Origin of the sequence: Streptosporangium sp. OZ121, from assembly GCF_051918885.1 — a bacterium.
In the GTDB taxonomy this organism is placed as follows: Bacteria; Actinomycetota; Actinomycetes; order Streptosporangiales; family Streptosporangiaceae; genus Streptosporangium.
The window spans coordinates 1-53,090 of the sequence record NZ_JBPXMC010000044.1; the positions used below are offsets into that span (position 1 = coordinate 1).

Here is a 53,090-nt window from a genome sequence, read left to right on the forward strand (position 1 = left end):
CGGAAACGGGGAACGCTCCGGCGCAAGCCGGAAGCTGCCTGAGAGCGCGCTCACCACAGCACACTCACAAGCAACGGGATTCCAGCGACGGATCATCGGTTCTCCTCGTCGTACGGCGTCGTGCGGCACGTGACGCGCCCCATCTTCCCGTCCCCGGCTTTCCGGCCGCGCCGCGGGTGGCCGGCGGTCAGCGGGGAAGCACGCGGCCGAGGAAGTCGTCGACGAGCCGGGCGATCTGGGCTCCGTGGCTCTCCAGGGCGAAGTGACCGGTGGGAAGCAGGTGGACCTCCGCGTCGGGCAGGTCGCGTTGGAAGGCCGTGGCGCCGCCCGGCCTGAAGATCTCGTCGTGGGCTCCCCAGACGGCGAGCAGCGGGACCTGGCTCGCGCGGAAGTACTCCTGGAAGGCCGGGTAGAGCTCGATGTTGGTGATGTAGTCGCGGGCGATCCGGAGCTGGATGTCGACGTTGCCCGGACGCTGCAGCAGCGCGAAGTCGTGGCGCCAGGCGTCGGGGCTGACGAGGCTCTCGTCGGGCACGCCGTGGGTGTACTGCCAGCGGGTCGCCTCGAGACTCTGGAATTGGCGGACGGGGGCCTCGGTGACCGGGGAAGGATCGGTGCCGTAGGCCCGGATCGGGGCCCAGAACTCCTCGTCCAGCCCGTCGAGGTAGGCGTTGCCGTTCTGGGTGACGATCGCGGTGACGCGCTCGGGGTGGGCGGTGGCGAGCCGCCAGCCGATGGGCGCGCCGTAGTCCTGCACGTACATGGCGAAGCGCGACAGGCCGAGCCGCTCGGTGAAGGCGGCGGTGATCTCGGCCAGGTTCGCGAAGGTGTAGTCGAAGTCGTCCACGGACGGCGCCGCGGAGTAGCCGAAGCCGAGGTGGTCGGGAGCGACGAGCCGGTACCGCGTGGCCAGTCTCGGGATGAGGTCACGGAACATGTGGGAGCTCGTCGGGTAGCCGTGCAGCAGGAGCAGGACCGGCGCGTCGGGGCTGCCCGCCTCCCGGTAGAAGATCTCCTGCCCGCCCGCGACGGCGGTGCGGTAGCGAACCATCTCATCCATGCCTAACCCCTTTGAGTCGTTGAGGAAGTTACCCATGACCAGCGAAGCACCATCACTGCTAACCTGTCAACATGCTCAATGTGGTTATAAGAGACGTTGATCTCCTGGTGGACCTGCTCAACACCACCCCCGTGGTCGACGGCGTCCCCACGGACGTGCTGCGGGACCGGCACAAGGCCACCCGATGGCTGGGCGAACGCGACCTGCCCCGCTCACCGGCCGCCGTCGCCTCGGCCCGCCGCGTCAGGGACGCGATCGCCCGCGTGGTCAGGGACGAGGAACCCGCCCGGACGCTGGAGCCCTTCCTCGAAGGGGTGTCACAGATCCCGTCGGTCGGCGACGACGGCGTGCGCTGGGAACTGGACACCGGTTCCGCGGACCCGTTCGGCATCCGGTGCGTGCTGGCCTGGGCGCATCTCCGGGAAACCCTGCCCGGCCGCCTGCGCCCGTGCGCCAACGACGACTGCCGCCTGTTCCTCGTGGACCACAGCCGGGCCAACTCCCGCCGCTGGTGTTCGATGGCCGCCTGCGGCAACCGCCTCAAGGCCCGGCGGCACCACCGGCGCGCGACGAACCGGGGCGGCGACGACTGAACGGCGACGGGACCGGACAGGCGCACGACATCGGTCAGGCGTGCGGCGGAGGAACGCCGGGATCCGTTCCGGCCGTGGCGACCGAGATCTCCATCTTGAAATCACACACGAAGTACGATCGAATGAACACGAAAGGGTTTCGGAGCGGCCTCGAACGATCGTTGATCATCCTCATCCCGCCGAGCGCGGGACGCGCCGGAGCCGGGCGTGCGAGGCCCACCCGCCGCGTCGGGGGTGACACCGGAACCGTCGGCGCAGGACCGATCCGAGGAGGACCCGTGACCACGTGGATGCTGCTGGACTACGGCGAGGTCATCTCCATGCCACAGCCCTCCGACGCGACGGCCTCCATGGCGAAGCTGATCGGCCAGGACCAGGCGACCTTCCACGACCGCTACTGGCGCCACCGCGAGGCCTACGACCGCGGCCAGCCCTCCCACCTGTACTGGGGCGCGGTTCTCGGCAGGACGCTCGCCGGCGACGATCCGCTCGTCGCCAAGCTCGACGCGGCCGACGTCGAGAGCTGGTCCCACCTGAACCCGGAGACCCTGCGCGGCATCGAGGACCTCGCGGGACGCCACAGGCTCGCCCTGCTGTCGAACGCCCCCGAACCACTGGCGGCGGCCATCGACGACGCCCCCTGGGCGGCGGCGTTCACCCATCGCTTCTACAGCTGCCGCATGGCCCTGACCAAGCCGGACCCCGCCATCTTCGAGGAGGTCCTGCGCCGCCTCGACGCCGCCCCCGGCGACGTCACCTTCCTCGACGACCGGGCCGCCAACGTCCGCGCCGCGGCGGCGCTCGGCATCAACGCCCTCCTCTACCCGGAGTGGCCGCCTTTCCCTCGCTCGGGCTGACGGGTTCGCGTAAGGCCGCGTACAGGGCGATGTGCCGCTCGGCGGCCGACCGCCAGGTGTGGCGGGCGGCGAGCAGGCGGCCCGCGGCCAGGCGCGCGAGGTCGGTTCCGGCCAGTGCCGCGCCGATCTGGGCGGCGAAGCCCGCCGGGTCGCCGGCGAAGCGCGCGGCGGTCCCGAACACCTCGCGCAGGACCGGCAGGTCCCGGGTGACCAGCGGCACGCCCGCCGCCAGCGCCTCCATGGCGGCCAGGCCGAAGCCCTCCTTGAGCGAGGGAAAGGCGAAGACGGCCGCGGAGGCGACCAGCGACGGCAACTCCTCGTGGCGGACGGGACCCAGGACGACCGGTTCCACGCCGAGGACCGCGGCACGCTCGGCCCACCGGGCCCGGTAGTCGCGATAGTCGAACAGGGTCTCGCCCCCGGCGATCACCAGCTTCAGGCCGGGGTCTCCGGCGGCCAGCGACGCGTACGCCTCCAGCAGGTCCAGCGAGCCCTTGCGGGGCTCGATACCGCCGACCGTGAGGACGTAGCGTCCCAGCCGGTCCCTCCAGCGGCCGTCGCCGCGCGCGGCGGCCTCCGCGAACCGGTCCGCCTCGACGCCGTTGGGGATGACCGTCGCGGTGATGCCCCATCCGCCGGCGAGCTCGGCGGCGACGGCACGCGAGACGCAGACGTGCGCGCGGGGTTCGACGATGGCGCGTTCGTGACAGGCGGCCAGCTCGGGGGTGGTGAAGTGGTCCAGGTGGTGGACGGTCCGCACGCACCGCTCGACCGCGTTGGCGCTGATGCAGTCCTGGGCGTGCACGATGTCGTAGCCGCCGGGGGTGAACGCCTCGCGCAGCGCGGAGATCGAACGCAGCACCCGCTTCCCCACCGTCTCACCCGCCACCTCGTCGAAGGGCACCACCACCTGCCGCACCGCGGGCGCCACGGGCCGGAAGAACCCCGCGTCACCGCCGCGGCCGAGCGTCCAGACCGTCACGTCCTGGCCCGCCTCGGCCAGCGCCTCGGCGAGGTTGAGGGTGTGCACGACCCCGCCGCGCGGCTTGGTGGAGTACGTCAGCAGCGCGATCCTCATCACCGGGAACGCCCCTGGGGCGTCTCTCGCGCCGACCGTGCCGACCGTGCCCGTAGTGCTCTCGGTGCCCCCGGTGCTCATCGCGCCCGCCGCACGGGCAGGGTGCGCAGCGCGTCCGGTGCTGACCGCGCCCGGCGTGCGCGCGCCGCTCATGAGGCTCCCCGGTAGCTGCCGGGCCTGCGCTCGTCGAGATGGCTCAGCACCCGCCGCGCGGTGGCGATCTCGGCGGCGACGTCCACCTCGGCGACCGCCAGGCCCGCCTTGGACCAGGTGCGGGCGAGGATGTCACCCCCGGGACCGACCACCTTGGCCTGGCCCAGGAAGCGCATGCCGCCCATCGCGCCGGTCTGGTTCGACGAGGCCAGGATGACCTGGTTCTCGGCGGCACGGGCGCAGTCGTAGAGGTCGAACAGGCGCGACTGGCGGTCCTGGGCCATCCGGGGCGCCCGGTTGGTGATGCTGGTCGGCCAGGCCGACAGGCAGGCGACGATCTGCGCCCCGTCCAGGGCGAGGCTCCGCGCCGACTCGGGGAAGGTCTTGTCGTAGTCGATGAGCATGCCCACGCGGCCCACCGGGGTGTCGAAGGCGTCGAAACGCTCGCCGGGCGCGTACGCCGCGATCTCCCCGGCGGGCAGGTGCACCTTGCGGTGGCGTCCCAGCACGCCGTCGCCGCTGACACACGCGGCGCTGTTGTATCTGCGGGTGCCGTCGGCCTCGCAGTAGCCGACGCACACCACCATCTCGGCGGCCAGCTCGCCGACCCGCTTGATCAGCGGGTCGTCGGGGCCGAGTGCCGGGGGCAGCGCGTCGGGGTCGGGATGGCGCAGGTCGGCGAGGTAGCCGCCCAGCGCGGCGTCGGGCAGTACCAGCAGCCCCGCTCCCGCCCTTCGGGCGTCGTCGATCAGTTTCGCGATGCGCCGCAGGTCGAACTCCAGGTCCCGGCCGAAGTGCGCGGAGGCCGCGGCTATGCGGATCACGGTTCAGGATCCTCCCACGGCGAGCGCGGGACGGTAGGCGTCCGGGCGGCGGTCGCGCAGGTGGCCCATGGAGCGGCGGGCGGCCTCCAGCGCCGCCCGCACGTCCAGTTCGGCGACCGCGACACCGCCCGGTACACCGGTACGGGCCAGGATCTCCCCTCCAGGGCCGACTACCTTGGCGCTGCCGACGAACCTGAGGGCGCCGAAGACCCCCGACTGGTTGGCCGACAGCCATACCACCTGGTTCTCCAGCGCCCTGGCCTGGTCGAAGAGGTCGAACCTGCGGGTCCAGCGGTCGTCGGCGAGGTCGGGCGCGGGATCGGTCCTGCTGGCGGGCCAGGCCGACACGCAGACCACGATCTCGGCACCGTCCAGCGCCAGCGCCCGCGCCGACTCGGGGAACGCCTTGTCGTAGCAGATCATCATGCCGAGACGGCCGACCGGCGTGTCGAAGGCGGAGAAGGAGTCACCGGCCGCGAACAGCGCGTTCTCGCTGAGCGGCTGGTGGACCTTGCGGTGGTGACCGAGCACGCCGTCGCCGCTGAGGCAGACCACGCTGTTGTACCTGCGGGGGCCGTCGGCCTCGCAGTAGCCCGCGCAGACGACCATGTCGCCCGCGAGAGCGGCCAGCCTGCGGATCTCTGGCCCGGCGGGGTCCAGGGCGGGCGGGGCGTCCTGCGGGTCGCCGTCCATGCTGAGCAGGTAGCCGCCCAGGCATGCCTCCGGCAGGGCGAGCAGCCCGACCCCTTCGGCCCGCGCCGCGGTGATCAGCTGCTCGATGCGGGCGAAGCCGCCCTCCACGTCGCGGTCGAACGGCGCCGCGACGGCGCCCATGCGTAACTTCACGTTTCTCCTTCCCCGGGTTCTGCGGCCCTGCCCAGCCCGGTCACCGGGCCGGTGATCACTTCGGTCAGCTCCCCGTCCGGCCAGCGCAGCCGCACTCCCCCGCCGGGAACGAACTCGCCGCACGCGGCACCGGAGGCGGGCCCGGCGTCGAGGCCGGGACTGCCGGGACGCTCGGCGGTGAGCATCGCGAAGCCGGGAAAGCAGGTCAGCCAGTCGCCCATGCTGGCCGCGCCGGGCCTGGGCAGGGACGCGACGTCCAGTACGGCGCCGCAGCCGGAGGCCTCGGCGAGCATGCCGAGGGTGCCCGCGACGCCCGCCATGGACACGTCCTTGGCGGCGGCCGGGCGGGCGGCGGCGACGGCTCCCAGCATGGCCCGCAGCTGCGGGGTGCGGCGGTGCGTGGTGGAATCCCACTGGCGGCCCGTGTAGCCGGGCCTCCACCCGCCGCCCAGGTCCGCGGTGAGCCACACCCGGTGTCCGGGACGCGCCCCGCCGCCGGGAACCGGCTTCCGGGCGCGGCCCAGCGCGGTGACCGACAGCGCCGCCGGTACGCCGAGCTGGGTGTGACCGCCGAGCACCGGCACCCCGTACGCGTCGGCGGCGCGGCGCAGGCCCGCCAGGACCCTGGCCACCGCCGAGGCGTCGCGGGCGCCCACCGCGTCCAGCAGCCCGACCGGCTCCGCGCCCATGGCCGCCAGGTCGTTGAGGTTGACCAGTACCGAGCACCAGCCCGCCCATTCCGGGTCGCGCTCCACCATGGACGGCAGGATCGCGTCGCAGGCCGCGACCAGGTCGCTGCCCGGCACCGGGGCGCCGTCGTCGCCGACAAAACCCGAACCGCCGGGCGCGAGCCCGGCCAGCAGCGCCCCGAGATCGCTCTTGGTGGCCGCGACCAGCGCGGCGATCCTGCCGACGGGCCAGCGCATCAGCACATGCGGTACGCCGGCCACGGCCAGGGGGCGTACGGGCCGCCAGCCAAGGCGGGTGAACATGCGCTCGGCACCGGCCCTTACGGTGGCCTCGAAGCGCAGCGCCCCGGCCGCCTCGGCCCGCGCGCACGCGGCGCGCACCAGCGCCGGGCCGATGCCCGCGCCGTTGCGTTCGGCCGGGTCGACGGCGAGCCGCCCGCCGCTCCACCACCCGATGTCGGGGCCGTCACCGGCCGGCCCGAGCCGGACCCCGCCGACCACGGCGCCGCCCCGGTCCCTGGCGACCAGGACGACGGTGCGCGGGTCGTCGTCGCGATCGTCCAGGTCGTGGCCGCTGAACACGCGCTGCTCGGTCACGAACACCCGGTGCCGCAGCGTCCGGTAGGCGGCCAGCCCGGACGTGTCCGCCTCCTCCACGATGAAGGAGGGTGCGCGGGTGCCGAGCAGCACGTCGCAGACCGGCTCGGGGAGCCGCGGCCCGCGGCCGGGAGCGGTGCGGCCGCCCCGCCCCGAGCCGCCGCTCAGGGCGGAGGCGACCGGGAGATCGGAGGTGAGGCTCACGGGCGTCTCACCCGCCCGCGGCCTGGAGCGCGCTGCACGCGCCGCACGCGGCGCAGCCCGCGCGCTGGTCGGCGCCCGCCATGCCCGCGTCCCGCAGCAGCGCGGCGACACTCTCGGTCACCCGGCGGACCACGGCCGGGTCGGGGCCCGGCACGCCGTCGCGGCCCGCGAGGGTGTCGCGCATCGGGCGGAACGGCACGACGAACGGGTACACGCCGCGCTCGACGAGCCCCGCGGCCCCGGTCACCAGCTCGTCGGGATCCTCGCCGAGACCGACCAGCAGGTAGGTGGAGACGCGGTTGCGGCCGAAGACGCGCACTGCCTCGTCCCAGGCCGCCTCGTAGGCGGACATCGGCACCTCGGACTTACCCGGCATCCAGCGGCGGCGCACCTCCTCGTCGAGGGACTCCACGTGGATGCCGATCGCGGACGCGCCCGCCCGCCTGAGCTCGCCGATCCAGGCCAGGTCGGCCGGCGGCTCGCACTGCACCTGGATCGGCAGGCCGGGTACGGCCTCCAGCACGGCCCGCACCGAACGGGCCAGGACGCGCGCGCCCCGGTCGGGGCCGCCGGTGGTGCCGGTGGTCATCACCATCTGCCGCACCCCGTCCAGGCGCACCGCCGCCTCGGCGACCTCGGCGAGCTGCGCCGGGGTCTTCGCGGCGACGGTGGCGCCCGAGCTCAGGGACTCCTCGATCGAGCAGAACCGGCACCGCTCCGCCTCGCCGTAGCGGACACAGGTCTGCACCACCGTGGTGGCCAGCACGTCGGCGCCGTGCAGCCGGGCGATCCTCTCGTACGGGACGCCGTCGGCGGTCGCCAGGTCGTAGAAGCGAGGACGGCCGACCGCGTGGACGGAGGCACCCAGATCGGTCTCGCCCAGCCACAGCCTGCCGTCCCTGACGGTATACGGGCTGGCCGGGTTGAGCGGGATCGCGGCGTTGGCGCCGTCGAGGACCAGGTGCCCGTCGTCGCTGGGTCCCGCACCGCCCGCGCGGCGCACCGGGGCGTCCACGCGGATGCCCAGGATGGCCACGTCGACTCTCGTGCCGACACTCACCGGTGCCCCCTCAGAACATGTAGGTCGAGTTGATGATCGCGCCCTTGCGGCCGTAGTGGATCAGCGCGTCCTGCACGTCCAGCGGGTGCGTGGGGATGACGCCCTCGATGAGGTCCTCCTCGCGGGCGCCGTGCAGCGACAGGCCGAACCGGCAGCAGTAGACTTTGCCGCCCTCCTCGATGAACGTCTTGAGCGAGTTGTTGATGTTGTGCTCGCCGGGGAAGGCGGAGTTGCCGGTGGTCGGGAAGCCCCGGGTGGCCAGACAGTTCAGCGAGCCGGGACCGTAGAAGTAGATCGCGGACTCGAAGCCCTTGCGCAGCGCCCGGGTCGCCTGCAGGATCGCCACGAAGCTCACCGACGACTCGTGGGCGATGCCGTGTACGAGCGTGAAGTACGACTCGCCGTTCTCCGCCTGGTAGTCGGGGAAGACCTTGGTGCCGCCGTACAGGCTGGAGCCCTCCGGCAGGGAGGGGTGCGGGATCTCGGTGAGGCTCTGCTTCTCGAGGTCGGTCAGGTCGGTCATGGGTCTCTCCTTGTCAGCCGTACAGTTTCTCGAAGGTGTCGCGGAAGGCCAGGCGGGCCAGTTCCCCGTCGCCGGCCGCGGCGGCGAGGCGGGCGCGCTCGCCCGCGTAGTCGCCCCACGGCTCGTCGCTGGCGAACAGCACCCGGTCGTGGCCGACGCCGCGCCGGTCGATCTCCTGGGCCAGCCAGCGCGGTGTGAATCCGATCGCCCAGGAGAGGTCGGTGTAGACGCGCTTGCCGGCGGTGATCCAGTCGAAGAACCGCGCCCCGGCGAGCTTGATGTGGCCGCTCATGCCGCCGCCGAAGTGCACCAGGTGGACGGCGACCTCGTCGCCGTACCACTCGACCAGGTGGCCCACCTCGTCGATGTCGGAGGCGGCACCCGGCGAGGTGTGCACGTGCACCACCAGGCCGTGCAGGCGGGCCGCGGCGAAGATGCGGTCGAGCGCGGGCCGGCAGGCCGGGTCGGTGGGGCGCCCGCCCAGCAGGAAGCTGAGCTTCAGCGCGCGCACGCCGCTCTCGGCGGCCAGCGCCAGTGCCTCGGCCGTGCGCCGCTCGTCCTCGGGACGCGGCGAGACCCACAGGCCGCAGCGGATCCGGTCATCGCGGTCGGCCGCCTCCAGGCAGAGCTCGTTGAAGGCGAACGCGACCCCGGGATCGGGCACTCCGTAGTTGGGCATCACCAGGGCGCGCTCGGTGCCCTCGGCGTCCAGGTCTGCCAGGAGCCGTGCGACGCTCGCGCGAGCGGTCGTGTCGGGGTTGACCGGAGGGCCCCCGTAGAACGGGTAGGCGGGCAGGACCCCGAGGTGGCGGTGGGCGTCGAAGACCATGTCATGTTCCCAGCAGCTCGGGGTGGACGAAGTAGCCGAGCGGCGCCGGTCCCGCGGCGCGCGGGGCGGGTACGGGACCGCCCGCGGCGGCGATGTGCCGGGCCAGGTGCTCGGCGTCGGCCGCCACCCCGGAGAAGCGGCCCGAGCCCCAGGTGTGTTGCCAGGGCAGCCCGAGGAAGTACAGGCCGGGGACCCGGGTGACGCCGCGCTCGTGGGTGGGGTAGCCGGTGCCGTCGAAGACCGGCACCCTGATCCAGCCGTGGTCGCGGCGGAAGCCGGTGCACCAGACGACCGAGGTGATCCGTCCCAGGTCCAGGGTGTCGGGCTCGAAGGCGGGCTGCCAGGGCGGGGTGTAGCGCTTCTCGGCGGGGGCGGAGATGCGGTGGAGGTCGATGAAGGCGTCGATGGAGTCCTTGACGCTCTCGCAGACCGCGTCGGCGTGGTCGAGGTTGCGTCGCAGGTCGGGGGCGAACCGCGCTGTGCCGCTTCCGGCGCCGTTCTCGACCGTGACCAGCCTGCCGTACAGGCTCATCCCCTCCAGGGCGAAGACTCGCAGGTCGATGTCGCGTCCGCCGTCGCGGCCGGTCACGTAGTGGTTGGCGCGGGCGCGGACGGCGTCGTGGTCGTCGAAGGAGTCGATGGGCCGGTCGTAGTGGCCCATCAGGTCCAGCCAGGCCACCACGTCCCTGCCCCGGTAGAAGCGGGCCACCCGGGGCGCGCCGCCGACCGACAGGTGCACGCGCCGCCCGGACAGATGCAGGTCCTCGGCGATCTGGCACCCCGACTGGCCGGTCCCGACGACCAGCACCTCGCCCGGCGGCAACTGCTCGGGATTGCGGTAGTCACCGGAGTGGATCTGCGTCATGTGCGACGGGAACCGCTCGGCCACCCGCGGGATCACCGGGACCTGGTAGGGGCCGGTGGCGACCACGACCTGGCCCGCGGTGACCGTGCCCCGGTCGGTCTCCACGCGGAACCCCCGCCCGTCGGGAAGGAGGCGGGTGACGTTCACCCCCTCCAGCACCGGCGGGGAGAAGGAGGCGGCGTAGTCCTCCAGGTAGGCGACGATCTGGTCTCGGAGCATGAAACCGTCGTGGTCGTCGCCCGCGTAGGGGAACCCCGGCAGGCGGCACTGCCAGTTGGGCGTGACGAGGCAGAAGGAGTCCCAGCGCCGCGCGCGCCACTCGTTTCCCACGCGATGCCGCTCGAGCACCAGGTGGTCGACGCCGTCCCGGCGCAGGCAGTGGCTCATCGACAGGCCGGCCTGGCCCGCGCCCACGACGACCACCTCGTGGTGACGGCCGTTCACCGCTCGAATCTCTCGACCGTCACCATGCCGGCACCGGCGAAACCGGCCGCCTTCCTCTCGATCTCGGCGAGCTGGCCGGCCGCGGCCGTGCACCCGAACCCGTACTTCTCGCGTACGCGCCTGCCGGCCGCCTCCAGAGCCTTGCCGCTCAGCGAGACGAATTCGGCGATTGGGTACGATTGTTCGGGATGAAGGAAGTCCTCGATGACGAGCGAGGGCGAATAACAGCGTTGTCGCGAGCCATCGGGCCATCTGACCTGGAAGTACATCTCAGGCATGCGAATCTCCACAGGGGAAAGCGGCCTTATCCGAATCGGCGGGCCTTTACCGCTGACGCCAGTTCAACCGGCGGACGTTGCCGACCTGTTTCATCCGGAACAAAACGCGATTGCTGTGGTCACACCAACTTCTCCACCGGTTAACAGTGAGGCGGGACGGGGTCCCTCCCGTTTCACGGCCGGCTGTCAGCGTGTCTCGAATGCCTCGATAAGGGGACGGCGCGGAGGACGGTCACGCCGAGAAGCGGGCGACCCACTCGCGAGCTCCGGGGAGGATCTCCTCCACCGGCGCCACGTGCGGATACCAGGTGCGCTCCCACTCCAGGGAGACCCAGCCCCCGAAACCGCGCAGCAGCTCGCCGCACTCGTCGAGGGGGACCCCACCCGCCCACATCGGCACCGGGGTCGTGTCGGCGGCCGAGACCGCGTCCTTGATCTGCACGTACGCCAGATGCCCGGCCAGCGCCGCCAGGGTCTCCGCCGGCTCCTCGCCGTGCCGCCACGGGTGCAGCACGTCCCACAGCGCGCCCGCCGCCCCGGGAACGCCCGCCGCGTCCAGCAGCCGCCCGACCGCGGCGCCGGTCGGCATCGCGTCATGGGTCTCCACCAGCACCCGTACCCCTGACTCCACGCACAGGTCCGCGACCGCGCGCAGCCGCCGCGCCCCCGTCTCGACGTCGTCTCCTCCGGGGAACACCCGCACGGCGGGCGCGCCCAGGTCGGCGGCGAGCGCCAGATCGTCCCGCAGCGCCCGCACGACGGGTTCGTCCGGGCCCGCCGCGGCGATCCTGACGTATCCGGCGAGGGCGGAGACCTCCGGCCGGGCGGTCCCGGACGAGCCGGCGAGGACCGCGCGGACCTTCGCGCGCCGTGCCGGGGAGAGCCCGGCATGGATCCCGGTGTCGGGGTGGAGGCGGAGTTCGAGGCCGGCGCACCCGTACTCCACGGCCGTCGCGACGGCCTCGGGCAGGCCCTGCCCCGGCATGCCGAGCGTGCTGAACGCCAACTTCATCGAGGCTCCCTCGCCACCGTCACTCGGAAAGCGCTTCCCGAGCGGGTCCATCGTAGACGCCGCGCCATCCCGCGCGTGCCGGGGCGGCGGGGCCCCGGCGGGCGAAGCCGCAGGGCGGGTCATCCGCCGCACCGGATTAGGGGCGCGCGAGTGGGGGGAGGCCTCAGGTGATGCCGATCGGGGGACGCGGAGCCGGAGGAGCCCCGGACTCGCAGCGACATCGATCTTCTCAGCTGGAGAATCCCATGACTGGACGCGTATCGGCCCCGGGCGACCTCGGCCGCCGGATCGCCAGACGACGCGAGGACCTCGGCCTCACCCGGGACGAGCTGGCGAGGCGCGCCGGGATCGATCCTGGCTATCTCGCCTATCTGGAGGACGCCGTGGCCTCGCCGAACACCGGCACCGTGAACCGCGTGGCCACCGCCCTGGACACCAGGCCGGAGGACCTGCTCGGCGGGCACGTCGACCTGCCGCCGGGCCGGGGCCGGCCGGGCTCCCGGCCGGAGCTGGAGAAGCTGGACCGGGACGAGTGCCTGCGGCTCATCACCCCCGGCGGGGTGGGGCGGATCGCCTTCGAGGAGATCGACGGGCCGGTGATCCTGCCGGTCAACTACGCCCTGCACGGCAACTCGGTGATCTTCCGTACCGCCTTCGGCGGCCCGCTCGACGACGCCCTGCGCACCGGGGTCCAGGGGGTCGAGTCCAAGGTGGCCTTCGAGGTCGACCGGATCGACGACGCCGGCCGCGAGGGCTGGAGCGTGCTGGTGCGCGGCGGGGTCCACCACGTCTCCTCCGAGGAGGACCGTGCCGCCCTGGCGGCGCTGGGCGTCCGGCCGTGGGCGGGAGGTGAGCGAGAGCTGTACGTGAGGATCGCCGCCACCGAGGTCACCGGCCGTCGCATCCGGCGCGACCCGTGATTCCCGCGGAGACGGACGCCCGGGTCGCCGCCCGCCCCGGGCCGATCTCCTCGCGTCTCCTCACGTCTCCTCGCGTCTCCTCGCGCCCCCCGCGGCCGGTCCGCGCCCCGGTTCCCTCCCCCGGGGCCGGGAGGGCCGGGTCTCCCTGAGGGCTCGGGGAGACCTCAGATCTCCTTGATGAGGCGGTGCAGGAGGGCCGTCGTCGCGGCCGGCTGTTCGGCTTCGATCCCCAGCCGGTTCATGACGTGCCAGTAGCGCTCGACGTCGGCGACCTTGTCCAGGTAGAGGGCTCCGGTGAGCTGTTCGAGGTAGACCAGGTCGGGCAGCTCCCCCTCGGGGAAGCGCAGGATGGTGGCGGGGCCTGTCGCCGCGGCGGCCGCCCCGGCGCTGAACGGCATGACCTGGAGGGTGACGTGGCCGAGCTCGACGATCTCCGTGAGGTGCCGGAGCTGGTCGCGCAGCACCCGTGGGCCTCCGATGGGACGGCGCAGCACCGCCTCGTCGACGACGGTCCAGAGCGTGGTGGGCTCGGGCCGGGTGAGGAGCCGCTGGCGCCCCATCCGCAGGGCGACGCGGCGCTCGACCTCTGACTCGGGGGCGCCGACGCAGGCGGGCCGGATGAGGGCGCGGGCGTACTCCTCGGTCTGCAGCAGCTCGGGGACGAACTGGACCTCGTAGCCGCGGATGAGGGAGGCGGCCTGCTCCAGCCCGAGGAAGGCGTCGAACCAGGGGGGAACCACGTCGCCGTAGGCATGCCACCAGCCGGGCCTGTTGGCCTCCGCGGCCAGGGCGAGCAGCGGGGCGCGCTCGTCGTCGTCGACGACCCCGTAGAGGGTGAGGAGGTCGGCCACGTCGCGCTGCTTGAAGCCGGTCCGCCCCAGCTCCAGGCGGCTGATCTTGGAGTGCGAGGCGCGGATCGCCTCCCCGGCCTCCTCGCGTGTGATGTGGCCGTTCTCGCGCAGCCGCCGGAGCTGCGCGCCCACCAGCATGCGGACCACGGTGGGCCCGGCCTGCCGGTGATCCGGGTTCTGGCCATCGGCTTGTTCGCTCATCGCCCGAACAATGCGCAAGTTCGCCCCTTTCGACCGCGACCGGTCGCCCAGTGAATGGTCGAGCTTTTCACGTCGGGGCGGTTCCCCGCAGTGAGACGAGGACACCGCGGCCCGAATTTAGGCCATTCCCATACGGAACAGCAGGTTCACCGGAACCCGGACCACGCCTCGGGCGGGTGACGTCCACCCTGTCGTATCCGTGTAGCGCGGCACCCGGAGAAGTCCGCACCTCTTCTCCCGAATTCTCCACTTTATGATGCCGAATCCTCATAATTGGTGATCTCTAATGGACTCCTCGGAGAGGAAGCCAGACCATGCCCGATATCGACCCCGTACGGGCGGGGGATCCCGAACGCGTGGGCGAGTACCAGGTCGCCGGGCGGCTCGGGGAGGACGTCTACCTCGCCACGGCCCCCTCGGGAGACCGGGTGGTGGTGCGCCTGCTCCCCGCGGACGTGAGCCCCGAACGGTTCCGGGAGGCGATGGAGCCGCTGCGGGAGATACCCGCCTTCTGCACGGCGCAGGTTCTGGACAGCGGGCCGGACGGCGGGGTGGACGGCGACAGGCCGTACATCGTGAGCGAGTACGTCGACGGCCCCACGCTGCGGGAGACGGTGACCTCCGAGGGCGTCCTGGGCGCGGCCGCGCTGCACCGGCTGGCCGTCGGGACGATGACCGCCCTGGTCGCCCTGCACCAGGCGGGTACGGTCCACGGCGACCTGCGCCCCGACAGCGTGGTGTTCGGCCCCGACGGGCCACGGGTGATCGACCTCGGCATGGCGCGAGCGCTGGAGGCGACCGCGTCCAGCACGACCCGCAAGGTCGACGTCCCCGCCTACAGCGCGCCGGAGAGGCTCATGGGCACCTCCCCCGGGCCCGAGGGGGACCTGTTCTCGTGGGGGGCGACCGTGGTCTTCGCCGCCTCGGGCCGCTCCCCCTTCGACGCGGGGACGATGTCGGGCACGGTCAACCGCATCGTCAACGACGAGCCCGACCTCGGCGCGCTCCCCGACGACCTGCGCGGGCTGGTCACGGCCTGCCTCGCCAAGGACCCCGCGCGGCGGCCGACCGCGAGCGACGCCCTGCTCCGCCTGGTCGGCGGGTTCCTCACCTCCGACCAGGCGCCCCTAGACCCCTCAGCGTCCTCAGCGTCGTCAGCGCCCGGCACTCCCGCCACCCGGCCGCTGCGGCGTGCCCGTCCCGCGCTGCTGATCGCGGGCGCGCTGGCCGTCGCCCTCGTCTCCGGCGGCGCGGTCTACCTGGCGGTGTCGGGGAACCCGGCGCCCACGCCCGCGGCCGCCCCGCGCCCGGCCCGAAGCACCGCCCAGGGCGCGCTCGCCCCGGCCTTCACCCCCCAGCCCCAGCTCAGCCCGAACGTCACCGAGGCGCCCTGGGAAACGGTGGAGAAGGCCACCCAGGACATCGAACTGCCGGGGACGGGCATCACCCTGCACGAGAACCCGAAGGACCCGGTCAAGCTGGGCGGCTACGTGAGCATCAAGCGCCCCTTCGCCTCGCTCGCCAGGGAGAAGGGGAAGGAGACGTTCAGACAGGTGGCCAGCGCCCTGCAGCCGGTGCTGTCCCCGCAGGGCGACCTGGTGGCGCTGAACCCGATCGGGAAGTTCGCCGAGTCGTCCTTCGACTACCTGAGGATCCACGACCTGCGGGACGGCTCCCAGTTCAACGTGCAGACCGTCGAGCGACCGCTGGAGGGGTACAACCCCGTGTGGTCGCAGGACGGTTCCAAGGTCCTGCTGTCGGTACGGGATCCGGGCAAGGAGCGGTCGGAGGGGTTCGTGGTGGTGGACGTGGCGGCGCGCAGGGCCACCCATGTGCGCACCGAGTCCATCGGCGCCGACACGTTTCCGTCCACGTTCGCGCCGGACGGCTCGGTCGCGCGGGGATACTACGACGGCAAGGGCTACGGGGTCGACTTCTACGGCCCGAACGGGCAGACCGTCCGGACGATGCACTGGGTCGGCCAGCCGCGCAACACCGGCTGGTTCTCCCCCTCGGGCGCGCTCTTCGCCACGGTGTGCCCCAAGGGGGACACCATGTGCGTGTGGGACACGGTGAGCGGCAACCGGCGCTACACGATCGAGATCGGGGAGAACGCCCGTTTCGTGAGCTGGTTCAACAACAATCACCTGCTTCTCCAGAACCCCGCCAAGAAGGGTTCAAAGATCGAGGTGGTCGACCTGTACGGCAAGTCCGTCCGGGTCCTCGCCGACCTCAAGAAGGGCGACACGGCCCTCCTGAGCTTCACCGCGGCGGCCGGATGACCCGGGTCCTGCCGCCGGCTCCCGGCGATCCCGAGCGGATCGGGCCGCACCGGGTCACCGGCAGGATCGGCCGCGGCGGGCAGGGGACGGTGTACCTGGCGGAGTCCCCCACCGGGGCGCGGGTCGCGGTGAAGGTGCTCGGCAGGGGCGGCGGCGAGCAGACCCTGGCGCGCTTCCACCGCGAGATCGAGCTGGCCCGCCGGGTGGAGGCCTTCTGCACCGCGCAGGTGCTGGAGCACGGCGAGGCCGACGGCATGCCGTACATCGTCAGCGAGTACGTCGACGGCCCCAGCCTCGCCCAGGTGATCGACGAGCGGGGACCGCTGCGCGGGGCGGAACTGCGCAGGCTCGCGGTCGGGACCGTCACCGCGCTGGCCGCCATCCACCGGGCGGGCGTCGTGCACCGCGACTTCAAGCCCGCGAACGTGCTGCTCGCCCGCGACGGCCCCCGGGTGATCGACTTCGGCATCTCCCGCGCGCTGGACGCCACCGCGACGTCCTCCGACCATCTGGTCGGCACCCCTCCGTACATGGCGCCCGAGCAGTTCGACGGGCGCGAGGCGGGGCCGTCGGCCGACCTGTTCGCGTGGGCGTCGACGGTGGTGTGCGCGGCGACGGGAGAACCGCCCTTCGGGACCGGCCCGCTGCCCGCGGTGATCCACCGGATCCTGAACGCCGAGCCCGTACTCGGTTCCCTGGACGACGAGCTGCGCGAACTGGTGGGCGAGTGCCTGGCCAAGGATCCGCGGGCGCGCCCGGCGGCCATGCCTGCGCTGCTGCGGCTGCTGGGCCATCCGGCCGAGCGGCCGTCGTACGGGACCGGTCACGAGGCGCTCGGCGAGGGCCGCAAGCAGGCCGCTCCCCCGCCGGTACGGCGGCGCCCCTCGCGCCCGGTGATCGCCGTCCTCGCCGCGCTGGCGCTCGCGGCGGCCTCCGGCGCCGCGGTCCTCGCGATCCGGGCGGCGGGGACGGAGGAACCCGCGAAGGTGGTCGCGGGCGGTACGGAGGGCACCCCCTCCCCGCCCGCGAGACCGGCGATCGGGACGATGCCCACCACCTCCACGACCGACCTGCGGATCCCCGGAACGAAGATCACCCTGCGGGAGAACCCCGCGGACACGGAGCGGGTCACCACCTACCGGGACTCGCGCGAGAGGGCGAGCGGCGCCCCCGTCTACCTCCGGCGGGGCGACACCGCGGAGTTCAGGTTCCTGGGGACGTTCATGACCGCCCTGGCCGCCCCCGGGGGAGCGCGCGTCGCCGTCAACCCGGACTACAAGCCTCCGCAGGAGGAGTTCGACCTGATCAAGGTGGTGGATCCGGCCGGCGAGCCGGAGACCCAGATCAGGACCGTCGACACCCCGCTGATGACCTTCAACCCCCACTGGGACCGGAACGGGACGAGGATCCTGCTGACGATCTACGAAGGACTCGGGAAGGAACAACGCTCCAGGGGCTTCGTGATCGTGGACGTGGCCTCGCGCACCGCCCGCGTCACCCGGATGCCGGACGACGACCACCGCTCCGACTACGTCTGGGGCGCCGGCTCGGCCTCGGTCCTCCACGCCGGGCCGGACGGGGCGGTCCGCTTCTACCGCCTGGACGGCACGCTGCTGCGGACGGTCCCGAAGGTGGGCGAGCTGGTGCGGGACGACGTCAGGGACACCGCGATCGGGACGGTCTTCATGACCTTCTGCCATGACAAATCCGGCGACGTCTGCGTGTGGGACGCCACCACGGCGACGCGTAAGGCCGTCGTCCCGATCAGGAAAGGGCTGACCTTCAACGGATGGATGGGTGACCGTCACCTCCTCGGCACCGTGACCGAGAAGAAGACCACGAAGGTCGTCCTGCTGGACCTGCGCGGGAAGGTCGTGCGTGTCCTCGCGGACGGCCCCACCGCGGAGCTGGACAAGATCGGTCTCTACTACACGCTCAGGTGACGGGCTCCGCCGCGGTCCGGCCGCTCCTCGCCTCGTGGACCTCGCGCAGCAGCGCGGCCGCCGCCGCGCTCGTCGGGTCGCCCGTCACGGTGACGGTCTCCCAGGCCGGCACGGCCCCGGCGAGCCCGACGAAGCGCACCCGGTCGGTCTTGACCGCGAAGGACTGCGGCACGAGCGCCACGCCGAGCCCGAAGGTCACCAGGTCGAGCAGCGAGTGCACGTCGTTCACCTCCAGCGAGACGCGGCGTTCGACGCCCGCGGCGGCGAACACGTCGTCGACCAGGTCCCGGGTGCCCCAGTCCGGCTGGAAGTCCACGAACCGCTCCGCCCGCAGCTCCGGCAGCTCGACCTTCTCCCTGGCCGCGAACGGGTGATCGGGCGCGCAGGCGAGCACGAGCGGCTCGTCCGCGAGCGGCCCGACCACGATGTCGTCGGGGCACCGGGCCGGGCGGGAGACGAACGCCAGGTCCAGCCGCCCGGCACGCACCTGCTCGACCAGCTCGCCGGATCCCCCCTGGCGCAGCCGGATCTCCAGGCCGGGGTAGGCCGCGAGGAAGCGGGCGAGCACGGCCGGCAGGTGCACCGCGTGCAGGCACTGCAGCGAGCCGATGGCCAGGCTTCCGCGGAGCAGGCCCTGCACCGCCGCGACGGCGTCCCTGGCCGCGTCGGTCGCCGACAGCGCCCGCCGGGCCTCGACCAGCAGCGCCCTTCCGGCGGGGGTGAGCTCGACCTGCCGGGTGCTGCGCAGGAACAGCGAGGCGCCCAGCTCGCGCTCCAGCGAGCGGATCGAGGCCGACAGGCCGGACTGGGCGACGCGCAGCCGGTTGGCCGCCCGGGTGAAGTGGCACTCCTCGGCGACGGCGACGAAGTACTCCAGTTGCCGTAGTTCCATGATTCATCACCAGGATCGCTGAAAGGCATCAGTTTCTTCTATTGGACAGCTTAATCGGGGCAGGAGAGGGTGAAAGCTGTACCAACCGATCTCCGAGGAGGAACTCCCATGCAGACACGCCGCATCGGCGACGTCCAGGTCAGCGCGATCGGTCTCGGCGGCATGCCGATGTCGATCGAGGGGCGCCCCGACGAGCAGCGTTCGGTCGCGGCGATCCACGCCGCGCTGGAGGCGGGCGTGACGCTGATCGACACCGCGGACGCCTATCACGTGGGCGCGGACGAGGTCGGCCACAACGAGTCCCTGATCGCCCGCGCGGTGGCCGGCTACGGCGGCGACACGTCCGACGTGCTGATCGCCACGAAGGGCGGCCACGTGCGCCCCGGCGACGGCTCGTGGACTTTGGACGGCTCGCCGGACCACCTGAAGAAGGCCTGCGACGCGTCACTCCAACGCCTCGGCGTCGAGGCCATCGGGCTCTACCAGTTCCACCGCCCCGACCCGAAGGTCCCGTACGCGGAGTCGGTCGGGGCGATCCGCGACCTGCTGGACGCGGGCAAGATCCGTTTCGCGGGCATCTCGAACGCCGATCCCGACCAGATCCGGCAGGCCAACGAGATCCTCGGCGGGCGGCTGGTGAGCGTGCAGAACCAGTTCTCGCCGTCGTTCCGCTCCAGCGAGCCCGAGCTGGAGCTGTGCGCGGAGCTGGGGATCGCGTTCCTGCCGTGGAGCCCGCTGGGCGGCATCTCGCGGGCCGGCGAGCTGGGTTCGCGGTTCGCCGTGTTCGAGGACGTCGCGCGGGCCCACGGGGTGAGCCCGCAGCGGGTGTGCCTGGCGTGGATGCTCGCCAAGGCGCCGGTGGTGATCCCGATCCCGGGCTCCTCGCGTCCGGAGACCATCCGCGACTCGGTCGGCGCGGTCGACGTGAAGCTGTCGGCCGAGGAGCTGTCCCGCCTCGACGCGGCCTGACCGCGAGGCGGCCCGACCTCCACGGGCCCTCCACGTGGCCTGACCGCAAGGCGGCCCTCCACGCGGCCGGACCTCAAGGCGGCTGACCTCGGCGCGGCCCGACGAGGCGCGCTCCGGCCGGGCCGGCACCGCTCCGGTGCCGGCCCGGCCGGCCGCGTACGAGGGATGTCTAGGAGGAGTAGACCTCGAACGAGGACAGCTGCCCGGCGGGCCAGCCGGTGTTGCCGGTGATGTTCAGCCGCACGTACCTCTTCGTCGTCGCCGGGAAGGTGACGGTCGCGGTGTTGCCGGTGGCCGGGTCGAAGGTGAGGCCCCGCGACGACACGAGGGTGTCGAAGGCGGTGCCGTCGGACGAGCCGAGCACCGACAGCGTCTGGGTGCGCGTGCCCCAGGCGCCGGACGGCGGCAGCTTCAGCACCAGGCGCCCGACAGAGGCCTGCGCGCAGAGGTCGACGGTGATCGACTGGGGGAAGGCGTGGTTGGCGCTCTCCCAGTAGGTGTTCGCGTCGCCGTCGGCCGCGTTGGCCGCCACGTAGTTCTGCGTGGTGCTGCTCGCGGTGATCGACTTGCCGCGGGCCAGGTCACCGGTGCCCGGGGAGCACCCGGGCGGGGGCCCGGTCGTCGCGGTCACCGTGCCGGAGGGCGGCGAGGTGTTCTGCGCGGCGTCCCTGGCGACCACGTAGAAGCTGTAGGAGGTCGACGGCGTGAGACCGGTGACGGTGAACGACGTTCCCGCGGTGCCGCCCACCCTGACGTCGGTGGCGCCCGCCTCGCGGTAGACGTCGTAGCCGGTCACCCCGACGTTGTCGGTGGCCGCGTTCCAGCCCACCGTGATGCTCGTGCTCGACGCCGGGACGGCGCGCGCGGCGCCCGGCGCGGTCGGGGGCTGGGTGTCGCGCGTGCCGCCGGCCCTGCGGGTCTCGAACTCCGTCGCCCAGTACTTCGTCCGGTCCAGGTACGCGGTCTCCGCCGCGGCGCCCGTCCTGCCGTAGGCGCCGTCGAACGTCTGGTATCCGAACCCGGCGGGCGGGGTGGAGTCGGCGGGCTCGATGGAGCTGCCCTCGTGCCACTCGTTGAACGAGGTGATGGAGACCCAGGTGGGCAGGCCGCCCTTGGCCGGGTCGAGGGCGTTGGACCACTCCAGGTCGTAGGTGGCGCCGTCGGCGCGGCCGAGGGTCGGGGTGGTGTTGCCGGGCACCGCGCGGTCGTCGATGTAGCCGGGGGCCACCGAGGGCGCCCAGATCAGGTTGTTCTGCTTGGCGTACGCGCTCGCGTTGGCCCAGCCGGGCGCGGTGGCGCCGGCGATCCCGTCGTAGGTGTACATGCCGGAGAAGTGCGCGATCTTCGACGTGTCGGTGGTCTGGGCGAGCACGATGTTGCCCGCGGTGACCTGGTCGAGCGCGGTCCAGTCGGTGATCCGCAGGCTCTCGAACACGTAGAACGCCGCCCGGTTGCCGTGCTCGGCGTCACGGTAGAAGGCCGGGTGGGAGCCGTAGCGGGTGTTGATGTAGCGGATGTCCTCGACGGTGGAGGCCGCCGTGCGCCCGCCGTACGGCTCCAGGTGCCAGGCGACCTTGACGCCGTACCGCGCGGCGGCGTCCATCACGCCCTGGGTGAGCCTGTCCTCGAAGCTGTCGCGGCCCCACCAGCTGTAGACGATGACGCCGACCCCGGCCTGCTTGATCCACTGCATGTGCCTGGTGACGGCGCCCGCGTAGTCGCCCGAGTCGTAGGCGCCCAGGCTCGGGTACAGGTCGGCGCCCACGTCGTCGGGCGGGGTGTGGCCGCCCTGCTGCCAGTGCCGCCAGTCACCGCTCGTCTGGGGATTGCCGTACCAGGAGTAGTAGAACAGGTGGACGTTGGAAGACTGCTCGGGGACGACCGCGCCGCGCGCCGGAAGCGGTGCCTGGGCTCCGGCCCAGCACAGGGCGGCCAGCAGGAGCGCGAGGACGATCTGGGCGCGTCGCCCGGTATGGCGTAAGCGGCTGACAGATTGATCGGATGTCTTCATCGGCTGACCCTTCGTCACGCGGGGCCGGATCGCCGCGGCCGGCGGAGCGTGCGGTCACCGCGATCCAGCCGGTGGGGGGCGGAGAGGATACCGCCGTCGCCGGGGGGATCGGCGAACGGCGCTGTGCACACCATAAGATGGCGGACAGATGTCCGCAATGTTTCTACTTCTTTTCGCAAAAATATGCCTACAGCATGGCTTTACACGATATATCGACCGGTAAAGGCCGACAGGTGAGCCGACCTGGATCGCGAGCGAGCACGCCCTCCTGGAACGGTCCGATGTTTCTTTCCAGCGTCGAAGGGTTTTCCATCGCCACGAGGTCTCCCGGCGTCGCGGGTCTCCCGCGGCCCGGAGGCGCGGGGCGGCAGGGAGTCCCGGCACCCGGGGAACCTGTGGTTTTTCGCAGGGGAACGCGGAGGGATCTCACAATGGTCCGGGCGGAGCGGTGTTCGTAGCGTCGACTGGTGCCCGAATTCAAGATCACAAACGGCCCGCTCCCCCGGCGTCTCGCCGGCCGCCGCCCGGTGGCCCGCGCCGCCATGTTCGCGACGGCCCTCCTGACGGCGGCCTCGCTCGCGCCGGTCCCGTTCGCGTCGGCGTCGTCGGCGTCGGCCTCATTCGCAGCGGCCCCGTTCACGGCGGCGTCATCGGTGCCGGTGTCATCGGCGGGGACGGATACCACCCTCCGGGAGATCGATCCCGCGGCCGTCGACCGTTTCGTGAACGCCTACCGGGAGGCGACCGGACTGCCGGGGGTCGCCGTCGCCGTCACCAGGGGAAACGAGGTCGTCCACGTCGCCGGCTACGGCCGTACCGCCTCCGGCGATCCCGTCACGGCGGACACCCCCATGGCGACCGCGTCGCTCAGCAAGTCCTTCACCTCCCTGGCCGTCATGCAACTGGTGGAGAAGGGGGTGGTCAGGCTCGACGAACCGGTGCGCGTCCGGCTCCCCGAGTTCGTGATGGCCGATCCGCGGGCGGCCCGCATCACCGTCCGCCAGTTGCTTGACCAGACCTCGGGCATGGCCGACCAGGCCTTTCCCGAGAGGAGCCTGCCCCAGCCCCGATCACTCCGCGAGGCCGTCGCGCGGCTGAGGGGGGCGAGGCTGGCCGCCGACCCCGGCACGCGGTGGAGCTACCACAACACCAACTTCCAGGTCGCCGCGCGCCTGGTCGAGGTGGCGAGCGGCGTGCCCTTCGCCGGTTACCTCGGAAAACACGTGTTCGGCCCGCTCGGCATGCGGAACAGCACCACGATCGACACCGAGCGCGACCTCCCCGCGAGCGCGCGGGGCCACCTCCACCTGCTCGGCGCCACGTTCGCCCTTCCCGAGCCCCCGGGGTTCGGCAACGGCTCCGGCGGGGTGATCAGCAGCGCGAGGGACATGGCCCGGTGGATGATCATGCAGAACGGCGAGGGGACCGGACCGGGCGGCGTCCGCGTCGTCTCCGCCGCGAGCGTCGCGGAGATGCGCACCCCGTCCAAGATCAAGGACTCCTACGCCCTGGGCTGGGCGATCGGCACGACGGGAAACGGCTCGCCGGTCGTCGAGCACGGCGGCGACCTGCTCACCGCGACGGCCCGGCAGACGCTCCTGCCCCGGTCGGGGTACGGCATCGTGGTGATGGCCAACACCGGCACGGCGTACGCCGACAGCGACGCCGTCGCGGACGCGCTGGTCGCCATGGCCGAGGGGCAGGAGCCCGAGGCACCCCCCTCGATTCCCCCGTACCTGATCATCGACCTCGCCGTCGCGGCGGCCGCCGCCGTGACGCTCCTGCTGGCGGGCCGCGGGCTGGCCCGCTCCCGCCGGTGGGCGGCGCGGCGTGCCGGTCACCCGGCGTGGCGCGCGGCGGCGCGGCTGCTGCCGTACGCGCTGCCGGGGGTGCTGTGCCTGACGATCACCGACGTCTTCGGGCTGCTGGCCAGGGGGAAGGACATCACCTGGACGCAGGTGGCCTACATCTACCCGTCCTTCATGATCTGGCTCGTCCTCGCCACCGGGGCCTGCGTGGTCCTGGTCCTCGTACGGATCGGCCACCTGGTCCGGGCACGCCGGGCACCCGCGCCCGGCGCCGCTCAGCCGTCCAGATAGCGCAGGATGGCCAGGACGCGCCGGCTGTAGCCGGGGGTGCGCGACAGCCCGAACTTGTCGAAGATCGCGTTGATGTGCTTCTCCACCGTGCTCTGCGACACGTGCAGGCGCTCGGCGATCGCGGCGTTGACGAGCCCCTGGGCCAGTTGCTCCAGCACCTGGGACTCCCGCCGGGTGAGCCTGCTCAGCGGGTCGGTACGGGTGGTGCGGGCGAGCAGCCGCCGGACCACCTCCGGGTCGAAGACCGTCCCGCCCGCGCGGACCCGCTCCAGCGACTCCAGGAACTCGCCCACCTCGGTCACCCGGTCCTTGAGCAGGTACCCCAGCCCCTCGGGGGCTCCGGCGAGCAGCCGGGCGGCGTAGGCCGTCTCGACGTACTGCGACAGCACGAGCACGCCCACGCCCGGCCGGCGCTCCCGGATCGCCAGCGAGGCCCGCAGCCCCTCGCCCGCCTGGCCCGGCGGCATGCGCACGTCCACGATCGCCACGTCGGGGCGGTGCCCGTCCACGGCCTCGAGCAGCCCCGCGGAGTCGCCCACCGCCGCCACCACCTCGTGACCCGCCTCCTCCAGGAGACGGACCAGGCCCTCGCGGAACAGCACGGAGTCGTCGGCGAGGACCAGCCTCATGACGGCTCCGGGCGTTCGGACCCGCCGCGGGGCAGCGTCGCCGTGACCCTGGTGGGGCCACCTGGGGGACTGTCCACCTCGAAGGCGCCGTCCAGCGCCAGAACCCGTCGCTCCAGCCCGGACAGCCCGCCGCCGGCGGGATCCGCCCCGCCCCGGCCGTCGTCGGAGATCTCCACGGTCACCGCGTGCTCGTCCTCGCTCAGGACCACCAGGACGCCGCCGGCACCCGCGTGTTTCGCGGCGTTGGCGATGGCCTCGCGGGCCACGAAGTATACGGCCGTCTCGATCTCCGACACCGGGCGTTCCGCGAGGCCGTAGCGGACGGTCACCGGCACGCCCGCCCGTTCCGCCACCCCGGCCAGGGCCGCGCGCAGGCCCAGCTCGTCCAGCGCGGCCGGGTAGATCCGCCAGGCCACGCCGCGCAGCTCGTCGAGGAGGCGGCGTGACTCCGCGTACGCCTGGTCCACGAGGGCGGCGACCACGGCCGGGTCGGCGCCGTGCCGAGCCCGGCCCAGCAGCATTCCCAGGGCCACGCCCCTCTGCTGGACGCCGTCGTGCAGGTCACGCTCGATGCGCCGCCGCTCGTCGTCGACGGCCCGCACGATGCCGCTGCGGGTGGCGGTCAGCTCCGCGATGCGGCGGCGCATCGCCTCCCGCTCCCCGGGACCGGCGAAGTACGCGGCCAGCCGCCGCTCCGCGGCCACCGTCGCCGCGCCGCACAGCGCGGCCAGCCCCAGCAGGACCAGCCCGTAGGCGGTGCCCAGCGGCCCGCTGTCGACCGTCAGGCGCACGCCGGGATACCGCAGCGGGACCGGGGACGACGCGCCGGAGAGCAGTTCCCCGACGCCGCCGGCCAGGAACAGCAGGCCGACGAAGAGACCGGTGAAGGTCAGCAGGCTCGCGAACGTGCCGAACGCCGCCCGCAGCGCGAGGTAGCCGTACGCGCTCCTCGCCGGCCCCCCGCCGGTCCCGTGGCCGGACCACACGCCGGTGCCGTGGTCGAAGCACACCGCCAGCCGGGCGCGTTCCAGCGCGACCAGTCGTGCCGTTCCCGCCGCCGCGAAGCGCCGGGCGGCGCGCCGGCCCGCGGGCCACGCCGCCAGGACCGCGAACAGCCCGCCCGCGACGCACAGGAAACAGAGCTCGGCGACACCTGTCACGCCCCCCGCGACCAGACCCGCGCCGCGCCGGGCGGCCCGCGCGACCGGCGCCCCGGCCCGCGCGGATCGAGGCACCGGCCACGGCATGACTTTCATCCTCGCGATCATCGGGGTCATCGGGGTCATCGACATCAGACGAATTGTATTGACCTTCCTTCGCCTCTCGAAGACCACCAGAAAACGACATTGACCGCCGAAACCGGGCGGTGCCGCGGCTCGGAGCCGACGGTGCCCCCGACCGGAGGACGCCGGAGCCCGCACACCGCCCGAGTGCTCGCCAGAGGACCTAAATACCTATACAAATCACCCAAAGAGTCACTGCGGTCGCGAATTGCTTTGACCGGCAACCAGGAATTAGCCATATTTACGCAATGATTTGTTTACGCCACCTCGCGGGAGCCGTCCTCGCGTCCGTTCTGCTGGCCGGCTCCGTCGCCGCCCCCGCGACCGCCTCGACCCGGGAAACCGTCGCCGTCTCCTCGACCGAGGCCGCCGCGCGACCGGGTAACGGAAAGATCCTCTACGACCGCATCAGCGGTGGGCGGGGCACGCTGAAGGTCAAGAACGGCACCAGCAGGGACGCCGTCGTCACGCTGGTCCGCGGCAGGTCCAAGGCGATCAGCATCTACGTCCGCGCCCGGTCGACGGCCTCCGTCCGCGATGTCAGGGACGGCACCTACACGATCTTCTTCACCTCCGGTTACCGGTTCAGCACCTCCCGGGGCAGGTTCACCGGCTCCCCTTCCTACCAGCGCTTCACCAGCAAGCTGAGGTTCACCACGACCTCGTCCAGCTCGACCATCTGGACCCTGACCCTCAACCCGGTCAGGGGCGGCAACGCCCGGACGACCGGCGTCAACCCGAACGACTTCCCGGCCTGATCCGGCGCGATACGGCCTGATACGGACTGATTCTTTCTGATTCGTCCTGACCTGGCGGGGTCCGGCAAGGCTCGGTGAGATCCGGCCTCCGCTCCCCCTCCCTCCCCCGTACGCCCACCATCACGGCAACGCCCGCAGCGTCGCCGGAAGATCCGCCGGGCCGCCTTCCCCCGCCGGGAAGGCGGCCCGGCGGCCGTTCGGCGTCGAACGGGACGGCCGCGCCCTTCGTGAGAGATCCCGGCGGCGGAGCTCTCCGCTCCCAGCGAAGGACGCGACGGCGAGCCAGGCGCCGCAGCACACCGTCGCGGGACGTACCTTGAACTGCACGGGTTGTTGTATCTGACCAGACCTGGGGAAGGTGTGAACGCCATGGAAGCCGCCACCGTGGAAGGCACCGTTGAGGTTGTCGAGGTTGAGGAAGAGGACCTGGTCCTGACCGACGACGACGAGGCGCCCGCAGCCCTGGAGGCGACCGTCGGGGCGAGCACCGACCCGGTAAAGGACTATCTCAAGCAGATCGGCAGGATTCCCCTCCTCAACGCCGAGCAGGAGGTCGAGCTCGCCAGGCGCATCGAGGCCGGGCTGTTCGCCACAGAACGGCTCAACGACGGCGACCGGCTCCAGCCCGACGTGCGCGCGGAGCTCGAATGGCTCGCCGAGGACGGCCACCGGGCCAAGAACCACCTGCTGGAGGCCAACCTGCGCCTGGTGGTGTCGCTGGCCAAGCGCCACACCGGCCGGGGCATGCTGTTCCTGGACCTGATCCAGGAGGGCAACCTGGGGCTGATCCGCGCCGTGGAGAAGTTCGACTACACCAAGGGATTCAAGTTCTCCACGTACGCCACCTGGTGGATCAAGCAGGCGATCACCCGGGCGCTCGCCGACCAGGCCCGCACCATCCGCATCCCCGTGCACATGGTCGAAGTGATCAACAAGCTGGCGCGCGTGCACCGGCAGATGACGACCGACCTGGGCCGCGAGCCCACCCCCGAGGAATTGGCCGTGGAGCTGGAGATGACCCCGGAGCGGGTCGTCGAGGTCCAGGGGTACGGGCGAGAGCCGATCTCCCTGCACAGCCCGCTGGGCACCGAGGGCGACAGCGAGTTCGGCGACCTCATCGAGGACTCCGAGGCGATCACCCCCGAGGACGCGGTGGCCTCCGCGCTGCTGCAGGAGCAGCTGCACACGATCCTGGAGGCGCTGTCCGAGCGTGAGGCCGGGGTGGTGGCGATGCGGTTCGGGCTCGGCGACGGCCGGCCCAAGACGCTGGAGGAGATCGGGCGCGCCTACGGGGTGACCCGCGAGCGCATCCGGCAGATCGAGTCCAAGACCATGACGAAGCTGCGCCACCCCTCGCGCTCGCGGGCCCTGCGCGACTATCTGACCTGATCGGTCACCCGGCCCCGCCGGCCCCGGGGCGGTCGCCGTCCGGACCGCCCCGGATTCGTTCTCGCCACCGCGGGCCCCTCAGGCCCGGCGCCGCCACGAGGCGCGACCGGACGAACGGGGCGTTCGAGACACGCGTGCGGCGGCCGTCACGATCCGTGTCACGACCTGCGCGCGACGACTATCTCGGTGACGACCTCCTCCTGCCACTCCCTTGACGGGTTCGCCGCGGCCAGTGCCTCGCGCACCGCCTCCGTGAACGCGGGCAGGCGCTCACCGAGCCGCGCGGGCGAGGAGTAGGAGAACGACAGCTGCAACCCCACGATCTCGTCGACGGACTGCCGGACCGTACGGGCGAAACACCGGGACTCCAGCCGGTGGAACACCGACTCGCGCAGCACCTCCTGGTGGTGCCGCCCGCTCTGGGCGTACTCCTCGCTGTTCGCCCGCCACTCCAGGCCGAACGTCTGCCGTACGGCCCGCACCACCGGCTCCCAGGGCGGGTCGACCGGGGCGGTGGTGGGACCGGCCAGGACGACCGCCCCGTGCGCGGGGAGCAGCCCGTCGAAATACCGGAGCACCCGCTCGCGCTCCATCCAGTGGAAGGAACGGCCCATGACGACGTGGTCGACCGGGCCGAGCGGCAGCTCCCCGAGCGTCGAGGAGTCGCCCCGCAGCCAGCGGATGCCGGGCGTGCCCCACCGGGCCCCCTCGGCGAGCATCTCCTCGCTGGGGTCCACGGCCAGGATCTCCCCGGCCCGGGACGCGAGGGGGATCGCCAGCGTGCCCGGACCGCACCCGAGGTCCAGCACCCGTACCCGGTCGTCGAGGTCCAGCATGTCCGCGATGTAGTCGATGATCTCTGTTTCGTAGCCGTGCCGGTAACGCGCGTAGTAGGTGGCGGCACCCGCGAACAGTTCGCTCCGAGAGATCATGCGAACCAGTTTAGACACGCTCTTCCGGGAACCGGAGGCCTGCGGCCGGGCCGATAGGGGCCCCTGAACAGCGGAAGACGCCGTTCGTCGCGCACTGCCGGAGACACGTGTCCCGTCCGGCGGACCGGGAGGGTCACGCCCGGTCCGGGGCACCGGGAGGGCCGCGTCCCGTTCAGGGCGTCCGGGGGCCGGAGGGAACGACCTTGCCGAGTCCCCAGGCGACGAGGCCGGTGATCGCTCCGACGATCACACCGGTGAAGACGCTGCTGATCGCGGCGAAGAGTCGCAGGATGGCGGACTGCGTGGCCGGGGCGAGGTCGCTCAGGTTTCCGCCGAGCGTGGGCGGGTTGCCGCCGAACGCGGAGTTCCAGAGCAGCTGATGTCCCACGGCCAGGAAGACGCCGTAGAACAGGCCCACGACGAGGAGGGTGAGGAAGGGGTTGGGCACCCTCCGCCAGAGGGCGACCGCGATCCAGACGACCGGAGGTACGAAGACGAACAGGGCGTTCACGAAGGTACCCTCGTGGATGACGTCCAGGTCGTGAAGCACGACCCGGGGCGCCGCGAGAAGAGCGAGTCCGATCACGGCGAGCACGGGCAGCCCGAGGACCGGGCGTCTGGAGGCGAGCGGTTGACGCGGCAGGGCGTTTCGAGAGGTCATGGCCTCACGCTAGGAAGCGCCGGGGACGCGGCACATCCGTCTCCGGTCTCGATGCCGGTACGTCGAGAGGCGACCGCCGGCGTCGCCTCACGCGGGACGCGGAGCGACGGGACGGCGCCATAGGGTGAATTCATGATCGAAGAGCGGTACGGGCAGGCACTGAGGAGACTTCCGCCCTGGGCGGTCGACGCCCTGATCGGTGCGGGCGTCGCTCTCACCGTGTCGATCGTCATCTCCGCCGGCCAGGGAGGACGGCAGAGCCCGGACGCGATCGCCCATCTGTGGGCCGTGGGGCTGGGGGCGCTGATGCTCGCCCGGCGACGCCACCCGGTGACCGTGCTCGCCGTCACCGCCCTGGGACTGTTCGCCTACTACGCCGCCGGCTATCCGGCCGTCGGGATCGCGGTCCCCGTCGCAGCGGCGCTGTTCTCGGCGGCCGAGTTCGGCCGTCTCGTCCATGCCGTCATCACCGCCACCGTCGTGATCGCGGTCTCGCTGTTCTTCCGCCTGGCCGAGGGAGATGACTTCTCGTTCGTCGTCGGGTACGAACTGGCCGGGCACATCCTGCTCATGGCCGCGGCGATCGCCCTGGGAGACAGCCTGAGATCGCGGCGAAACGCGCAGGCGGGAGCGAGACGGATCGCCGAGCTCACCGCCCAGCGGTACCGGCAGGAAGCGGACGCCCGGCTGCACGCCGAACGCCTGGCCATCGCGCGTGATCTGCACGACTCGATCGGCCACACGACCTCCGTGATCTCCCTGCACGCCGATGTCGCCCGCGAGTCGCTCGGCCGCGACGAGTCGCAGACCCGGGCGGCTCTCGACCTGATCAAGTCCACCACCACCCGCACGATGAGCGAGCTGCGCAGAACCGTCGCCCTGCTCCGTACCCCGGACGAGGACGCGAGGTCGGTCGTCTCGTTGTCCAGCGTCGACACACTCCGCGAGACCGCCGCGGCCGCGGGAATCGAGATCGACATCGAGATGCGCGTCACCGCCGAGCTTCCCGCGACGGTGGACGCCTCGGCGTTCAGGATCGTCCAGGAGGCGGTCACCAACATCGTCAAGCACTCCCGCGGCACCCGTGCCCGCATCACCGCGCTCGACGACGGCGCGGTCCTGCGCCTGTCCGTCGTCGACGACGGTCCCGGGCAGGTCCGTGACGGCGGCCCGGACCACGACATCGGTCCCGGACACGACATCGGCTCAGGTCACGGCGTCGGTCCGGGACACGACATCGGCTCAGGTCACAGCACCGGCTCAAGTCACCGCGTCGGTCCGGGACACGGCATCGGTCCGGGACACGGCATCGCCGGGATGCGCGAGCGGGCCGAGACCCTCGGCGGCACCCTGACGGCCGGACGCGAGTCCGCGGGATTCGCGGTCCGGGCCGTCCTCCCTCTGGAGAGGACGTCATGATAGGCGTGGTCATCGTCGACGATCAGGAACTCGTGCGCGCGGGACTGCGGACGCTCCTGGAGAACGATCCGGGCATCACCGTCGTCGGTGAGGCCTCGGAGGGGCGTGCCGCGCTCTCCCGCGTCCGGGAGCTCCACCCGGACGTCGTGCTCATGGACATCCGCATGCCCGGCATGGACGGGCTCCAGGCGACCGCGGCCATCCGCGCCGACGAATCCCTGAGGGGTTCGCGGGTGCTGATCCTGACCACGTTCGACGACGAGGAGGACATCGTCGAGGCCGTCACCGTGGGAGCCGCCGGCTACCTTCTCAAGGACACCCCGTCGGAGGACCTCCGCAAGGCGGTGCGCACGGCCGCGGGAGGCGGCAACGTGCTCTCCCCCGCGATCGCCCGGCGCGTCATGGAACGTCTCGCCCAGACCCCGCGACCGCCGGAGCCGGACCCGCGGCTGGCCACGCTGACCGAACGGGAACTCGCCGTCCTGGCCCGCATCGGTCATGCCGAGACCAACGACAGGATCGCCGCCGCGCTCTTCATCAGCCCGGCCACCGTACGCACCTACGTCAGCCGGATCCTGGCCAAACTCGACGCGCGGGACCGCACGGCGCTGGCCGTCATCGCTCACCGCTCCGGGCTCGGCACCGGCGAGGACCTCCGCCGGTAGTGACCGGCGCGTCGGCGGCCGAGGGCTTCCCGCTGCTCCGGCTCCGGCTCCGGCTCCGGCTCCGGCTCCGGGAAGGCGAGCTCAGGTCACGAGGCCTTCGCACACCCTAGTGAGGGACATGCAGGCCACGCTCGAAGAAGCTCTCCAGCACCATGATGGTTCGCGTCCCGGTCACCCCCTCGATCTGGAAGATCCCGCGCAGCACCTCCTGCAGTTCCCGGGTGCTCGCCGTACGCACCTTGACCAGCAGTGACGCCGGGCCCGCGATGACGTGCGCCTCCTCGATCTCGGGAATCGCCAGCAGCGCCTCGCCCGACGCGCCCATCCACGCGTCCCCCTCCACGAGCACGAACGACAACACGCCCCTGCCCGCGGCGACGGGATCGACGTCGATGGTCGTCCGCCGGATCAGCCCCCGTTCGCGCAGTTTGCGCACCCGCTCGTGCGCGGCGCCGCTCGACAGCCCCACCGCGGCGCCGAGCGCGGCGTAAGACTGACCGGCATCGACCTGAAGGAGGCTGACCAAAGTCTTGTCAATCTTATCCATCGCCGTATCATATTCTGTGATCAAGGAGGATTGCATGATGGAATCTATCCCAGCGGAGTTCGAGGCGTTCGACGAACGGTTCGTCGGCGTCGGGGGCGACGAGCGGATCGAGCGGATCCACCACGGTTGCCGATGGGCCGAGGGTCCCACCTACGTCGCGGCGGGCCGCTATCTGCTGTGGAGCGACATCCCCAACGACAGGATGCTCCGATGGGATGAGATGACCGGAAACGTTGGTCCCTTCCGCGCCCCGGCCGGGTACAGCAACGGTCACACTCTCGACCGGCAGGGCCGGCTGATCTCCTGCGAGCACGGCAGCCGGCGGGTGACCCGCACCGAGCACGACGGCTCCATCACCGTCATCGCCGACAGCTGGCGGGGCAAGCGTCTCAACAGCCCCAACGACGTGGTGGTCAGGTCGGACGACTCCGTCTGGTTCACCGACCCCCGTTACGGCATCCTCAGCGACTACGAGGGGCACCGCGCGGAGAGCGAGATAGGCAACGACCAGGTCTACCGCCTGGACCCCGCCACCGGAGAGGTCACGGCGGTGGCCGACGACTTCGCCCGCCCCAACGGCCTGGCCTTCTCGCCGGACGAGTCCCTGCTCTACGTCGCCGACACTCACCACGGGCATCTGCGGGTCTTCGACGTGCACGGCGACGCCTTGGAGAACGGCAGGGTGCTCGCGGAATGCTCGGCGGGCGGCCTCGACGGGATCAGGCTCGACACCGCCGGCCGGATCTGGGCGGCGACGCACGAGGGGGTGCACTGCTTCGCCCCGGACGGCACCTTGATCGGCAGGCTCAGGCTTCCCGAGAAGACCTCCAACCTGGTCTTCGGCGGCCTCAAGCGCAACTGGCTGTTCATGACCGCCTCCAGCTCGGTCTACGCGATCATGACCAACGTCCGCGGGGCGTGATCTTCCCGGACGTGACACGGGCCGGCTCGAGGACGCGGCCGGTACGCCGGGAAGCCCGGCCGAGACGGTGTCGTGTGCCCGCCGGACCGCCCGGGCCGCCGGAGCCGGACCGGCCCGGCGTACGGTCGCGTACGGCCGCCCGCCCGCGGCCACCGGAGGGGATCAGCCGCCTCGCCGGTCGACCTGACCGGCGAGGCGCTCCAGGCTGTCGCCGAGCGCCCGGTCGACCGCGTCGCCCGGCGGGGCGTGCGCCTCGTCGAAGAAGGACAGGTGGATCGTCACCTCGCTCTCGGCGTCGCCGATGCCGGCCACCTGGAGCCACCCGGCGTAGCTGCCGTCGTCGCGGGTGCCCCACTCCATCCGGAGCTGGTCTCGCTCGGTGCGCAGCAGCGCGCGGAAGTCCTGCCCGGTGGAGTCCTGCCCGCCGGTGTCATCGTGCACCGTCACCGCGGGCAGGTCTCCCGGGTGCACGTGCAGGTCGTGCGGGAGCCACTCGTCGAGGTTGTCCAGATCGCCCGCCCGGTCGAACACCACCTCCGGCGGTGCGGCGATCGTACGGGAACGCTCATATTCACTCATCTCGATCCCTCCGGTGTGGAGACCCCCGGCCTCGGCCCCGAGGAGGTTGCCGACCGGTCGTGGACGTTGATCGACGACCTACCCCACCCCGCGAGATCCATCCACGAAACACCAGCTCAAACCGGATTCCGAGAGCTCAGGGCCGGGACCTCCACCGGGATCGCCCGCCGAGGCCCCGTGGCGTCCCCGGAGGGAACGGCGCGGAACCGAACGGCGCCGGGTGTCGTTGTGCCCGAAGGGGACCGGGATCCCGGGTGGAGCGTCGAGCTCGATGAGGCGCGTCCCGCCCTCCGACCTCATGAACCCTCATGAACCTTCATGAACCTTCATGAACCCTCATGAACTCCGTGAATACATCGGAACGGAACGAAGCCATGCACGTCCCCCAGGACCCTCGGCCCGCGGCGGGGCCCCTCCAGCCCCCCGCCCAGCCTCCCGGCCCGCCGCCCCACCGGTTCGGTGCTCCCGGTGCTCCCGACGCGTCCGGCGTACCCGTGGAGCATTTCCCGCCCCCGTCCCGGCACGACCCCTGGCTGGTGCCGGCACCGCCCGGCAGCCGCTACGACCGGCTGGCGCGTACCCGCCTGCACGCCTGGTGGCGGCCGGTGCTGGGCACGGCCGTGGGCCTCGCGGGCCTCATGCTGGCCGGGCTCGCCGTCATCCTCGGCGGTGCGACGGCCGGCGTGGTCGCGGGCGTCGAGATAGGCGGATCCGACGGGCAGATCTTCACCGATCCGGTGTTCGACCTGGGGATCAACCTGCTCGCGATCGCGGCCGTCCTGCCCGTCGTGTACGGCGTGGTGGCGTGGATCCAGCGGCGCCCGCCCGGCACCCTCTCCTCGGTCGTGGGCCGCCTGCGGTGGCGGTGGATGGCGCGGTGCACGGCGGTGGCGGTCGGCGCCGTGGTGCTGGGCCAGGCCGCGGTCGCCGTCACCTACGTCGCCACCGGGAAGAACCTCGGCGACATGTTCGGCTGGGTGGGCTGGGAGCGCTTCCTTCCCGCCCTGGCCGTCACCCTGCTCCTGGTGCCCTTCCAGGCCGCCGCCGAGGAGTACGTCTTCCGGGGGTGGCTGATCCAGGCGTTCGGCGCCTTCCTCTCCAACCCGTGGCCCGGCATCCTGCTGAGCGCCGCCGGCTTCACCGCGGTGCACGCCTACATCGACTGGGGCGTCATCGACGTCTTCGCCTTCGGGGCGCTGATGGGCTGGCTGGCGGTGCGGACCGGCGGCCTGGAGGCCGCCATCGCCCTGCACGTGGCCAACAACGTGCTGGCGTTCGGGGTCAGCGGAGCCGACGGGAGCCTGTCGGAGGCGCTGAAGCAGGGGTCGGTGCCCTGGCAGACCCTGGCGGGAACGGTCGTGCAGCTCGGCCTCTACGCGATCGTGGTGGTGGTCATGGCCGGGAGGCGAAGGATCGAGACCGTCTCCCGCTGAGGCCCCGGCGCCACGGCTCGAATCGCCCCGGGCGGCCCGGGGTCGCCGCGCGGGTCACCCACGTTGCCATCCAGCAGCCCGGGACCGCGGCCCAGGTCGCCGCGGCTCAGGCCGCCGCGTGACCGATCGGCACAAGGAGGACGCGGGGTCGGGGGCGGGACGAAACATGTTTTCAGCTCTCCGGCAAGAAACCGATTACCCAGAGAATTCGTATGGCTACCCTGAGGACATGCCCCCAATCAGGTGACAACCTACGCTCACGACATGGGCGAGAACGCTTTCGAAGTCCCGCTGGACGAGGCAGACGGCCACCTGCCCGATGTCATCAGTGCCGCGGCCGAGCGCAACACCATCGCCTACCTCACCGATCACGGCCGTCGCGTGGCGGCGATCGTCCCCGCCGACGAAGCCTGGTACTGGACCTCCGGCTGGCAGTCCGCCGAGGGCGAGGCCGACACGGACATCCGGGAGGGCCGCGTTCGGACGTTCGACAGCATGGACGACATGCTCGCCGAGATCGACACCGTCCGGGGAGACGGCCCGCGGTGAGGGACGCGTCACGCCTTCCGCCCGGGCACTACGCCATGTGATCCACAGGCGCACCGCGCCAGAGTCCCCCGATCCGCCCCATCGGCCCTCGTCGCCCACGTGGAAACCGGTCGGACCACGCGCTCCCCTCCCGTACGCCGGACGCGACGCCCGAATCGCCTTCCACGCTCCTTGACAGCTTATATGCCAGTCCAGCTATATTGCCGAAGTGTCAACCACATTCGAAGTACTGGCCGAGCCCCGGCGCCGGGAGATCCTCGACCTGCTCCGCACCGGCGAGCGTCCCGTGGGCGACCTGGTCGAGCGGCTCGCGCTGACCCAGCCGACGGTGTCGAAGCACCTGAGGATCCTGCGCGAGGCGGGCCTGGTCGAGGTCAGGCACGACGCGCAGCGCCGGTGGTACCGGCTGCGACCGGAGCCGCTCGCCGAGATGGCCGCCTGGCTCGAGCCCTACCGGAGCATGTGGGAGACCAGCCTGGACGCGCTCGAACGCCACCTCGACACCATGCCGGAAGAGGCCTGACAAGGCATCAGGAATCCGACAGAACTTAAGAAAGGGCAACATAGTGGAGGAACAACAGGCGACCCTGCGGACCGTCGACGACCGGCCGGTGCTGCGCTTCGAACGGCGGCTGGCCCACTCCCCGGAGAAGGTCTGGAAGGCCGTCACCGACCCGGCCGAGATGGTCCACTGGTTCCCGGCGGCGGTGGAGACCGAGCAGGTGGTCGGCGCCGCGATGCGCTTCACCTTCGAAGGCGGGGACGACCTCACCCACGGCCGGATCCTCGAGTTCGACCCCCCGAAGGTGTACGCCTTCCGCTGGAACCAGGACGTGCTGCGTTTCGAGGTGCTCCCCGACGGGCCGGGGTGCCGTCTCGTCTTCACCCACACGCTGGGAGGCGGGTGGGCCGGCCGGCTGACCGCGGGCCGCACCGCGGCGGGCTGGGACGTCTGCCTGGTCGCGCTGCTGGCCAGGCTGGACGGCGAGCCCTCCGAGCAGCCTTCCGAGCAGCCCTCCGGCTGGGCCGACCGCATCGGGGCCTACGTCGAGGTCTTCGGGCTGGCCGAGGGCGAGACGCGGGAGAGCGGCGACGGCCACCTCGTGAGGTTCGCGCGCGACCTGATGTGGAAGCCCGTCGAGGAGGTGTGGGACATCCTCGTCGAGCGGGACGACCCCCGGCCGGGTGCGGAGCCGCCGGCGTGGCTCACGAACCCGTACGTGCCCGCAGGCCCGGTGACGGAGGCCGGGGCGCCGCGCGTCCTGGAGTACGACTGGCTCCATGACGGCGAGCCCGCGGGGCGGGTGCGCTGGGAGTTCGCGCACGATCCCGCGCAGGGCACTCGGGTGGTGCTGACGCAGACGGTTCCCGCGCGACTGGCCGATCTCCGCGCGACGGCGCTCGCCGCCTGGCAGGCGCACCTGGAGGTACTCTTCGCGGCCGTCCAGGGCGAGCCCCGGCGCCGGCCCGAGGGTCGCGTCGAGGAACTGCGGAAGCTGTACGAGCACCGCCTGGGCTGATCGCGCCCGGAGCGCCCGCGCGGCGCGATCGACGGGCAGGACGGACCGCGGGCCGACCGCGCGGTTTTCTCGTCCTCACCATGTCATCATATTGCATAGCAATGCTATGGTTTGATGGAACGCGAGCCCGAGCCCGAGTTCGCCGAGGACGAAGACGAAGGAGCAGCGATGGCCGTCACCCTGGTCAACCCGGACGGGTTGCCGAAGCCCGAGGTCTACCGGCAGCTGTCGATCGCCACCGGATCGAAGCTGGTGTTCCTGGCCGGCCAGGTCGCCCGCGACGCCGACGGCGGCAAGGTGGGCGAAGGCGATCTCGCCGCCCAGGTCGAGCAGGCCTACCTCAACATCGGCACCGCACTGGCCGGGATCGGCGCCTCCTTCGACGACGTGGCCAAGCTGACCGTCTACGTCGTCGACTGGAGCCCCGACAAGATGCCGCTGCTGGGCGAGGGGGTCGCCAGGGCGGCCGCGAAACTGGGGGTCGACCCGGTCAAGCCGATCACGCTGCTGGGCGTCGCCGCACTGGGCGAGCCCGATCTTCTGGTCGAGGTGGAAGCCACCGCGATCATCGACTGAACGACGGGTGACCGCCGCGGCCCTCGCCGTCCGGCACCCGCCGCGGTCACCTCGTCGGCCACCGTCATGCCGCCGGCGGGACCGCGACCCGCGGACCGCGGGGCCGGATAGGTTTTCGTACTGCGATGATCACGGTTCGCTGGATATGATCGCTTCTTGGTAGATATGGCCGGACGGTGGGCAGGCAACCGGCCAACGCGCCGAACCGGCGTCCGAGCGGGTGGCATCTCGGCGACGGCGGAGGGAGTCGGCTCCGGTGGGAAACCTCGACCTGAATCGCGAGGCGCTGGCCAAGCTGCGCGTCACGGTGAACACCCAGGGGGGAAGGCTCGCCACCGTCGGTGACGACTTCCCCGCCAGGGGCGGCGCGAGTTCGTCGCTCTTCGGGACCCTGACCGGCGCCCGGGAGCTGGCCGACGCGATCGGCCGGGTCGAAGGGTACGCGGACGGCGAGCTTGGCACGGTGAAGAGCCGCCTTGACGGCGTCGAACGTGCCCTCGACACGATCGAGGACAACGTGACCGCGGCAGAGCGGGGCACCACGAGCCATCTCCCGACCATATGACCGACATGGACGCCGTGGCGGCGCTGCCCGGGGGGCAGGCCCTGGCCGCGCTGGTGAGGAAGACGGACGGGGACCCCGCCGCGATCCGGGCGATCGCCACCCGGTGGCGCAAGGCGGTCAGCTCGTCCGCCGAGCCGTTCAGGCTCCTGAGGAACGCGGTCAACCAGGTGGACACCGCCTGGAGGGGCGCCTCCGCCGACGCCTTCGTCGCGTACATGCGGCGGTACGACAAGGCCGGCGGTTCCCTGCGAGACGCGCTGGGCGACTGCGCGAACTCCCTGGACGCCGCCGCCGGCGCCGTCGAGACGGCGAGGTCGGACGCCGAGCGCGTCTGCGGCGACCTGCTGACCTGGGTGGCGGAATACCGGCGCCGCAACCCGCACGCCACCGAGGAGCAGCTCAAGCCGGGCATCGGCCGGCAGGTCGAGATGGCGGTGTCCCAGGTGCGGGGGCACGTCGACTCGGCCGAGACCGCGCTGTCCACCGCGCGGCGCGAGATCGACAAGCATCTCGGCGACACCACGGTGTTCTCCGCCATCCCGGCCGCGGGCGACCAGGACTTCGTCCCCGGCCCCGGGCACACCACCCGGTGGGTGCCGGTGCCCGAGGAGGAGCTCCGCACCACGCTCGCCGGTACGGAACCCGGCTCGCAGAGCGGCGGTGGGGGCGGCGGCGGGCAGGGCAACGGCGACGGCCCGTCGTCCGGGAACAACGGCGGCGGCTCGGGCGGCGGCGGTGGAGGCGGGGGCGACCAGGCGATCCCGTACACGGTCACCGGCGACGGCACCGGAGCCGACGTCGTGGCCGCCGCGAGGAGCCACATCGGCAAGCCCTACGTCTGGGGCGCCGACGGGCCCAACGCGTTCGACTGCAGCGGTCTGGTGCACGTCTCGCTGAACGAGGCGGGCATCAAGATCGGGGACAACACCGCCGCCGGGTACCAGGCGAGCGGACGGCCGATCACCGGCCCGCCGCAGCCGGGCGACATCGTCTTCTTCGGCTATCCGGCGACCCACTGCGCCGTCTACATGGGCGACGGCCAGATGATCGCCGCCCCGAAGCCGGGCGACCACGTCAAGATCCAGACGGTGGCCGGCGCGTCCCCCATCACCTACCGGCGCTTCACCTGAACGTCCGTACGGGGCTCGCACGACGCCGGTCGGCAGGTCCGCTCGCCGGTGTTCGCGGTGACGGGGCCGGTGGTTCCCGGGTCGCCCGCGCATCGGGTACGGAGGAGAGGGAAATGTCGGTGGAGTCTGGCAGGCTGAGGGCGACCGGCCCGATGGTTTCGCCCCCGCGCGCGGAAGCCCGGAGCCGGGTCACCGCCACGTGAACACGTCGAAGGAAGAGGCCATGCTCACCACCCGATATGTCCCCGGCGCCCCCAACTGGATCGACCTGGGCACGCCCGACACCGAGGCCGCCGCCGCCTTCTACTCCTCCTTGTTCGGCTGGCACTTCCAGGAGGCCGGTCCCCAGGCGGGCGGCTACGGCTTCTTCCAGCTCGACGGCAAGACCGTCGCCGGCGTCGGGCCGCTCGCCCAGGAGGGCGCGCTGTCGGCGTGGACGCCCTACTTCCACACCTCCGACGCCGACGCCACGGCGAAGGCGGTCGAGCAGGCGGGCGGGACCGTGCGCGTCGCGCCGGACGACGTCTTCACCAAGGGCCGGATGGCCGGGTTCACCGATCCCGGCGGCGCCGAGTTCGCCGTCTGGCAGCCGGGCACGATCCAGGGCCTCGACCTCGTCACCGAGAACGGCTCCCTGGCGTGGCTCGAGCTGTACGTCCCCGGCACGGAGGCCGTCCGCCCCTTCTACCAGGCCGTCTTCGACTGGAAGGTCCAGGACATCACGTTCGGCGACATGCCGTACCTCCTGCTGTCGACCTCCGGGGATGACAGCCAGGACCTGGGAGGCGTCATGTCGCTCCAGGAGGGCGACAGGCCGCACTGGCTGGCGTACTTCGAGGTGGCCGACTGCGACGCGTCCGTCGTCCGGGCGCGGGAGCTCGGCGGCGACCTCGTCGCGCCCGCCGCGGACATCGAGGGCGTCGGCCGTTTCGCCGTGCTCTCCGACCCCCACGGCGCGCGCTTCGCCGTCATCACCAGCGTCGGCTGACCCGCACGGGGCGCCTCGCCGGTCTCACCCGCCCGGGCGCCCCGCCGGTCCTGCCGTGCGTTCGCGCAGGATCGCGACGCCGTCGCCTTCGAGGTCGTCGCAGTACGCCGCGCGCCCGGTCATGGCCATCGTGAGCGCGAGGGTGGTGCCGGACACGAGCGCGCCGGAGCCGGTCCTGAAGGGGCCGTCGTCGGCGGCGAGTCGCAGGCCGCCGATCCGTCCTTTGGCGAGGACCACGAGGTCGGAACCCCGGTAGTAGTCGGCCAGCCGGGTGAGGGCGGTGATCGGGTAATCGCGGCGGATGCCCAGCGGGCGCCGTATGTCCTCCGCGTGGACGATCGTCTCGCCCAGCATCGCCACGGTCGGCAGGGGTGGTTTGGTGGTGCTCGTGACGACGCGGCGGAACCTGTCATGCGTCTCGGCCGCGGTCGCCCCCAGCTGCTCGGCGAGCCGCATGGCGACCTGCCTGTCGAAGTCGAACCGGCAGCGGATCACGCCCGCCAGCCACCGCACCGGGGTGAGGCTCGCCGCCGAGGTGAGGTGCGCCAGCACCTCACGCACGGTCAACCCGGTGCACAGCGACGGCGTCGTCCACTGCTCGCCGGTCAGGTTCGCCAGGTCCGCCGCGAGGGCCGCTCGTTCGGCGTGGATCAGCGGCCAGATGTCGGACGCGCGGCGGAGATTCGCCTTCGGTTCCGGATCGGTCGTGTCGGGCGGCGTTCCGTCGTGGGCCATGGGAGTCCTCGCAGCGGTCGGTGAGGGGGTCAGAAGGTGGGACTCCCGCCACGAGGCGGAATCGTCGCTCGCGAACCGTCTTCTCGCGGGCGACCCCGGTCGTGGGGCGGCACGACGCGTGCCGCCCCACGACTCCCCGTTCGAGCCGGCGGCCGGAAGGCACGGCCTCCGCCGGCCGGAACCGGAGGGCTCGGCCTCCGCCGGCCGGAGGACGGCCGCGGCGAAGGCGCGGGCCTCCGGTTCCGGGACCGGGTCAGACCTGCCGGGCGAGGCCCCTCTCGACCGCCTCGATGATCTTCGGCCGCAGCTCGGCGCAGCTGATGATCATGTCCACCGAACCGACGTCGACCGCCCGCTGGATGCTGTGCACGCGGTCGAACTCGGTGGCCACCTCGGTGAGCTTCTCGGCCCGCACGGACGAGCGCAGCTCGGCCAGCTCGGTGGCGAGCGCGGCCCGCGTGGCGGCCGGTGCCTCTGCGACGCGGGCGGCGAGCGCGAGCACGCGGGGGTCGTTGCCGGTCCGCTTGTCGACGTCGCGCGCGAAGACCACCGCGGCGGCCGGGGCACCGCCGAGCACCGAGGCGAACGATCCCTCGACCGCGAGCACGGTCATGTTCGGGTTGAGCGCCTTGGAGAACACCACGAACGCGCCGCCGTGGTACCGCGAGATCACGCAGAACACGATGGGGCCCTTGAAGTTCACCACCGCGCGGCCGATCTCCGCGCCGTACTCCAGCTGCAGCTTGCGCATCGACTCGGGCGACCCGTCGAACCCCGACAGGTTGGCCAGCACGACCAGCGGACGGTTCCCGCTGGCGGCGTTGATGGCCCGGGCGGCCTTCTTGGACGACCTCGGGAACAGGGTGCCCGCGGTGTAGGTGTCCGGGCCGTCGGTGGGCGGGAACCCGCGGCGCGGCACGGACCTGGACTCGATGCCCAGCAGGGACACCGGCCGGCCGCCGAGGTGGACGTCCCAGACCGCGGCGGTGTCCGCGTCGGCCATGCCCGCCCACCGCTCCAGCACCGGGTGGTCCTGGTCGGAGAGCGCGCGCATGACGGTGCGGATGTCGAACGGCTTCTTGCGGTCCGGGTTGGACTCGACGGAGAAGATCTGGCCCACCGTCGTGAAGTCGCTGTCCGGCACGCTGTGCGGGAACGTCGACACGTCACGGTCCACCGGGTCGCCGGTGACCGTCCTGCGCGGCCGGCTCTCCCCCGGCGCGACGTAGCTGTGGTCGTAGTGCGCCATCAGGATCTCCCGCGCGCCGCGGATGTCCGGCGCCCAGTACTGTGCCTGGCCGTTCGGGCCCATGATCCGGTCGTATCCGCCGATGCCGTGGTTGTCCTCGGCCGACACGCCGCCGGAGAAGTCGAGCGACTGCTTGCCCGTGAGCACCATCGCGGAGTCGGGCGTCATCACCAGGATGCCCTTGGTGTGCATGAGCATCGTGGCCTCGGCGTTCCAGTACGGCTGGGCGCCGACGTTGATGCCCGCGACCACGATGTTGATCTCGCCGCCGTCCTGGGTGAAGTTCACGATCCGCTTCAGCGCGGCCGCCACCCAGTCCATGTTCTCGGTGCCGGACGACATCGAGATCCGGGCGCCCGCGGAGAGCGCGAACCACTCCAGCGGCACCCGCATCCGCTCGGCCAGGTCGAGCGCGGCGATCACCCGCGCGCACTCGGGCTCGGACAGCGCGCCGAGCGCCTTCGTCGGGTCGCCCAGCAGCACGACGCGGGTCATGCCCTCCGGGTGGCGCGACGTGGGCGTGCTGACGACGCCCGCGACGAGCGCGGCGGTGTTGCGCCCCTTGGGCCGGTTCACCGGCACCAGCTCCGACCGCTCGTCCAGGTCGTACTCGGTGAACGAGCCGAACGGCCCGGCGAGCATGGCGGTCAGCTCGTACGGGTGGTGCGTGCCCCGGCTGTGCGCGCGCAGCACCTCCTGGCGGTAGTCGTCCAGCGGCTCGATGGGCTCGGTCGGCGGCGGCACGACGGACAGCTGCACGCCGGAGCCCACGTCGTAGCCGATCCGCACGGCGATGTCGACGAGCTCGCCGGTGGCGCCGTCGCGGCGCCTGCCGAGGAAGAGCACCTCCTCCAGGCCCGCGCCCGCCGTCGTCGGCAGCACGCGCTTCGCCACGGTGTTCAGGTCCTCCGGCGAGAGGTCGTTCGGCGGCCACACGTAGATGACGATCCGGTTGGTGGCGGACGTCTTCGCCCCGGGCTTCTTGGCCCGGCGGATCGCGTCGAGGCACGTGGCCAGGATGTTCTCGGCCGCGGGCAGCGCGACGAGCCTGCCCTCGTCGTCGCGCAGCGGGGTCAGGTCGCGGACCTGTCCCAGCGCGACGAGGCGCTCGTCGGACGGGTTCTGCCGCGCGGTGGCCCGGAAGAGGTACACCTCCTCGTCGGGGGCGGGCAGCCGGGTGAGGTCGAAGTCGCGCAACCGTTCCAGCTGCATGCGCTCGGCGATGCGCGGGTGCAGGCCGCGCAGCAGCCGTTCCTCCGCGAAGCCGTCCGCGGACGGCCGGAAGGTGAAGTGGTGGTGCATCACGGCGCCGCTGTTGCCCGCGACGGTCGCGACGATGCGGCCGACCCGGTTCGACGGCTGCTGCGCGACCATGACCTCGCGCAGGCGCGCGGCCATCTCGTCGGGGTCGCTCGGGCCGTCCGACCAGGTCAGGTAGATGTCCGCCACCAGCTCGCCGTCACCGGCGAACTCGTCGACCGCCTTGACCGCCTCGGCCAGCGCCAGGAAGTCGACCGCGGTGGCCACGACGCGGCCGTTGCCGGTCGCGGTGCGGTGGTCGGCGACGACGAACGTGCAGCCCGCCACCTTGCTCACCCGGATGTCGCTGAGCGCGCGGTTGCCGTAGTAGCGGCGGCTCAGCACCTCGAGCAGCGGCACGGGGTCCGCGCCCTCGCGGCCGATCCGCTGGCCGACCAGCCGGACGAGCGGCTCGGCGCTGGCGACCATGGCGGAGATCCGCTCGGCGCGGTCGGGCGCGTCCGGGTACCGGTCGAGGTGGCGCAGGTGCTTTCGTACGCCTGTGTAGACCTTGGCGCGGGTGCGGCGCAGCAGCGGCTGGGCGAACCAGGCGAACACCACGCCGCGCGCCAGGTCCGCGACGGCGGGGAACCGGACCTGGGTGGCGGCGACCAGGTGCTCCAGCGCCAGGCCGACGGTGACGCGGTCCGCCTCGGCGGGCGGGGACTCCTTGACCCACTGGCGCAGCAGGGTCGTCACCACGGCGACGTCGGTGGACGCGCGCCGCTGGGCCAGGAAGATCCGGAAGACCGCGTCCTCCAGCTCCGGCGTGCGCTCCAGGCCCTCGACGCCGTAGCGGGACAGCACGTGCGTGAGCCGCTGCCGGAAGCTCTCCGACAGCCCGGCCCGGTCCGGGTCCAGGTACTGCAGGTAGGTGTGGAAGTACTCGCGGGGGCTGTGCACCGAGGAGTCGGGCTTCGACTCCTCTCCGGCGGGCCGGTTGCGGCTCAGCTCGCTCAGGTCGGCGAACAGGCGCAGCAGCTCGACCTCGCCGGCCGGCTCGTGCTCGCCCTTCTCGGCGAGCTCTGCGCGCGCGGCCAGATAGCCGGTGAGCAGGCGCTTCTCGTCCCGCGAGTCGATGTCGAAGCCCAGCAGGAGGCTGCGCAGGTCCTGCAGCCCGCGCGCGGCCCGCTCGGCCGCGGGCACGTCCGCCGGCTCGGCCGGCAGATCCAGCTCGACCTCCCGCACCTCGGCCGCGGGACCGGCCGCCTCGTCGCCGTCACCCAGCGGCTCCAGGCGCAGCAGGCGGGCGCCCGCCTCCACCTGGCTGCCGACCGACACCGCGAGCTCCCGCACGCGGCCGCGGAACGGCGCGCGCAGCACGGTCTCCATCTTCATGCTCTCGACCACGAGCAGCGGCGCGCCGGCCTCGACCTCGTCGCCCGCCTGCAGCGGCGTGGCCACCACGAGCGCGGGCACCGGCGAGCGCACGATGCCGCCCTCGTCGCGGCTGATCCGGTGCGTGACGCCGTCGACCTCGACCAGGTGGATCGGGCCGTGAGTGCTCGTGACGACCTTGAAGCGGACGCCGTTCACGGTGATCTGGCCGCTGTGCTCGTCGAAGCGCTCGATGTCGACGTCGGCCGCGTGCTGGGGGCCGCCCGCCGAGATGCCGATGCGGAACCGGTGGCCGCCGGTGCGGGCGACCTGGACGCGGTAGCCGACGTCGCGGAGCTTGAGCTCCAGCGCGCGTCCGCTCTCGTGCTGCGACTGCGGGCGGCCGCCGTGCGCGGCGGCCAGGAAGCGCTGCCGCGTCACGGCCTCCTCGTCCTCGTAGGCCTCGACGGCGGCGGCGATCAGCGCGATCGCGGAGTGCCGGTGCGCGACGAGGGCGCCCTGGGCGCGCACGCGGTCGATCCAGCCGGTGTCGGCGGACCCGTCGATCACCGCGGGCTCGTCGAGCAGCGTGCGGATGAAGCCCTTGTTCGTCACGCCGCCCTCGATGATGACGGTCGTCTGTGACATCGCGCGGCGCAGGCGAGCCAGCGCCTCCGTACGGTCACGGCCATGCGCGATGATCTTGGCGATCATCGAGTCGAAGTCGGCGGGGATCGTGTCGCCCTCGCTGAACCCGGTGTCCACCCGGACGCCGGGGCCGCTGGGCAGTGCCAGCCGCGCGATCCGGCCGGGTGAGGGCGCGAAGTCGCGGTCGGGGTCCTCGGCGTTGAGGCGCGCCTCGACGGCGTGGCCCCACTCCTGCGGCGCGTCCCCCTCGAGCCTGCCGCCCGCCGCGACGTGCAGCTGGGCCTTCACCAGGTCGACGCCGGTGGTGATCTCGGTGATCGGGTGCTCGACCTGCAGGCGCGTGTTGACCTCGAGGAACGCGAACAGCCGCTCACCGGGGTGGTAGAGGAACTCGATGGTGCCCGCGCCCTTGTAGTCCACCGCGAGCACGAGCCGCTCGGCCGCCGCCTTCAGCTCGGCGACCTGCTCGGCGCCGAGGACCGGGGAGGCGGACTCCTCGATGATCTTCTGGTTGCGCCGCTGCACGGAGCAGTCGCGCACGCCCAGCGCCCACGCGGTGCCCTGCCCGTCGGCGATGACCTGCACCTCGACGTGCCGGGCGCCCGTCACCAGCCGCTCCAGGAACACGACGCCGCTGCCGAACGCCCGCGCGGCCTCCTGGCGCGTCAGCTCGTAGGCCTGGGACAGCTCGTCGGCGTCGGCGACCATCCGGATACCGCGGCCGCCGCCGCCCGCGGTCGCCTTCAGCATCAGCGGGTAGCCGATCCGCTCCGCCGCCGCCTTCGCCTCCTCCAGCGTCTCCACCGGACCTCGGCTCCACGGCGCGACGGGCACCCCGACCTCTTCGGCGATCAGCTTCGAGCCGATCTTGTCGCCCAGCCTGCGCATCGCCTCGGCGCTCGGGCCGACGAACGTCACGCCGATCTCGGCGCACAGGTCGGCGAACGCCGGGTCCTCCGCCACGAAGCCCCAGCCGACCCAGGCCGCGTCCGCACCGGTCTCGATCAGGGCCTTCTTCAGGACCGCGTGGTCCAGGTAGGGCCGGTCCGCGGCGAGTCCCAGGTCGTAGGCGATGTCCGCCTCCCGGACGAACGTGGCCGTCCGGTCGGAGTCCGTGTACAGGGCGACGGTCTCGATCCGTGTGCCCGTCTCCGCGGCTAGGTCCTGAACGGCGTGGATGAGCCGCATGGCGGCTTCACCGCGGTTGACGATGGCGACACGACTGAACACTGAGCGGGCCTTTCGAAGACGGTGAACACGGCGGTCGTCCCCGCCGTAACCGGGGTACATCCTCTCGACTGCCTCCGGATACCGGAATGGCGGGGACTAAGCGTGTTTCGCGGCCGGAGTTGTGCGGCTCGCACAAACGCGCCTATCGGGACGGTGACGTGTGGCGGGTGTGACATGTGGCTGGTGTGATCTTGGTCGCGCGGCGGCTCGTGGACTCGAAGGTCCGTTCGGACCGGTCACGGGCGAGGGTAGTCCGTTTGCCGGGCGGCGACAAAGATGGCAGCTCGCGCCCGTGCCGTCCGCGTGGCGTGCCCCGTGGGGGCGATGGGTGACGTGGCCGCCGCGTCGCGCCTCCCGATCTTCGAAAACGACGGTTCTCCCTCGGCCGCGATCGCCCGAGGGGCGACGCGAGGAAACCCGGCCGGCTCGTAGGTCACGGTCACCACGCCGGTGGTGGTGGTCACGGAGCACCTGGGTGACGGCACCCCTGCCGACCTCGCCGGCAGGGACGCCTATTCGCCGGTGAAACCGTCGATCCGCTCGCGCAGCAGGTCGGCGTGGCCGTTGTGCCGGGCGTACTCCTCGATCATGTGGACCAGGATCCAGCGGTGGGAGCAGTCCTGCCCGTGGCGCTGCCGCTTCGCGACGGCGTCCAGCGGCACCTCGGCCGAGAGCTTGCGGGCGAGCTCGATCTCGGCCCGCCAGGTGGCGAAGGCCTCCTGGGCGGAGGCGGTGTCCACGTCGTTGAACTCCGCGTCGGGGTCGTCGGTCTTGTAAAGCAGGGGAACGTCCTCGTCGTTCAGCACGCGGCGGAACCAGGCGCGCTCCACGTGCGCCATGTGGCGGACCAGACCGAGGAGCGACAGGGTCGACGGCGGCACCGAGCGCTCTCGGAGTTGCTCCTCCGAGAGCCCCGCGCACTTGACGGCCAGGGTCTCGCGGTGCCAGTCGAGCCAGTTGTTCAGCATGGCGCGCTCGTCGCCGACGAAGGGAGGAGAGACGCGGTTGTCAGTCACGGCTCACGATTATCGCACCGCGAGGTACCGTCCGGTCATGGCCGATGATCGGCCGGAGTCGCCGCGCTCGGGAGGTTCCGGCGAGGAGCGAATTCGAGTCACTTGACCTGAATAAGTCAGGCGACTTAAATGGCGCCAACGCGATCCCCCGAGGGAGAGTGATCTTGAGCGAGCCCAGCGCCGAGGCGCCCGAATACCCCTTCCGCAACCCCAGCGCGCTGGAGCCTCCGCGGGAGTGGGCCGAGCTGCGGGAGGGCCGCCCGGTCGCGCCGATCCGGCTGGCCAGCGGGGACACCGCGCTGCTGCTGACGCGTTACCAGGACGTCAAGGAGGTCCTGTCGGACCCGCGTTTCACCCGCCGGCTCGACGCCGAGGGGGCGGCGCGGGTGACGGCCAACGAGTCGGGCGGCGTGTTCGGCCGCAGCGGTGACAGCGGCGGCGCCATGACAGGCGACACCCACCGGGCGTGGCGGCAGTTGGTGGGCAAGGCGTTCACCGCCAAGCGGGTCGTCGCGATGCGGCCCAGGATCCAGGCGATGGCCGAGCGGCTGGTCGAGCGGATGGTCGCCCAGGGCGAGCCCGCCGACCTGGTGAGCGCGGTCGCCTTCCCGTTGCCGGTGTGGGCGATCTGCGACCTGCTCGGGGTGCCCGACTCCGACCGGGACAGGTTCGCGTACTGGTCGGACACCATGCTCAGCATGACCAGGTTCGGTCAGGAGGAGATCGACGCCGCCCAGGGCGAGTTCGACGCCTACCTGATGGCACACGTCGACACCAAGCGGGCCGAACCGGGCGACGACCTGCTGAGCGAGCTGGCCTCGACGGTGGAGGGGCTGGACGGGCGGCTGACCGAGCGGCTGCTGGTGATGACGGCCAAGGGCCTGCTGGTGGCCGGGCACGAGACCACCGCCAACATGATCGGCAAGATGGTGTCGATGCTGCTGGCCGACCGTTCTCGCTGGGAGGCACTGCTGGCCGACCGCACGCTGATCCGCTCGGCGGTGGAGGAGGTGCTGCGTTTTGACGCCAATCCCGGCTTCGGCATGCCGCGTTACCTCAGCGAGGGGGTCACGGTGGCGGAGGAGGAGCTGCCCGCGGGCACGACGGTCGTGTGCAGCATGGCCTCGGCCAACCGGGACGAGAGGCAGTTCGAGGGCGCCGACGAGATGCGGCTGGACCGCTCGCCCAACCCGCACGTGACCTTCGGTGCCGGCCCGCACTCCTGCCTGGGGCAGGCGCTGGCCCGCACCGAGCTGCAGACCGTGCTCGGCGTGCTGCTGGAGCGGCTGCCCACGCTGGAGCTGGCCGTCCCGGCCACCGAGCTCAGGCGCCGCGAGGGTCTCGTGGTCGGCGGGCTGGAGAAGGTCCCGGTCCGATGGTGACCGTGCCCGGCCGGACGGATCACGGGAAGACGGAGCACGACAAGAGGGAGCGCGGGAAGACCGTCCCCACCAGGACCGCGTCCGGCATGACGAAGCACGGCAAGACCGTGCCCGGCAGGACGGAGCGGGCGCGGGAGACGCGCGGAACCATCCTGGACGTCGCCGAGCGGCTGTTCGCCGAGCACGGGGTCGGCGAGGTCTCCAACCGGCAGATCGGCCAGGCCGCCGGGCAGGCGAACAACTTCGCCGTCGGCTACCACTTCGGCACCAGGGCCGACCTGGTACGAGCGATCATCCGCCGCTACACCACCGAGACCGAGGAGCGGCGGCTGCGCATGCTGGAGACGATCGGCGACTCCGCCGACCTGCGCGCGTGGATCTCCTGCCTGGTACGCCCCGCCACCGACCATCTCGACGCGCTGGGCGTGCCGAGCTGGCGGGCCCGCTGCCTGGCCCAGGTCACCGCCGTGCCCGCCCTGCGCCAGATCGTCACCGAGGAGTCCGTGGTGACCCCGTCGATGCGGCGCACCCTGGACGGCATGCTGCGGCTGCTGCCCGACCTGCCGGAAGGGGTGCACCGCGAGCGCGGCGACATGACCCGCCTGCTCCTCGCGCACGCGCTGGCCGAGCGCGAGCGCGCCCTGCACGAGGGCGGGTCAACGGCCCACGCGAGCTGGGAGGCCGTCGCCGTCGGGCTCATCGACGCGCTGGCCGGCCTCTGGCGGGCCCCCGTCACCCCCTGCCCCCCACCGCGGAGAACGGGTCCCTCATGCGCGGGCTGAAGCACAAGAGAGTCGTCGTGGCCGGCGGCGCCACCGGCACGATCTCCGTGGACGAGCGGGCCTGACCCTGACCGCCGCGGGCCCGGCCTCGCCCGTTCCTGCGTCCTCGCCCGATCGGGTCGAGGCCGGTGCGGCCCGCGTCCAGCGGCGATCAGCCGTTGTCGTCCCCCGGGGTCTCGGGGGCGAAGTGCCGCACCCCGAACGCGATGGCCGCGGCGAGGTCGTCGTCGCCGGTTCCCCAGGCGGCCTGGATCGCGGGCCCCCAGGCGTGGCAGCTGCGGGTGGCGAACTCCTTCACCTCGGGCGCGTCCTCCCAGCTCTCGGGGTCGAACGGGGTGCCGCGCAGGAACAGGTCGAGACCGAGCAGCGCGAGGTCCCAGCCGCCGCCGATCCCGATCGTGCCGCCGGGACCGTAGGTGCGCACCAGCTCGTCGACGATCTCGGCGGGAGAGGCGTGCTCCAGCTCCAGGACGGTGCCGCCGTCCTCGCCGCGCGCGAGGCGGACCTCGACCTCGGTGTTCATGCCCTCCCCGAGGACCCAGGTCACCTTGATCAGATGGGGTTCCTCGCAGCGCAGGATCGTCCCGCCGGCGTTGTTCTTGAGCTGGTACGTACCACCGGGCCGCAGGTCGCCGTCGATCGGGGCCAGCCATCGGCCGATCCGGTCGGGGTCGGTGCAGGCGCTCCACACATCCTCGATCGAGGCGTCGTAGGTGCGGCGCAGGAGCAGCGACCGCCCTCGGCCGGTGGCGACCGGGAGGTCGCCGATCTCCCGGTGGGTGGCGTTGATCTGGTTGACGATGTCGATCACGTGTCTTCCTCGTTCCTCGTTGAGGGGTGTCCGTCCGCGGGCGGCGGCCCGGCGCCGTCCTCGCGCCGTTTCCGGGGCCCGCGTCCGCCGCGGCGCCAGCTCGGCGCCCAGCGTGTCCAGGTGCCGGTTCCAGAACCGGCGAAAGCGCTCCAGCCAGCTGTCGACCTCCTGCAGGGGTGCCGATGCGACGGCGTACAGCCGCCGGGTGCCGTCCGCGCGGACGGTCACGAAGCCGGAGTCCCTCAGCACCCGCAGGTGCCGCGACACCGCCGGCTGCGAGATCCCGAACTCCGTCCGGATGACCCCGCCGACCGCGCCCGCACTCCGTTCACCGCCGGCGAGCAGCTCCAATATCCGGCGTCGCACCGGGTCACCGAGCGCCTCGAATGCCTGCACGGCATCGAGAATTTCATCTAGTACTTATATAAGTCAAGCCTTAAATATTTGTGCGGCCGATCGCGCTCCGTTCACTGCCGACGAGCCTGCCCGGCGCCCGATGTCCCCGGTGCCGGCCGCCGGCTTTCCGCCCGTCGCCGTCGGGCCGGTGTCAGGGACCCAGCAGGCGGCGGGGACCCGGGCCGTGTTCGGCGAGCGTGTCCCCGGGGTTGATCAGCGCGCACTGCTCGAAGGACAGGCAGCCGCAGCCGATGCACTCGGTGAACCGGTCGCGCATCCGCTCCATCTTCTCGATGCGAGCGTTGATCTCCTCGCTCCAGCACGCCGACGCCTTGAGCCAGAACTCCCGGGTGGGCGGGACACCCTCGGGGAGGAAGCCCAGCACTCCCCCGATCACCGACAGCGGCATGCCGACGCTCTGCGAGGCGCGGATGAACGCCACCCGGCGCAGCGTGCTGCGGTGATATCGGCGCTGGTTACCGGTGGTCCGGCGGCTGGCGATGAGCCCGCGCCGCTCGTAGGAGCGCAGCGCCGATGCGGGCACGCCGCCGCGCTCGGACAGCTCGCCGATGGTCGGCTCCTCGGCGATCGTCGCGGGTTCCGGCATGGGCCGACCCTGGCCCGAGGTGAACCCCGGTTCAGGTACGAGGCCGTTCACCCGGTGCCGCCCGGACGCCGGGACGGGGCATCGGGCGGCGCGACGGGCAGGACGCAGGACAGGGCGCGGCGCAGGGTGGTGGCGAAGGACTCGGTGTTGCCGGGCTCGAGCCAGTGCCGACCCGCCACGCGGATGGCACCGGCGACCGCGGCGGCCGTGACGGCGGGGAACAGGTCGCGTCCCGGGTCGGTGCCGGTGCGCGTCGCGATCGCCTCGGCGAGCGGGCCCTCCGCCATGGTGAACGCCTTCAGCGCCTCGCCCTCCAGCTCGGGCGTCGACATGATCATGCGCAGGCCGGCCTTGTCGGGCTCGGGGTCGCTGTAGAGCTCGATCACGGCCGCGGTGACGGCCTGGTCGAGCGGCTCGCCGGCGGGCCGCGAGCGCAGCGCCTGCCCCACGCGCCTGGACTGGTCGGCCTGGAAGGCGCAGATCGCCTCGGCCCTGCTGGAGAAGTAGTTGTTGTAGGTGCGGGGTGAGACTCCCGCGGCCGTGGCGATGTCATGGACGCGGACAAGGGCCAGCCCGTTGGGGCCTCGCTCGATGGCCAGGCGCAGCGCGGCATGGCCGATCGCCTCCCGGGTGGCCTGGCTGTTGCGTGCCCGGAGGCCCATCGCGTCGTCGTTCATGGGGCAACCCTATCGAAATTGCGCGTCGCGCACTATGTGCGTGTCGCGCAAGTTGTGGATAGAGTGCGGTGGAGCGCCTGGCACTCACGCCTGGAGAGTGCCAACCACACGGCGTGTGCCGGGACGGCGAGGTCCGTCGGCGGGTTGGCCGCCCGCCGGTGGACCGTCCGTCGCGGGCGCCGTCCCGGAGAGCCCCGTCAAGAGCAGGAGCAGGAATGACATCGAAAATGATCGCGTTCAACGAGGACGCCCGGCGCGGTCTCGAGCGCGGCATGAACCAGCTCGCGGACGCCGTCAAGGTGACCCTCGGCCCCAA

The 53,090-nt window shown here is 72.2% G+C and carries 47 protein-coding genes and 1 pseudogene; 22 read left to right on the forward strand and 26 right to left on the reverse strand.

The genetic code is table 11. The features are described from left to right. Positions 1-187: 187 nt before the first annotated feature. Entirely contained in the window at positions 188-1,060 is an 873-nt protein-coding gene (locus tag ACTOQ1_RS40205) for an alpha/beta fold hydrolase (RefSeq protein ID WP_440073558.1), read from the reverse strand. A gap of 71 nt (positions 1,061-1,131) precedes the next feature. Here ACTOQ1_RS40205 and ACTOQ1_RS40210 point away from each other — a divergent pair, with 71 nt between their 5' ends. Both ACTOQ1_RS40210 and ACTOQ1_RS40215 read left to right on the forward strand, forming a co-directional pair. Then, entirely contained in the window at positions 1,132-1,653 is a 522-nt protein-coding gene (locus tag ACTOQ1_RS40210; RefSeq protein ID WP_440073559.1) for a CGNR zinc finger domain-containing protein, read from the forward strand. A 278-nt stretch (positions 1,654-1,931) separates the two neighbouring features. Then, a complete protein-coding gene (locus ACTOQ1_RS40215; RefSeq protein WP_440073561.1) occupies positions 1,932-2,510 on the forward strand; it encodes an HAD-IA family hydrolase in 579 nt (192 codons plus the stop codon). Here ACTOQ1_RS40215 and ACTOQ1_RS40220 read toward each other — a convergent pair. From ACTOQ1_RS40220 to ACTOQ1_RS40265, 10 genes are all read right to left on the reverse strand, one after another. Further along, positions 2,461-3,741, reverse strand: coding sequence for an MSMEG_0565 family glycosyltransferase (locus tag ACTOQ1_RS40220; RefSeq protein WP_440073562.1), 1,281 nt, complete (start codon positions 3,739-3,741; stop codon positions 2,461-2,463). The genes ACTOQ1_RS40215 and ACTOQ1_RS40220 overlap by 50 nt on opposite strands. Further along, positions 3,738-4,565: a carbon-nitrogen hydrolase family protein gene (locus ACTOQ1_RS40225; protein ID WP_362691363.1), complete on the reverse strand. Its 828-nt coding sequence runs from the start codon at positions 4,563-4,565 to the stop codon at positions 3,738-3,740. Before ACTOQ1_RS40225 ends, ACTOQ1_RS40220 begins: the two co-directional genes overlap by 4 nt. Positions 4,566-4,568: 3 nt before the next feature. Beyond that, positions 4,569-5,411 carry a carbon-nitrogen hydrolase family protein gene (locus tag ACTOQ1_RS40230; protein WP_362691360.1) on the reverse strand — a complete coding sequence of 281 codons (843 nt, stop codon included), beginning with the start codon at positions 5,409-5,411 and terminating at the stop codon, positions 4,569-4,571. Continuing rightward, positions 5,408-6,901 (reverse strand): MSMEG_0567/sll0787 family protein, encoded by a 1,494-nt coding sequence (locus ACTOQ1_RS40235; RefSeq protein WP_440073563.1) that lies wholly within the window; start codon positions 6,899-6,901, stop codon positions 5,408-5,410. The genes ACTOQ1_RS40230 and ACTOQ1_RS40235 overlap by 4 nt, the downstream gene beginning before the upstream one ends. 7 nt (positions 6,902-6,908) lie before the next feature. Further along, the gene (locus ACTOQ1_RS40240; RefSeq protein WP_440073564.1) at positions 6,909-7,961 is read right to left on the reverse strand and encodes an MSMEG_0568 family radical SAM protein; all 1,053 of its coding nucleotides are present in this window, start codon (positions 7,959-7,961) and stop codon (positions 6,909-6,911) included. 10 nt (positions 7,962-7,971) lie between these two features. Then, complete coding sequence (locus tag ACTOQ1_RS40245) at positions 7,972-8,484, reverse strand: MSMEG_0572/Sll0783 family nitrogen starvation response protein (protein ID WP_362691351.1); 513 nt, start codon at positions 8,482-8,484, stop codon at positions 7,972-7,974. A gap of 13 nt (positions 8,485-8,497) precedes the next feature. Continuing rightward, on the reverse strand, positions 8,498-9,313 hold the full coding sequence (locus ACTOQ1_RS40250; RefSeq protein ID WP_440073566.1) for an amidohydrolase family protein: 816 nt from the start codon (positions 9,311-9,313) through the stop codon (positions 8,498-8,500). A 1-nt stretch (position 9,314) separates the two neighbouring features. Next, positions 9,315-10,622: an MSMEG_0569 family flavin-dependent oxidoreductase gene (locus ACTOQ1_RS40255; protein WP_440073568.1), complete on the reverse strand. Its 1,308-nt coding sequence runs from the start codon at positions 10,620-10,622 to the stop codon at positions 9,315-9,317. Then, positions 10,619-10,900, reverse strand: a complete 282-nt coding sequence (locus tag ACTOQ1_RS40260; RefSeq protein WP_440073569.1) for an MSMEG_0570 family nitrogen starvation response protein — start codon at positions 10,898-10,900, stop codon at positions 10,619-10,621. The genes ACTOQ1_RS40255 and ACTOQ1_RS40260 overlap by 4 nt, the downstream gene beginning before the upstream one ends. A 232-nt stretch (positions 10,901-11,132) precedes the next feature. Then, complete coding sequence (locus ACTOQ1_RS40265) at positions 11,133-11,912, reverse strand: sugar phosphate isomerase/epimerase family protein (RefSeq protein ID WP_440073571.1); 780 nt, start codon at positions 11,910-11,912, stop codon at positions 11,133-11,135. 245 nt (positions 11,913-12,157) lie between these two features. Between ACTOQ1_RS40265 and ACTOQ1_RS40270 the strand changes: the two genes are divergently transcribed. Next, entirely contained in the window at positions 12,158-12,832 is a 675-nt protein-coding gene (locus ACTOQ1_RS40270; protein WP_440073572.1) for a pyridoxamine 5'-phosphate oxidase family protein, read from the forward strand. A 164-nt stretch (positions 12,833-12,996) separates the two neighbouring features. Here ACTOQ1_RS40270 and ACTOQ1_RS40275 read toward each other — a convergent pair whose 3' ends face one another. After that, positions 12,997-13,884, reverse strand: a complete 888-nt coding sequence (locus ACTOQ1_RS40275; RefSeq protein WP_440073574.1) for a helix-turn-helix domain-containing protein — start codon at positions 13,882-13,884, stop codon at positions 12,997-12,999. Positions 13,885-14,198: 314 nt separating this feature from the next. On the opposite strand from ACTOQ1_RS40275, the gene ACTOQ1_RS40280 reads away from it, so the two are divergent. Further along, positions 14,199-16,166: a serine/threonine protein kinase gene (locus ACTOQ1_RS40280; protein WP_440073575.1), complete on the forward strand. Its 1,968-nt coding sequence runs from the start codon at positions 14,199-14,201 to the stop codon at positions 16,164-16,166. Beyond that, positions 16,163-18,109, forward strand: a complete 1,947-nt coding sequence (locus ACTOQ1_RS40285) for a serine/threonine protein kinase (RefSeq protein WP_440073577.1) — start codon at positions 16,163-16,165, stop codon at positions 18,107-18,109. The genes ACTOQ1_RS40280 and ACTOQ1_RS40285 overlap by 4 nt, the downstream gene beginning before the upstream one ends. Here the strand turns inward: ACTOQ1_RS40285 and ACTOQ1_RS40290 are convergent. Beyond that, on the reverse strand, positions 18,102-19,001 hold the full coding sequence (locus ACTOQ1_RS40290) for a LysR family transcriptional regulator (RefSeq protein WP_440073579.1): 900 nt from the start codon (positions 18,999-19,001) through the stop codon (positions 18,102-18,104). The two genes, ACTOQ1_RS40285 and ACTOQ1_RS40290, sit on opposite strands and share 8 nt — an antisense overlap. Positions 19,002-19,109: 108 nt before the next feature. Between ACTOQ1_RS40290 and ACTOQ1_RS40295 the strand changes: the two genes are divergently transcribed. After that, positions 19,110-19,970 (forward strand): aldo/keto reductase, encoded by an 861-nt coding sequence (locus ACTOQ1_RS40295; protein ID WP_440073581.1) that lies wholly within the window; start codon positions 19,110-19,112, stop codon positions 19,968-19,970. A 169-nt stretch (positions 19,971-20,139) separates the two neighbouring features. On the opposite strand, the gene ACTOQ1_RS40300 is transcribed toward ACTOQ1_RS40295, so the two are convergent. Next, positions 20,140-21,981 (reverse strand): discoidin domain-containing protein, encoded by a 1,842-nt coding sequence (locus ACTOQ1_RS40300; protein ID WP_440073583.1) that lies wholly within the window; start codon positions 21,979-21,981, stop codon positions 20,140-20,142. 467 nt (positions 21,982-22,448) lie between these two features. On the opposite strand from ACTOQ1_RS40300, the gene ACTOQ1_RS40305 reads away from it, so the two are divergent. Further along, positions 22,449-24,080, forward strand: a complete 1,632-nt coding sequence (locus ACTOQ1_RS40305) for a serine hydrolase domain-containing protein (RefSeq protein ID WP_440073584.1) — start codon at positions 22,449-22,451, stop codon at positions 24,078-24,080. Here the strand turns inward: ACTOQ1_RS40305 and ACTOQ1_RS40310 are convergent. Next, positions 24,065-24,709: a response regulator transcription factor gene (locus ACTOQ1_RS40310; protein ID WP_440073586.1), complete on the reverse strand. Its 645-nt coding sequence runs from the start codon at positions 24,707-24,709 to the stop codon at positions 24,065-24,067. The genes ACTOQ1_RS40305 and ACTOQ1_RS40310 overlap by 16 nt on opposite strands. Further along, positions 24,706-26,001, reverse strand: coding sequence for a sensor histidine kinase (locus ACTOQ1_RS40315; protein ID WP_440073587.1), 1,296 nt, complete (start codon positions 25,999-26,001; stop codon positions 24,706-24,708). The genes ACTOQ1_RS40310 and ACTOQ1_RS40315 overlap by 4 nt, the downstream gene beginning before the upstream one ends. A 239-nt stretch (positions 26,002-26,240) precedes the next feature. Here ACTOQ1_RS40315 and ACTOQ1_RS40320 point away from each other — a divergent pair, with 239 nt between their 5' ends. Both ACTOQ1_RS40320 and ACTOQ1_RS40325 read left to right on the forward strand, forming a co-directional pair. Beyond that, positions 26,241-26,750: a hypothetical protein gene (locus ACTOQ1_RS40320; protein ID WP_440073588.1), complete on the forward strand. Its 510-nt coding sequence runs from the start codon at positions 26,241-26,243 to the stop codon at positions 26,748-26,750. Positions 26,751-27,170: 420 nt separating this feature from the next. Further along, positions 27,171-28,139 (forward strand): annotated as a pseudogene (locus tag ACTOQ1_RS40325) (RNA polymerase sigma factor); the annotation flags it as partial. Between the two features lie 158 nt (positions 28,140-28,297). Here the strand turns inward: ACTOQ1_RS40325 and ACTOQ1_RS40330 are convergent. Both ACTOQ1_RS40330 and ACTOQ1_RS40335 read right to left on the reverse strand, forming a co-directional pair. Beyond that, positions 28,298-29,071: a class I SAM-dependent methyltransferase gene (locus ACTOQ1_RS40330; RefSeq protein WP_440073590.1), complete on the reverse strand. Its 774-nt coding sequence runs from the start codon at positions 29,069-29,071 to the stop codon at positions 28,298-28,300. A 172-nt stretch (positions 29,072-29,243) separates the two neighbouring features. Beyond that, positions 29,244-29,732 carry a hypothetical protein gene (locus tag ACTOQ1_RS40335; protein ID WP_440073591.1) on the reverse strand — a complete coding sequence of 163 codons (489 nt, stop codon included), beginning with the start codon at positions 29,730-29,732 and terminating at the stop codon, positions 29,244-29,246. 132 nt (positions 29,733-29,864) lie between these two features. On the opposite strand from ACTOQ1_RS40335, the gene ACTOQ1_RS40340 reads away from it, so the two are divergent. Both ACTOQ1_RS40340 and ACTOQ1_RS40345 read left to right on the forward strand, forming a co-directional pair. Further along, entirely contained in the window at positions 29,865-31,151 is a 1,287-nt protein-coding gene (locus ACTOQ1_RS40340; RefSeq protein ID WP_440073592.1) for a histidine kinase, read from the forward strand. Continuing rightward, positions 31,148-31,816: a response regulator gene (locus ACTOQ1_RS40345; protein WP_440073594.1), complete on the forward strand. Its 669-nt coding sequence runs from the start codon at positions 31,148-31,150 to the stop codon at positions 31,814-31,816. Before ACTOQ1_RS40340 ends, ACTOQ1_RS40345 begins: the two co-directional genes overlap by 4 nt. A gap of 106 nt (positions 31,817-31,922) precedes the next feature. On the opposite strand, the gene ACTOQ1_RS40350 is transcribed toward ACTOQ1_RS40345, so the two are convergent. Further along, the gene (locus tag ACTOQ1_RS40350) at positions 31,923-32,363 is read right to left on the reverse strand and encodes an Lrp/AsnC family transcriptional regulator (protein WP_440073596.1); all 441 of its coding nucleotides are present in this window, start codon (positions 32,361-32,363) and stop codon (positions 31,923-31,925) included. Between the two features lie 37 nt (positions 32,364-32,400). Here ACTOQ1_RS40350 and ACTOQ1_RS40355 point away from each other — a divergent pair, with 37 nt between their 5' ends. After that, positions 32,401-33,285, forward strand: a complete 885-nt coding sequence (locus tag ACTOQ1_RS40355) for an SMP-30/gluconolactonase/LRE family protein (protein WP_440073597.1) — start codon at positions 32,401-32,403, stop codon at positions 33,283-33,285. A gap of 162 nt (positions 33,286-33,447) precedes the next feature. Here ACTOQ1_RS40355 and ACTOQ1_RS40360 read toward each other — a convergent pair whose 3' ends face one another. After that, a complete protein-coding gene (locus tag ACTOQ1_RS40360; RefSeq protein ID WP_440073599.1) occupies positions 33,448-33,864 on the reverse strand; it encodes an SRPBCC family protein in 417 nt (138 codons plus the stop codon). A 374-nt stretch (positions 33,865-34,238) separates the two neighbouring features. Between ACTOQ1_RS40360 and ACTOQ1_RS40365 the strand changes: the two genes are divergently transcribed. The 8 genes from ACTOQ1_RS40365 to ACTOQ1_RS40400 all read left to right on the forward strand — a co-directional run bounded on the left by ACTOQ1_RS40365 (position 34,239) and on the right by ACTOQ1_RS40400 (position 40,625). Then, on the forward strand, positions 34,239-35,297 hold the full coding sequence (locus ACTOQ1_RS40365; protein ID WP_440073600.1) for a lysostaphin resistance A-like protein: 1,059 nt from the start codon (positions 34,239-34,241) through the stop codon (positions 35,295-35,297). A gap of 264 nt (positions 35,298-35,561) precedes the next feature. Then, positions 35,562-35,846, forward strand: a complete 285-nt coding sequence (locus ACTOQ1_RS40370) for a hypothetical protein (RefSeq protein ID WP_440073602.1) — start codon at positions 35,562-35,564, stop codon at positions 35,844-35,846. 208 nt (positions 35,847-36,054) lie between these two features. Next, on the forward strand, positions 36,055-36,369 hold the full coding sequence (locus ACTOQ1_RS40375) for an ArsR/SmtB family transcription factor (protein WP_440073603.1): 315 nt from the start codon (positions 36,055-36,057) through the stop codon (positions 36,367-36,369). Between the two features lie 43 nt (positions 36,370-36,412). After that, positions 36,413-37,366, forward strand: coding sequence for an SRPBCC family protein (locus tag ACTOQ1_RS40380; RefSeq protein WP_440073604.1), 954 nt, complete (start codon positions 36,413-36,415; stop codon positions 37,364-37,366). Positions 37,367-37,534: 168 nt separating this feature from the next. Next, entirely contained in the window at positions 37,535-37,942 is a 408-nt protein-coding gene (locus ACTOQ1_RS40385; RefSeq protein WP_440073620.1) for a RidA family protein, read from the forward strand. Between the two features lie 256 nt (positions 37,943-38,198). Beyond that, positions 38,199-38,507, forward strand: coding sequence for a hypothetical protein (locus ACTOQ1_RS40390; protein WP_440073605.1), 309 nt, complete (start codon positions 38,199-38,201; stop codon positions 38,505-38,507). Then, a complete protein-coding gene (locus tag ACTOQ1_RS40395) occupies positions 38,504-39,637 on the forward strand; it encodes a bifunctional WXG100 family type VII secretion target/C40 family peptidase (protein WP_440073606.1) in 1,134 nt (377 codons plus the stop codon). Before ACTOQ1_RS40390 ends, ACTOQ1_RS40395 begins: the two co-directional genes overlap by 4 nt. Positions 39,638-39,860: 223 nt before the next feature. Further along, on the forward strand, positions 39,861-40,625 hold the full coding sequence (locus tag ACTOQ1_RS40400; RefSeq protein ID WP_440073608.1) for a VOC family protein: 765 nt from the start codon (positions 39,861-39,863) through the stop codon (positions 40,623-40,625). Positions 40,626-40,649: 24 nt separating this feature from the next. Here ACTOQ1_RS40400 and ACTOQ1_RS40405 read toward each other — a convergent pair whose 3' ends face one another. The 3 genes from ACTOQ1_RS40405 to ACTOQ1_RS40415 all read right to left on the reverse strand — a co-directional run bounded on the left by ACTOQ1_RS40405 (position 40,650) and on the right by ACTOQ1_RS40415 (position 48,119). Continuing rightward, positions 40,650-41,360 carry a maleylpyruvate isomerase family mycothiol-dependent enzyme gene (locus tag ACTOQ1_RS40405; RefSeq protein ID WP_440073610.1) on the reverse strand — a complete coding sequence of 237 codons (711 nt, stop codon included), beginning with the start codon at positions 41,358-41,360 and terminating at the stop codon, positions 40,650-40,652. A gap of 253 nt (positions 41,361-41,613) precedes the next feature. Then, positions 41,614-47,103 (reverse strand): ATP-binding protein, encoded by a 5,490-nt coding sequence (locus ACTOQ1_RS40410; protein ID WP_440073611.1) that lies wholly within the window; start codon positions 47,101-47,103, stop codon positions 41,614-41,616. Positions 47,104-47,615: 512 nt separating this feature from the next. Continuing rightward, positions 47,616-48,119 (reverse strand): DinB family protein, encoded by a 504-nt coding sequence (locus tag ACTOQ1_RS40415; RefSeq protein WP_440073613.1) that lies wholly within the window; start codon positions 48,117-48,119, stop codon positions 47,616-47,618. 158 nt (positions 48,120-48,277) lie between these two features. Between ACTOQ1_RS40415 and ACTOQ1_RS40420 the strand changes: the two genes are divergently transcribed. Both ACTOQ1_RS40420 and ACTOQ1_RS40425 read left to right on the forward strand, forming a co-directional pair. Beyond that, on the forward strand, positions 48,278-49,501 hold the full coding sequence (locus tag ACTOQ1_RS40420) for a cytochrome P450 (protein ID WP_440073614.1): 1,224 nt from the start codon (positions 48,278-48,280) through the stop codon (positions 49,499-49,501). Beyond that, positions 49,495-50,283: a TetR/AcrR family transcriptional regulator gene (locus ACTOQ1_RS40425; protein ID WP_440073615.1), complete on the forward strand. Its 789-nt coding sequence runs from the start codon at positions 49,495-49,497 to the stop codon at positions 50,281-50,283. The genes ACTOQ1_RS40420 and ACTOQ1_RS40425 overlap by 7 nt, the downstream gene beginning before the upstream one ends. A 151-nt stretch (positions 50,284-50,434) precedes the next feature. Here ACTOQ1_RS40425 and ACTOQ1_RS40430 read toward each other — a convergent pair whose 3' ends face one another. From ACTOQ1_RS40430 to ACTOQ1_RS40440, 3 genes are all read right to left on the reverse strand, one after another. Beyond that, positions 50,435-51,490, reverse strand: a complete 1,056-nt coding sequence (locus ACTOQ1_RS40430; RefSeq protein ID WP_440073616.1) for an ArsR/SmtB family transcription factor — start codon at positions 51,488-51,490, stop codon at positions 50,435-50,437. A 151-nt stretch (positions 51,491-51,641) separates the two neighbouring features. Further along, a complete protein-coding gene (gene soxR, locus ACTOQ1_RS40435) occupies positions 51,642-52,097 on the reverse strand; it encodes a redox-sensitive transcriptional activator SoxR (protein ID WP_440073617.1) in 456 nt (151 codons plus the stop codon). Positions 52,098-52,144: 47 nt separating this feature from the next. Then, entirely contained in the window at positions 52,145-52,774 is a 630-nt protein-coding gene (locus ACTOQ1_RS40440) for a TetR/AcrR family transcriptional regulator (RefSeq protein ID WP_440073618.1), read from the reverse strand. Positions 52,775-53,090 lie beyond the last annotated feature (316 nt).

What these genes read in the sequence shown, in the direction of transcription:
- ACTOQ1_RS40275 (WP_440073574.1), bottom strand. Translation starts at nt 13,884, where the DNA reads ATGAGCGAACAAGCCGATGGCCAGAACCCGGATCACCGGCAGGCCGGG.
- ACTOQ1_RS40220 (WP_440073562.1), bottom strand. Translation starts at nt 3,741, where the DNA reads ATGAGCGGCGCGCGCACGCCGGGCGCGGTCAGCACCGGACGCGCTGCG.
- ACTOQ1_RS40405 (WP_440073610.1), bottom strand. Translation starts at nt 41,360, where the DNA reads ATGGCCCACGACGGAACGCCGCCCGACACGACCGATCCGGAACCGAAG.
- ACTOQ1_RS40355 (WP_440073597.1), top strand. Translation starts at nt 32,401, where the DNA reads ATGGAATCTATCCCAGCGGAGTTCGAGGCGTTCGACGAACGGTTCGTC.
- ACTOQ1_RS40385 (WP_440073620.1), top strand. Translation starts at nt 37,535, where the DNA reads ATGGCCGTCACCCTGGTCAACCCGGACGGGTTGCCGAAGCCCGAGGTC.
- ACTOQ1_RS40310 (WP_440073586.1), bottom strand. Translation starts at nt 24,709, where the DNA reads ATGAGGCTGGTCCTCGCCGACGACTCCGTGCTGTTCCGCGAGGGCCTG.
- ACTOQ1_RS40265 (WP_440073571.1), bottom strand. Translation starts at nt 11,912, where the DNA reads ATGAAGTTGGCGTTCAGCACGCTCGGCATGCCGGGGCAGGGCCTGCCC.
- ACTOQ1_RS40425 (WP_440073615.1), top strand. Translation starts at nt 49,495, where the DNA reads ATGGTGACCGTGCCCGGCCGGACGGATCACGGGAAGACGGAGCACGAC.
- ACTOQ1_RS40300 (WP_440073583.1), bottom strand. Translation starts at nt 21,981, where the DNA reads ATGAAGACATCCGATCAATCTGTCAGCCGCTTACGCCATACCGGGCGA.
- ACTOQ1_RS40250 (WP_440073566.1), bottom strand. Translation starts at nt 9,313, where the DNA reads ATGGTCTTCGACGCCCACCGCCACCTCGGGGTCCTGCCCGCCTACCCG.
- ACTOQ1_RS40335 (WP_440073591.1), bottom strand. Translation starts at nt 29,732, where the DNA reads ATGACCTCTCGAAACGCCCTGCCGCGTCAACCGCTCGCCTCCAGACGC.
- ACTOQ1_RS40285 (WP_440073577.1), top strand. Translation starts at nt 16,163, where the DNA reads ATGACCCGGGTCCTGCCGCCGGCTCCCGGCGATCCCGAGCGGATCGGG.
- ACTOQ1_RS40400 (WP_440073608.1), top strand. Translation starts at nt 39,861, where the DNA reads ATGCTCACCACCCGATATGTCCCCGGCGCCCCCAACTGGATCGACCTG.
- ACTOQ1_RS40395 (WP_440073606.1), top strand. Translation starts at nt 38,504, where the DNA reads ATGACCGACATGGACGCCGTGGCGGCGCTGCCCGGGGGGCAGGCCCTG.
- ACTOQ1_RS40440 (WP_440073618.1), bottom strand. Translation starts at nt 52,774, where the DNA reads ATGAACGACGACGCGATGGGCCTCCGGGCACGCAACAGCCAGGCCACC.
- ACTOQ1_RS40340 (WP_440073592.1), top strand. Translation starts at nt 29,865, where the DNA reads ATGATCGAAGAGCGGTACGGGCAGGCACTGAGGAGACTTCCGCCCTGG.
- ACTOQ1_RS40270 (WP_440073572.1), top strand. Translation starts at nt 12,158, where the DNA reads ATGACTGGACGCGTATCGGCCCCGGGCGACCTCGGCCGCCGGATCGCC.
- ACTOQ1_RS40245 (WP_362691351.1), bottom strand. Translation starts at nt 8,484, where the DNA reads ATGACCGACCTGACCGACCTCGAGAAGCAGAGCCTCACCGAGATCCCG.
- ACTOQ1_RS40210 (WP_440073559.1), top strand. Translation starts at nt 1,132, where the DNA reads ATGCTCAATGTGGTTATAAGAGACGTTGATCTCCTGGTGGACCTGCTC.
- ACTOQ1_RS40345 (WP_440073594.1), top strand. Translation starts at nt 31,148, where the DNA reads ATGATAGGCGTGGTCATCGTCGACGATCAGGAACTCGTGCGCGCGGGA.
- ACTOQ1_RS40320 (WP_440073588.1), top strand. Translation starts at nt 26,241, where the DNA reads ATGATTTGTTTACGCCACCTCGCGGGAGCCGTCCTCGCGTCCGTTCTG.
- ACTOQ1_RS40330 (WP_440073590.1), bottom strand. Translation starts at nt 29,071, where the DNA reads ATGATCTCTCGGAGCGAACTGTTCGCGGGTGCCGCCACCTACTACGCG.
- ACTOQ1_RS40315 (WP_440073587.1), bottom strand. Translation starts at nt 26,001, where the DNA reads ATGTCGATGACCCCGATGACCCCGATGATCGCGAGGATGAAAGTCATG.
- ACTOQ1_RS40295 (WP_440073581.1), top strand. Translation starts at nt 19,110, where the DNA reads ATGCAGACACGCCGCATCGGCGACGTCCAGGTCAGCGCGATCGGTCTC.
- ACTOQ1_RS40370 (WP_440073602.1), top strand. Translation starts at nt 35,562, where the DNA reads ATGGGCGAGAACGCTTTCGAAGTCCCGCTGGACGAGGCAGACGGCCAC.
- soxR (WP_440073617.1), bottom strand. Translation starts at nt 52,097, where the DNA reads ATGCCGGAACCCGCGACGATCGCCGAGGAGCCGACCATCGGCGAGCTG.
- ACTOQ1_RS40360 (WP_440073599.1), bottom strand. Translation starts at nt 33,864, where the DNA reads ATGAGTGAATATGAGCGTTCCCGTACGATCGCCGCACCGCCGGAGGTG.
- ACTOQ1_RS40280 (WP_440073575.1), top strand. Translation starts at nt 14,199, where the DNA reads ATGCCCGATATCGACCCCGTACGGGCGGGGGATCCCGAACGCGTGGGC.
- ACTOQ1_RS40260 (WP_440073569.1), bottom strand. Translation starts at nt 10,900, where the DNA reads ATGCCTGAGATGTACTTCCAGGTCAGATGGCCCGATGGCTCGCGACAA.
- ACTOQ1_RS40350 (WP_440073596.1), bottom strand. Translation starts at nt 32,363, where the DNA reads ATGGATAAGATTGACAAGACTTTGGTCAGCCTCCTTCAGGTCGATGCC.
- ACTOQ1_RS40290 (WP_440073579.1), bottom strand. Translation starts at nt 19,001, where the DNA reads ATGGAACTACGGCAACTGGAGTACTTCGTCGCCGTCGCCGAGGAGTGC.
- ACTOQ1_RS40205 (WP_440073558.1), bottom strand. Translation starts at nt 1,060, where the DNA reads ATGGATGAGATGGTTCGCTACCGCACCGCCGTCGCGGGCGGGCAGGAG.
- ACTOQ1_RS40365 (WP_440073600.1), top strand. Translation starts at nt 34,239, where the DNA reads ATGCACGTCCCCCAGGACCCTCGGCCCGCGGCGGGGCCCCTCCAGCCC.